Annotated in this window: 32 protein-coding genes and 1 pseudogene (1 of these 33 only partly in view); 17 read left to right on the top strand and 16 right to left on the bottom strand. The window is 72.1% G+C overall.

What is annotated here, in order from left to right; genetic code table 11:
• Positions 1-2292: SDR family NAD(P)-dependent oxidoreductase (locus ACYVHU_RS24460; protein ID WP_498949593.1), on the top strand; the 2292-nt coding region annotated here is incomplete at its 5' end.
• Between the two features lie 281 nt (positions 2293-2573).
• Positions 2574-3938: a crotonyl-CoA carboxylase/reductase gene (gene ccrA / locus ACYVHU_RS24455; protein ID WP_432937292.1), complete on the top strand. Its 1365-nt coding sequence runs from the start codon at positions 2574-2576 to the stop codon at positions 3936-3938.
• Between the two features lie 119 nt (positions 3939-4057).
• On the opposite strand, the gene ACYVHU_RS24450 is transcribed toward ccrA (ACYVHU_RS24455), so the two are convergent.
• Complete coding sequence (locus tag ACYVHU_RS24450) at positions 4058-5626, bottom strand: MFS transporter (RefSeq protein WP_078761737.1); 1569 nt, start codon at positions 5624-5626, stop codon at positions 4058-4060.
• A 286-nt stretch (positions 5627-5912) separates the two neighbouring features.
• On the opposite strand from ACYVHU_RS24450, the gene ACYVHU_RS24445 reads away from it, so the two are divergent.
• The gene (locus ACYVHU_RS24445) at positions 5913-6902 is read left to right on the top strand and encodes a TetR/AcrR family transcriptional regulator (protein ID WP_498949592.1); all 990 of its coding nucleotides are present in this window, start codon (positions 5913-5915) and stop codon (positions 6900-6902) included.
• Here the strand turns inward: ACYVHU_RS24445 and ACYVHU_RS24440 are convergent.
• Positions 6899-9670: a helix-turn-helix transcriptional regulator gene (locus ACYVHU_RS24440; protein WP_078761739.1), complete on the bottom strand. Its 2772-nt coding sequence runs from the start codon at positions 9668-9670 to the stop codon at positions 6899-6901. The two genes, ACYVHU_RS24445 and ACYVHU_RS24440, sit on opposite strands and share 4 nt — an antisense overlap.
• A 1498-nt stretch (positions 9671-11168) precedes the next feature.
• On the opposite strand from ACYVHU_RS24440, the gene ccrA (ACYVHU_RS24435) reads away from it, so the two are divergent.
• From ccrA (ACYVHU_RS24435) to ACYVHU_RS24420, 4 genes are all read left to right on the top strand, one after another.
• Positions 11169-12512 carry a crotonyl-CoA carboxylase/reductase gene (gene ccrA / locus ACYVHU_RS24435; protein ID WP_078761740.1) on the top strand — a complete coding sequence of 448 codons (1344 nt, stop codon included), beginning with the start codon at positions 11169-11171 and terminating at the stop codon, positions 12510-12512.
• Between the two features lie 164 nt (positions 12513-12676).
• Positions 12677-14461 carry a fatty acyl-AMP ligase gene (locus tag ACYVHU_RS24430; protein WP_078761741.1) on the top strand — a complete coding sequence of 595 codons (1785 nt, stop codon included), beginning with the start codon at positions 12677-12679 and terminating at the stop codon, positions 14459-14461.
• The gene (locus ACYVHU_RS24425; RefSeq protein WP_078761742.1) at positions 14458-15432 is read left to right on the top strand and encodes a beta-ketoacyl-ACP synthase III; all 975 of its coding nucleotides are present in this window, start codon (positions 14458-14460) and stop codon (positions 15430-15432) included. The genes ACYVHU_RS24430 and ACYVHU_RS24425 overlap by 4 nt, the downstream gene beginning before the upstream one ends.
• 52 nt (positions 15433-15484) lie before the next feature.
• Complete coding sequence (locus ACYVHU_RS24420; protein ID WP_078761743.1) at positions 15485-16591, top strand: DegT/DnrJ/EryC1/StrS family aminotransferase; 1107 nt, start codon at positions 15485-15487, stop codon at positions 16589-16591.
• A 162-nt stretch (positions 16592-16753) separates the two neighbouring features.
• Here the strand turns inward: ACYVHU_RS24420 and ACYVHU_RS24415 are convergent, their stop codons facing one another.
• Positions 16754-20812 carry a type I polyketide synthase gene (locus ACYVHU_RS24415; protein WP_498949591.1) on the bottom strand — a complete coding sequence of 1353 codons (4059 nt, stop codon included), beginning with the start codon at positions 20810-20812 and terminating at the stop codon, positions 16754-16756.
• A gap of 51 nt (positions 20813-20863) precedes the next feature.
• Positions 20864-22162, bottom strand: a complete 1299-nt coding sequence (locus ACYVHU_RS24410; RefSeq protein ID WP_078761745.1) for an activator-dependent family glycosyltransferase — start codon at positions 22160-22162, stop codon at positions 20864-20866.
• Positions 22163-22662: 500 nt separating this feature from the next.
• On the opposite strand from ACYVHU_RS24410, the gene ACYVHU_RS24405 reads away from it, so the two are divergent.
• On the top strand, positions 22663-23265 hold the full coding sequence (locus tag ACYVHU_RS24405; RefSeq protein ID WP_078761746.1) for a dTDP-4-dehydrorhamnose 3,5-epimerase family protein: 603 nt from the start codon (positions 22663-22665) through the stop codon (positions 23263-23265).
• A gap of 24 nt (positions 23266-23289) precedes the next feature.
• On the opposite strand, the gene rfbB is transcribed toward ACYVHU_RS24405, so the two are convergent.
• Together rfbB and rfbA are read right to left on the bottom strand one after the other, a co-directional pair.
• On the bottom strand, positions 23290-24258 hold the full coding sequence (gene rfbB, locus ACYVHU_RS24400) for a dTDP-glucose 4,6-dehydratase (protein WP_498949590.1): 969 nt from the start codon (positions 24256-24258) through the stop codon (positions 23290-23292).
• Between the two features lie 57 nt (positions 24259-24315).
• Complete coding sequence (gene rfbA / locus ACYVHU_RS24395) at positions 24316-25212, bottom strand: glucose-1-phosphate thymidylyltransferase RfbA (RefSeq protein WP_078761748.1); 897 nt, start codon at positions 25210-25212, stop codon at positions 24316-24318.
• A gap of 385 nt (positions 25213-25597) precedes the next feature.
• Between rfbA and ACYVHU_RS24390 the strand changes: the two genes are divergently transcribed.
• Positions 25598-26383 (top strand): thioesterase II family protein, encoded by a 786-nt coding sequence (locus ACYVHU_RS24390; RefSeq protein WP_078761749.1) that lies wholly within the window; start codon positions 25598-25600, stop codon positions 26381-26383.
• Between the two features lie 83 nt (positions 26384-26466).
• Positions 26467-27627: an amidase gene (locus tag ACYVHU_RS24385; RefSeq protein ID WP_498949589.1), complete on the top strand. Its 1161-nt coding sequence runs from the start codon at positions 26467-26469 to the stop codon at positions 27625-27627.
• A gap of 411 nt (positions 27628-28038) precedes the next feature.
• Here the strand turns inward: ACYVHU_RS24385 and ACYVHU_RS24380 are convergent, their stop codons facing one another.
• From ACYVHU_RS24380 to ACYVHU_RS24370, 3 genes and pseudogenes are all read right to left on the bottom strand, one after another.
• The gene (locus ACYVHU_RS24380) at positions 28039-29463 is read right to left on the bottom strand and encodes a glycosyltransferase family 2 protein (protein WP_078761751.1); all 1425 of its coding nucleotides are present in this window, start codon (positions 29461-29463) and stop codon (positions 28039-28041) included.
• Positions 29463-31637 (bottom strand): glycosyltransferase, encoded by a 2175-nt coding sequence (locus ACYVHU_RS24375; protein ID WP_200813622.1) that lies wholly within the window; start codon positions 31635-31637, stop codon positions 29463-29465. The genes ACYVHU_RS24380 and ACYVHU_RS24375 overlap by 1 nt, the downstream gene beginning before the upstream one ends.
• Positions 31633-31698: pseudogene (locus ACYVHU_RS24370) on the bottom strand (hypothetical protein); the annotation flags it as partial. The gene ACYVHU_RS24375 and the pseudogene ACYVHU_RS24370, both read right to left, overlap by 5 nt.
• Positions 31699-32207: 509 nt before the next feature.
• Here ACYVHU_RS24370 and ACYVHU_RS24365 point away from each other — a divergent pair.
• Together ACYVHU_RS24365 and ACYVHU_RS24360 are read left to right on the top strand one after the other, a co-directional pair.
• Positions 32208-33152: a DUF4429 domain-containing protein gene (locus ACYVHU_RS24365; protein ID WP_078761752.1), complete on the top strand. Its 945-nt coding sequence runs from the start codon at positions 32208-32210 to the stop codon at positions 33150-33152.
• A gap of 198 nt (positions 33153-33350) precedes the next feature.
• Positions 33351-33839 (top strand): DUF7144 family membrane protein, encoded by a 489-nt coding sequence (locus ACYVHU_RS24360; RefSeq protein ID WP_498949587.1) that lies wholly within the window; start codon positions 33351-33353, stop codon positions 33837-33839.
• Between the two features lie 105 nt (positions 33840-33944).
• Here the strand turns inward: ACYVHU_RS24360 and ACYVHU_RS24355 are convergent, their stop codons facing one another.
• Positions 33945-35588: a serine/threonine-protein kinase gene (locus ACYVHU_RS24355; protein WP_498949586.1), complete on the bottom strand. Its 1644-nt coding sequence runs from the start codon at positions 35586-35588 to the stop codon at positions 33945-33947.
• A 299-nt stretch (positions 35589-35887) separates the two neighbouring features.
• On the opposite strand from ACYVHU_RS24355, the gene ACYVHU_RS24350 reads away from it, so the two are divergent.
• From ACYVHU_RS24350 to ACYVHU_RS24340, 3 genes are all read left to right on the top strand, one after another.
• Positions 35888-36196 (top strand): TFIIB-type zinc ribbon-containing protein, encoded by a 309-nt coding sequence (locus tag ACYVHU_RS24350; protein WP_432937324.1) that lies wholly within the window; start codon positions 35888-35890, stop codon positions 36194-36196.
• 6 nt (positions 36197-36202) lie between these two features.
• Positions 36203-36823, top strand: coding sequence for an AAA family ATPase (locus tag ACYVHU_RS24345; RefSeq protein WP_078761756.1), 621 nt, complete (start codon positions 36203-36205; stop codon positions 36821-36823).
• Between the two features lie 235 nt (positions 36824-37058).
• The gene (locus ACYVHU_RS24340) at positions 37059-37691 is read left to right on the top strand and encodes a TetR/AcrR family transcriptional regulator (RefSeq protein WP_498949584.1); all 633 of its coding nucleotides are present in this window, start codon (positions 37059-37061) and stop codon (positions 37689-37691) included.
• A 24-nt stretch (positions 37692-37715) separates the two neighbouring features.
• Here ACYVHU_RS24340 and ACYVHU_RS24335 read toward each other — a convergent pair whose 3' ends face one another.
• The 4 genes from ACYVHU_RS24335 to ACYVHU_RS24320 form a co-directional block, all read right to left on the bottom strand.
• A complete protein-coding gene (locus ACYVHU_RS24335) occupies positions 37716-40043 on the bottom strand; it encodes a heavy metal translocating P-type ATPase (RefSeq protein WP_078761758.1) in 2328 nt (775 codons plus the stop codon).
• 27 nt (positions 40044-40070) lie between these two features.
• Positions 40071-40967 carry a DUF8832 domain-containing protein gene (locus ACYVHU_RS24330; protein WP_078761759.1) on the bottom strand — a complete coding sequence of 299 codons (897 nt, stop codon included), beginning with the start codon at positions 40965-40967 and terminating at the stop codon, positions 40071-40073.
• A gap of 250 nt (positions 40968-41217) precedes the next feature.
• Positions 41218-42351: a glycosyltransferase family protein gene (locus tag ACYVHU_RS24325; RefSeq protein WP_498949583.1), complete on the bottom strand. Its 1134-nt coding sequence runs from the start codon at positions 42349-42351 to the stop codon at positions 41218-41220.
• Positions 42352-42553: 202 nt separating this feature from the next.
• Positions 42554-42982 (bottom strand): DUF488 domain-containing protein, encoded by a 429-nt coding sequence (locus ACYVHU_RS24320; protein WP_078761761.1) that lies wholly within the window; start codon positions 42980-42982, stop codon positions 42554-42556.
• Positions 42983-43550: 568 nt separating this feature from the next.
• Between ACYVHU_RS24320 and ACYVHU_RS24315 the strand changes: the two genes are divergently transcribed.
• Together ACYVHU_RS24315 and ACYVHU_RS24310 are read left to right on the top strand one after the other, a co-directional pair.
• Complete coding sequence (locus tag ACYVHU_RS24315) at positions 43551-43790, top strand: hypothetical protein (RefSeq protein ID WP_078761762.1); 240 nt, start codon at positions 43551-43553, stop codon at positions 43788-43790.
• Positions 43791-43958: 168 nt separating this feature from the next.
• The gene (locus ACYVHU_RS24310) at positions 43959-44294 is read left to right on the top strand and encodes a YnfA family protein (protein ID WP_432937331.1); all 336 of its coding nucleotides are present in this window, start codon (positions 43959-43961) and stop codon (positions 44292-44294) included.
• A 33-nt stretch (positions 44295-44327) separates the two neighbouring features.
• Here ACYVHU_RS24310 and ACYVHU_RS24305 read toward each other — a convergent pair whose 3' ends face one another.
• Both ACYVHU_RS24305 and ACYVHU_RS24300 read right to left on the bottom strand, forming a co-directional pair.
• Positions 44328-44633: a GNAT family N-acetyltransferase gene (locus tag ACYVHU_RS24305; protein ID WP_078761764.1), complete on the bottom strand. Its 306-nt coding sequence runs from the start codon at positions 44631-44633 to the stop codon at positions 44328-44330.
• 209 nt (positions 44634-44842) lie between these two features.
• Positions 44843-45689, bottom strand: the 3' portion of a protein-coding gene (locus ACYVHU_RS24300) for a DUF5996 family protein (RefSeq protein WP_498949581.1). Its footprint extends 98 nt past the window's final position; the window shows 847 of its 945 coding nt (coding positions 99-945); its start codon lies off the right edge, out of view — the gene reads right to left on this strand; its stop codon occupies positions 44843-44845.

Genomic DNA, 45689 nt, shown 5'->3' with positions numbered 1-45689 from the left:
CACACCACCACCGGCCACCCCGCCCCCACCCCCCACATCGACCTGCCCACCTACGCCTTCACCCACCACCACTACTGGCTCACCGGTAGCGACAGCGGACACGAGCAGACTCCGGCCGGCGTGGACGACGGTTTCTGGACGGCCCTGGAGTCCGAGGAGATCGGGACGCTGGCGGAACGGCTGGACGTGGACGCCGAGGCGCTGGAGACGGTGCTGCCCGCGCTGTCCTCGCTGCGCGACCGCGAACGCGAGCGCGCCGAGGCCGAGAGCTGGCGGTACCGGCTGGTGTGGCGGCCCGTGGAGGTCCCCGCGACCACGCCGGGCGAAGCGGTGTGGTTGCTGGCGGTGCCCGCCGCCGCGCGGGACACCGACCGGGTCGGCGCCGTCGTGGACGGGCTGACCGGCCTGGGCCTGCGGACCCGCCTCCTCGTGATAGACGACGAGGACCGCGCCGCCCTGACGGATGCGGTGCGCGCCCTGGTCACGGACGCGGATCCCACCCCGATCGGCGGCGTGCTGTGCCTGCTCCCGCTGGACGCGGCCCCGCACGGCGTCCACCCCACGCTCTCCCGGGGTACGTCGGCCACCGTCCTGCTGGTCCAGGCACTGGCCGACGCCGGGGTGACGGCCCCCCTGTGGGTGGCCACCGGTGGAGCGGTCACCGTCGACGGCGTCGATGACCCAGGCACGGTGGACCCCTTCCAGACCTCGGTCTGGGGGCTCGGCGCGGTACTGGCCCTGGACCACCCCGACACCTGGGGCGGTCTGGTCGACCTTCCCGCCGACCTCACACCCGAGGACGTCGCGGTCCTGCACGGTGTCCTGGCGGGCGGCGGCGTGGAGGACCAGATCGCGATCCGAGCGGAGACCGCGCACGCGCGGCGCATGGTGCGGGCCCGCGCCGGGGAGTCGCCGCAGTCCTGGCGGCCGCACGGGACCGTGCTGGTCACCGGCGGGACGGGCGGCGTGGGCGCGAACGTGGCGCGCTGGCTGGCCGAGGAAGGCGCCGAGCACCTGGTGCTGGTGAGCCGGCGCGGCCCCGCGGCCGAAGGGGCCGCCGACCTGGTGGCGGAACTGGAGAAGGCGGGCGCCACGGTGTCCGTCGCCGCCTGTGACGTCACCGACCGGGAGCAGGTGCGGCGCCTGCTGGCCTCGCTCTCCGACGGTCCGCCGCTGACGGCCGTGATGCACGCGGCCGGAACTGGGCACGAGGACGTGCTCGTCTCCGCCACTCCCTTGGCGGACTTCGCCGCCTTCGGGCGGGCGAAGATCGCCGGCGCGCTCGTCCTGGACGAGCTGGTGGACGAGGCGGCGGCCGCCCGGCCGGACGGTCGCCCGTTGGAGGCGTTCGTGATGTTCTCCTCCGGCGCGGCGGTCTGGGGGTCGAGCGGTCAGGCCCCCTACGCCACCGCCAACGCCTTCCTGGACGGGCTGGCGGAGCGCCGCCGGGCCCGTGGGGTGGCGGCCTCCTCGATCGCCTGGGGCGGTTGGGACGGCGGCGGCATGATGGACGGGACCGTCCGGGAACGGTTGGGCCGGATCGGCATGCGCCCGATGGCGCCCCGGGTGGCGGCCCGCTGCATCGGCCGGGCGCTGGGCGCCGGGGAGGATCACCTCGTCGTCACCGACATCGACTGGGAGCGGTTCGCTCCGGCGTTCGCGCTGGCCCGGCCCCGCCCGCTGCTGAGCGCGATCCCCGAGTTCGCCCGGGCGCTGGAGGAGACCGGTGACGGGGAGCCCGCCTCCGGGACGGGGGAGGACGGCTCCGACACGGCGCTGACCGAGCGGCTGGCGGGCCTGCCTCCCACCGAACGGGAGCGGGTGCTCGTGGGGCTGGTGCGCGCGGAGGCCGCCGCCGTCCTGGGCCACGACTCCGATGCCCCCGTTCAACCGGACGTGGCCTTCAAGGAGCTGGGCTTCGACTCCATGACGTCGGTGGAACTGCGCAACCGTCTCCACGCCGTCACCGGGCTGAAGCTCCCGGCGACGCTGGTCTTCGACCACCCCAACTCCGCGGCCCTCGCCCGCTTCGTCTTGGAGCGGCTGGTCCCGGAGGGCGCGGAGGAGACCGCGGACGGCATCCTCGGCCGGCTCGACGAGATGGAGCGGATGCTGCGGGAACAGCCGCTGACCCCGGGCGAGCGCGCCCGGATCGGCGAACGGTTCCGCGCTCTGCTGGACGCCACCGAGGCCCGGGAGGCCACGGAGGCGGACGAGACCGAGCGGGATCTCGACGAGCTGTCCGACGATGAGCTGTTCGCGGCGCTGGACGACCAGCTCGGGACGTCCTGACCGGCGTCGGCGCCGCTCACCGGCCGGGTCCGCTCGCGGGCCCGGCCGGTCGCGTCACGGCAGTGGGCGGCGCTTCTCCGGGGTGGTAGGGGAGACCTAGGGGTTGGTGACCCCCGGCCGCGAAATTATCGTTGCCCTGCGTATACGGGCCCGGCGCCGCAACGCGCGGCCATGCGGCGCGCCTCCCCCTTCCATCCCTCGCCGGCACCCTCCCGTCCCACCCGGACGAAGGCGGTGCCGTGTGCCCGCCGCCGTGCCCCCATCTCTCGCGGAGGAGACCCATGAAGGAGATCGCAGACGCCCTCGCGTCGGACGGATTCGACGCCGCGGCGGTTCGGGACCTCCCGATCCCCGAGACCTACCGGGGCGCGGTGGTGCTGGAGGACGACGTCGAGATGTTCGACGGCATCCCGATCAGGGACCGCGACCCCGCCAAGGCGCTGACCGTGCGCGAGGTCCCCACCCCCGAGCCCGGCCCGGGCGAGGCGCTCGTCGCGGTGATGGCGAGCAGCATCAACTACAACACCGTGTGGAGCTCGATCTTCGAGCCGGCCCCCACCTTCGGTTTCCTGAAGCGCTACGCCCGGTCGGTGCCCTCGGCCGCGTCCCACGATCAGCCGTTCCACGTGCTCGGTTCGGACATGTCCGGTGTGGTGCTGCGGACCGGCCCGGGGGTGCAGCGGTGGAAGGCCGGCGACAAGGTCGTGGCGCACTGCCTGTCGGTGGAACTGTCCGCGGCTGACGGGCACGACGACAGCATGCTCGACCCCGACCAGCGGATCTGGGGGTATGAGACCAACTACGGCGGGCTGGCCCAGCTCAGCCTCGTCAAGTCGAACCAGCTCATGCCCAAGCCGGCCCACCTGACCTGGGAGGAGGCGGCGGTCTCGGGGCTGGTGAACTCCACCGCCTACCGGCAGCTCATCTCCCGCAACGGCGCCCACATCAAACTCGGCGACGTGGTGCTCATCTGGGGCGCTGCGGGCGGGCTGGGCTCCTACGCCACCCAGCTCGCCCTGCGCGCCGGGGCGATCCCGGTGTGCGTGGTCTCCAGCGAGCGCAAGGCCGAGCTGGTCCGCTCCCAGGGGGCGGAGCTGATCATCGACCGGGCGGCCGAAGGGTACCGGTTCTGGAAGGACCCCGAGACCCCCGACCCTTCGGAGTGGAAGCGCTTCGGCCGGCGGATCCGCGAGCTGACCGGCGGCGACGACCCCGACGTGGTGTTCGAGCACCCCGGCCGGGAGACCATGGGGGCCAGTGTCTACGTCGCCCGCCGCGGGGGGACGATCGTGACCTGCGCCTCCACCTCCGGTTACCGGCACGAGTACGACAACCGGTACCTGTGGATGGGGCTGAAGCGGATCGTCGGCACCCACTTCGCCAACTACCGGGAGGCGTGGGAGGCCAACCGGCTCATCGCCAAGGGGACGGTGCACCCCACCCTGTCGGCGGTCTACCGGCTGGCCGACGTCGGTCTGGCCGCCCGGCGGGTACACGAGAACACCCACAGCGGCAAGGTCGGGGTGCTGGCGTTGGCGCCGCGCCCGGGGCTCGGCGTGGACGACCCCGAGCTGCGCGCCCGGCATGCCGACGCGATCGACCGGTTCCGTGAAGGGGACCCGGAGCAGACCGCCGTGGCCGACTGATCCGCGGCCTATCAGCGCCGGGCATGAAGAGACCGCCGACCGGAACGGGATCAGGGTTCCGATCGGCGGTCCGTTCCATGTCCGGTCCAGCCGGGGCCGGACCGGAAGGCGTGCCGGGGTCAGCCGACGTTCCGGTCGAGCGGGGCCGGTTCGCCGTGGCTGTGCTCCTCTTCGACGATCTTGGTCTTACGCAGGTAGACCATTGCGAGGATCCCCATGAGGACCGTGAGCACGGCGCCGGTGGCCGCGGCGGCCTGGGTGCCGTCGATGTAGGCCTCGCGTGCCGCGGTGACCAGTGCGGCCGCGGTGTCCGCGGCCAGCTGTCCGGCGGCGGCCAGCGCACCGCCGAGCGTCTGAGCGGTCGCCACCACCTCTGTGGGGAGTCCCTCCGGCAGGCGCTCCGCCAGCGAGCTGCGGTAGATGGCCGCGCCGACACTGCCGAGGACGGCCGCGCCCAGGGCACCGCCGAACTCGACGGTGGATTCGAAGAGGGCCGAGGCGGAGCCGGCCTTCTCCCGGGGGGAGTTGGCCACGACCATGTCGGAGGCCAGGGCCGACACCGAGCCGATGCCCCAGCCGACCAGCGCCATACCGCCGAACAGCAGCGGCAGGTTCGCCTCGACCGACAGCTGGGTCAGCAGCAGGAAGCCCACCGACATGACGATCAGCCCTGATCCGACGACGAAGCCGGGGCGGATGCGGCGGGTGAACGCGGCGCCCAGCAGCGCGCCGGCCACGGACCCGACGGCGGCCGGCAGGGTCATGACCCCGGCGATGAGCGGCCGCATCTCCAGGACGAGCATCAGGTACTGGGTGATGAAGTAGGTCGTACCGACGAGGGCGAACAGGGTGAGCCCCGCCGCGATGAGCGAGATGCTGAACGCCGACGTCCGGAACAGGGCCAGGTCCAGCATGGGGTGCTCGATCTTGCGCTGCCGCTGGATGAAGAGGACGCCCACGACCAGTCCCACGACGATGGCGCCCCACACCGGGATCCCGATGACTCCGGCGGCGATCTGCTTGACCGCGTAGACGATGGGGAGCACGGCCAGCAGGATCAGTCCGCCGCTGAGCAGGTCGAACCTCCCCTCGCGGTTGGGGCGCGTCTCAGGCAGCAGCAGGGGGCCGGCGATCAGCAGGATGATCATGAAGGGGACGTTGACGAGGAAGACCGACCCCCACCAGAAGTACTCCAGCATCCAGCCACCGGTGATGGGGCCGATGACGCTGCCGACGGACAGCATCGTGGCCCACAGCGCCATGGCCATCTGGCGCTGGCGGGTGTCCCGGAAGAGGTTGCGGATCAGGGCGAGGGTGGGCGGCATGAGGGTCGCCGCCGCGGCGCCCTGGAGGGCCCGCATGGCGATGAGCGTCTCGGCGTTGGGGGCGTAGGCGGCCACCACGGAGGTCACGGCGAACGTGGCGGAACCCACGAGGAGCAGCCGGCGCATCCCGATGCGGTCACCGAGGGATCCCATCGGGATGAGGAGGCCCGCCAGGACGAACGTGTAGATGTCGACGATCCAGAGCTGTTCGGAGGCCGTGGGCTCCATCTCCGCCGTGAGCGCCGGCAGGGCGAAGAACAGCGCGGTCACCGTGATCGAGATGATGAGGACCGGGAGCATGAGAACGACCAGGCCGGTCCATTCCTTCCACCCGGCCTTTCCCTGCTCCTTCACTGAAGGCATGTCGCACCTTTCCTTACGTGCATCAGAATTACTTTCGTACTGTGTCCAAGTACACCATAAGGCTGACAACAACTCATCACAACCCGGCCCCTACCTTGGAGTGCAGCCGTAACCTCCTGGGATGACACCAGGCCCTAAGACCCCTTTTGTCCCGGTCTAACGTCCTCCTGATCCGCTGAGCTGCATAAACGCATCTCTTTATTTCGTCACAGCTTTACCGCACAATCTGGACCGAGTATCATTTCAACACAACCGATCCTCGTGTGACGAAAAAAGAGGTGGGCGGATGAGGACCTGCGTGCAATGCGGACGCAAACTCGATGTACCGGCACGCGGCCGTAAACCCCTGTACTGTTCGCGTTCCTGCCAGGCGCACGCCTACCGGGCCCGGGCCAGGGCCCGCATGACCGAGGGAGACCCCTCCCCGCCGCAGCCCACGGCGGTGGAGGAGGGGGAGGGGGAGGGGGAGGACCGCCCCGCCACGCGCCAGGGCGGCGGGCAGAAGAGCGAGGGGCTCTCCCTCCAGGTGACGGTGCAGGCCGCCATGGAGATCGCCGACGCCGAAGGACTGGACGGGCTGTCGATGCGCAAGGTCGCCGCTCACCTCGGCGTGGCCACGATGTCGCTGTACCACTACGTCGCTTCGAAGGACGAGCTGATCGACCTGATGGTGGAGGCCGTTTTCAGCGAGGGCGAGCAGGGGCTCCCCGAGGCGACCGACTGGCGTACCGGCCTGGAGGCCGCCGCGCGTTGGGAGTGGGCGCTGTACTCCAGGCACCCCTGGAGCCTCCAGGTGATGGCCAGTGTCCATCAGCCCCTCGTCCCCAGCCTGCTGACCTACGGGGAACGGGTGCGCTCCCTCCTGGACGGCCACGGACTGGACCCGGTCACCTCGCACCGTCTGGTCCTGAGCGTGGACAGCCTCGTCCACGGGCTGGCGATGCTGCGCGTCAGCGAGATCGAGGCCCTGCGGCGCGGGCCGGACTCCGTCAGCGAGTTCCGCTCCGTGAAGGTCCCCGCGGCGCTGAAGACGACGGCCGACGTGTCCTATCCGCGCCTGGCCGCGCTGCGCAACCACGAGGAGGTCGTCGAGGACCTGGACGGCCTCTTCGAGTTCTGCCTGTCCCGGGCCCTCGACGGGGTCGCGCTCTTCCTGGAACGGGAGCGCTCCGCGGAGCCCGTGCACTCCCCGGCCGACCCCTCCCCGGAGGGAGCGGCCGGGGAGGAGGGCGCCGCGGGGCCGCGCCCCGGCCGGGACACGGCCCCCTCCGTCTAACCGACGACCAGAGGGGCCCGGCCCGGAGTGTCGGCGGTGCCGGTGGAGAAGAGGAGGGGCAGATCGTTGCGGCCGGCGATGCCGAGCTTGCGGTAGATGCGGGTGAGGTGCTGTTCCACGGTGCTGACGGTGATGTGGGCCTTACGGGAGATCTCCCGGTTGGTGTAGCCCAAGGCCGCCAGGGAGGCCACCCGGTGCTCCGCCGGGCTGAGCAGACCGCGCGCCCCCCGCGCCGGCCCCATCTCCCCGCCGCCTCCCGCCGTCGGCGCCTGCGCGGGCACGGCCGGCACCTCGGGGGACGGGCCGTCCGTCCCTCTCCGGCCGATCCCCCGCGCCTGCTGGCCGATGAGCCGCGCCTTGTCGTTCTCCCCCAGTTCGGCCAGGGTCCGGCCGAGCAGGGTGAGGGCCTGGCGCAGCTCGTTGTCGGGACCGGATTCCTGGAGCAGGTCGACGGCCTCGCGCAGCAGTGGAGGGCGCTGCCGAAGCTCCCTGGTCGAGGCCAGCACCATCAGCGCCATCCCCTTGGTGCGGGGGGTGTGGCCGTGGGGCAGGGCCCGGTGCCGGTCCAGGAGCCTGACGGCCCGCGCACGGTCACCGAGTTCGACCGCTGCCGTGGCCGCGCGCAGCGCCCAGGGCACGAGCAGCGGGTTGTCGAGTTCCCAGGTCCGCATCAGTGCCCCGCATTCCAGCAGGTCGCTCAGTGCGGCGTGCGGCTGCCCCACCGCGATCTGGTGGCAGCCGCGCGCGGCGAGGTGATGCAGCCCGTAGCGGGTCCGGTACACCCCCGCGGGGAGCGGGATGCGCAGGTACTCGGCGGCGCGTTCGTGCTCCCCCGTCCAGGTGCACGCCTCGACCAGCGTGGCGATCGGCAGCGCCGCCAGGACCCCCAGGCTCCGGATCGGCAGCGCCGTGAGGGCGCGTTCGGCATACCGGATCGCCGTGGCCGGGTCGCCGCGCCGCTCGGCGACGAAGGCGTGGAAGGCGGCGGTCACACTCGTCCACATCGGTGAGGAGCCCCGGGCCGCCCGCTCGCACAGGGCGTGGGACAGCGTGGCGGCCTCCTCAAGGCGGTCGGAGTAGACGAGGTGGAAGAGGGCGGACTCGGCCACTTCGACGCCGACGCCGTCGATCCGGGCGGACTGCAGGATGCGTTCCGCGGCCGCCGCTCCAGCGTCGGTCACCTCCCCGCGCAGACCGGTGGGCAGCAGCGCGGCCGGGGACCCACGCCGCCGCTGGAGCGGCGCGGCCCGGTAGCCGCCGCGCAGCCGGTGGAACAGGACCGGATGGGTGCCGGACATCCACTGTTCGGCGGTGGCCCGCCATTCGGCCGCCTCCTCGCCCGCGTCGGCCTCGAGCAACGCGTACAGCGACGCGGCCTCCTCCTCGTTGCCGTGCCAGAGCATGCAGGTGAGAAGCCAGTACACATCGGCGGGTCCCAGCAGACCGTCACGCGCGGCCTGGAGCAGCCGGGAGAGGTGGACGAGGGTGGCGGAGGGGTTGACCCGCCACTCGGCCTTGGCCAGGGCGACGACGAGGTCGACACGTTCCCGTTCGCCGGTGCACAGGTCCACCGCGTGCCGGAGGTAGCGCACGGTGACCTCGTGCTCGTCGGCGGCACGGGCCTGGTCGGCCGCCTCGCACAAGATGTCGAGGATCCAGGATTCCTGGAGCGGGCCGCCCTCCAGGACCCGGTCCGCGACCACGGTGGGCTGCATTCCCATTCCGTGCAGGACCTGGGCGGCCCGGGCGTTGAGTTCGCGGCGCGCGTCCGGCTCGATCGCCTCCAGCACCGCGTCCCTGGCCGCGGGATGGCGGAAGCCCTCCGCCCCCAGCAGCCCGATCGACTCCAGCCAGGACAGGGTGGCGGCGACGTCGGCGCGCTCGACGCGCAGCACCCGGGCCAGCAGGTCTGGTGTGACGAAGGGGGCGAGGACGGCCGCCGCGTGGATGACCTGGCGGGCCGCGGGGCCGATGCGGTACAGCAGCGTGCGCACGCCTCCCCTGAACGCCTCCCCCGTGGCGCGACCGGCCGGATCGGCGGCGTAGTGCAGATCCTCGACGAGGGCGTGGACGAGCAGGGCGTTGCCGTTGCTGACGTCGTGGATCCACTCCGCGGTCGCCTCGTCTCCGGTCCCGTGGACCTCCTCCAGCAGCCGGGCGATCATGCCGGGCCGGTAGGAGGTGAGCCTGAGCCTGCGACAGTTCGGGTGGTGCATGAGGCCCGCCTGGATCCGCAAGGGGAGCCCCGACGGCCCTTCGGTGACCGTGAAAACGAGCAGGACCCTGGCTCCGTGCACCCGGTTGACGAAGTGGGTGAGCACTTCGAGGGAGATGGGGTCGGCGTACTGGACGTCATCGACAGTGATGAGTACAGTATCGTTGTCAGTACGCTGTGTGATGGCCCCCCACAGACCTTGGGTGATTCCGATCCAGTTGACGTCCTCCACCCTGACCCCGTCCGGTCCGGCGTTGAACATCGCCTCGCGCAGTTCCCTGAGTGCCCAGGGAGGCTCGTCGAACGACGTGGCAAGGCTCTGTGCGATCTGATAGACGACCCCGAGCGAGAGGTTCTGTTCATTCCTCAGACACGAGGCGCTCAGGTGGACGGTCTCCGACCGAACCGCGGCCTCGGCGAAGGCGTGCAGCGTCCGCGTCTTCCCGGACCCCGGCGGCCCGGTGATCACCGCGATCCTCCCCCGCCGGTCGCCGATTTCGTCGAGCATCGACCTGAGAATGGTCAGCTCGGATTCGCGTTCAACCAGCTGCATCGACTTTTCCTTCTGACGTAATCCCCGTGAACTTCTTTTCGGCAGCTCGCCTTCCGGAAAGTCAGATCATTTCCGGGAGAACACCCGACCTGGTCCAGGATGGGGTGATGGCACCATGGACGAATGACCATGGAAGGCCCGCGAGCAGGATGGATTATCACGAAAAGGGCGTCCGCCCCGGCCTCGTTCCAGCCCTCCGGGATCGTCACCCGGGGCCGGCCCCCATTCCGCCGCCCTCGCCCTTCAACGCGAGGCACGGCTGCGGGTCCGGGATGGTGAAACAGATCGCAATCCGGCGTCACCACACTTCACGGCCTGGGCCGGGTGCTCGTTCCATGCGGCCAGGGTTCGACCTCCCGTCGGCGCGGCATACGCCTGGTCCGGCGCACCGCGGGGGCGGGGCGGCGCGTTCACTGTCGTCGGGCGCGGTGCCCGGGGGCCGTGCCACCCGTCCGGAGCACCGGTCACGAGGCTCCCGTTCGGAGCCCTGAGATCACCTAATTCAGCAGGACGGATGGCGCACGTGCCATTCCCACCGCCTGCAAAGACTGTGCTTTGTACCGATTCAGACCTTTACTCCACCCTACTCAGACCACCCCAGAAAAATCTGTCCTCATGCGGCCACATGTAATTCACGACACGGGGCCGCCACCCCTCACGGCCATTTCGTCACACCCGCCGTTCCCGGCCGCGCACCCTTCGCCTTTCCGCCTCTCATAAAGGGGGGTCCGCCGCCCGCAGTCCCGCTGGTCCTGGAGGGAAGCGGCGAGCGCCCCCGCCCCTAGGGGGCGGATTCTCCGGCCGGAGGCGCGGCACACGTCCGGACCGCAAAACATCACACCCCTGAAGCGGAAGGCCCCTCCTCCCCCTTTCTCAGGAAAGCCACATATTCGCTGGTCGCCGCTTTTCCACGGCACACCCGGACGGGGGAGTGATATTCGCCACTCCAGAAAAGCACGAAAAGCGAAAAACCTGCACAAAAACCGACAGAACACGCAGATCGCCTCGCGCCCCACCCCCGGGCCCCGCCCCACAGCGCCCGCCCCGCCCCGGCGGGCACGGCACCGCGTCCCGCCCCCCTCTCCCCCCTGAAATCGGGAAAGGACCGTCCTTCCTCCCCAGCGGCCGGGCGGCCGCCACGGAACACGCCCGCGCCGAGGGACCCGGTCCGCCCCACCCCTAATCCCCACCGAGCCCACCACTCCCTGGGCAGGGGAGCGGCCGCCCTTGCCCGGCCGGACCGCATCGAGGGGGGTAGGGCGCGCGGTTCTAGGGGTGTCGGACGGCCGAGGGGCCTACGTACCCTCGACGCGGCGCACACCAGAGCGGCAGGTACCGGATGGCACGCGCGCCGCCGACGTGCTCCGCGCCCCGGGCCGGAGAGGAACGGCCCGCAGACGGGGCTCGCCGTCCTATGCGCCGGACGGCGGACCCACCCAGCGGCACAGGACCCGGGTCGACGTGGCCCGGCGGACCGGCGGCGACAGAAGGGAACGCAATGGATCCACTGGCCGAAGCAGTCGTACGGGGCGCGGACCCGGCCGAGCTCGAAAAGACCGACACACCCACCGAGTACACCGCCGCGCACGTCCGCGCCGAGGACGTGGACATGTTCGACGGGGTCGTCGACAAGGACGTGCGCAAGTCGCTGCGGGTCGGCAAGGTCCCGCTGCCGGAGCTGGCCCCCGATGAGGTGCTGGTCGCCGTCATGGCGAGCGCGATCAACTACAACACGGTCTGGTCGGCGATCTTCGAGCCGCTGCCGACCTTCCGTTTCCTGGAGCGGCACGCCCGCCGGGGTGGCTGGGAGGAACGGCACAACCAGCCCTACCACGTCCTGGGCTCAGACGCCGCGGGTGTCGTGGTGCGGACCGGCGCGGGCGTGCGCAACTGGAAGGTCGGCGACCACGTCGTGGCGAGCACGGTCTACGCCGACGGCGAGGAGCCGGCCACGCAGGCGGACGGGATGCTCGGCGCCACCCAGCGCGCCTGGGGGTTTGAGACCAACTTCGGCGGCCTGGCCCACTACACCGTGCTCCGCTCCTCCCAGCTCCTGCGCAAGCCGGCCCATCTGAGCTGGGAGGAGGCCGCCGTCAACCCGCTGTGCGCCGGCACCGCCTACCGGATGCTCGTCAGCGACCGCGGCGCGCGGATCAAGCAGGGGGACGTCGTCCTCATCTGGGGCGCCAGCGGCGGCCTCGGCGCCTACGCGACACAGATGGTCCGCAACGGAGGCGGGATCTCGGTCGGCGTGGTCGGCTCGGGGCGCAAGGCCGAGGCGGCCCGCGCGCTGGGATGCGACGTGGTGATCGACCGCGAGGAGGCGGGGTTGATCACCCGCCCGGACGCCTCGCCGGACCAGGTGCTCGCGACGGGCAAGCGGCTCGGCAAGATCATCCGCAAGGAGGTCGGCGAGGACCCCAGCGTGGTGTTCGAGCACGTCGGCCAGAGCACCTTCGGCGTCTCGGTGTTCGTCGCCGCCCGCGGCGGCACGGTCATCACCTGCGGCTCCAGTACCGGTTACCACCACCAGTTCGACAACCGCTACCTGTGGATGAACCTGAAGCGGATCATCGGCAGCCACGGCGCCAACCTCCAGGAGCAGTGGGAGACCAACCGTCTCCTCGACATGGGCCGGATCGTGCCCGCCCTCACCGATCTGTACCGGTTGGAAGAGGTGGGCGAGGCCGCCCGGCTGGTCCAGCGCAACGGGCACATCGGCAAGGTGGGGGTGCTCGGCCTCGCCCCCGAGCCGGGACTCGGCATCACCGACCCCGAGCGGCGTGCCCGATTCGGCGAGGAGCGGATCACCACGATGCGCTCGTTCGCCACCCGCGGCTGACCCGTCCGCCCAGAGCCCGGCCCCGGCCGAGGCCGGACGCGCCCCGGCGGCGCGTCACCCTCGTCCGGGGCCGTCCCCGTGCCCTTTCCCCGGTCCCCTTTTCAGACGCAACCAGCCACATGCCCCGGCCGGGACGATCGGCCGCCACGACCACGAGGTATCCCATGCCCAGCAGTTTCACCGGACACGTGCTGGACGTTGTCGAACGACACGGCGAGACGCGTTCCTACACGTTCCTGCGCGAGTCCTCCGGTGGGCTCGTCGAGGACACCCTGACCTATGCCGGACTCGACCTGCGCGCCAGGGAACTCGGCGCCCTGCTCTCGGAGAGTCCGGGGGCGGGTTCCCGGGCTCTGCTGCTGTACCCGGCGGGGCTGGGATTCCTGGAGGCGTTCCTCGGCTGCCTGTACTCCGGCGTCGTCGCGGTCCCGATCCCCCTGCCGACCAACCGGGCCAGCCTGGACCGCGTCGCCGGGGTGATCGCCGACTGCTCCGCCGAGATCGTCCTGACGGATTCCACCTGTCACGACGACGTCGTGGAGCGGCTGGCCCAGTCGCCCCCGCCCGGAGGGCCGGTCCCCGTCGTGGCCACCGACCGGCTGGGAGCGGGCCGCGCCGGAGCCTGGCGGATGCCCGCGCTGGGCCCGGACTCCATCGCGTTCCTCCAGTACACCTCCGGTTCGACCAGCGCCCCCAAGGGGGTCATGGTCACCCACGCCAACCTCCTCGCCAACGAGCAGAGCCTGCTGCACATCACCGGGCTGACCGATCAGGGCGGGATGGCCGGCTGGCTGCCGCACTTCCACGACATGGGGCTCATCGGGATGCTGCTGAACCCCCTGTACGCCGGGGCCGACTGCGCCTACCTGAGCCCGCTGGGGTTCATGAAGCACCCGTTCCGGTGGCTGGAGGCCATCACACGTTTGCGCGCCACCTGCACCGTGGCACCCGACTTCGCCTACGGGCTCACCGCCAACCGGGTCACCGACGAGGAGCTGGAACGGCTCGACCTGTCCTCCCTGCGGTCGGCGATCAACGGCGCGGAGCCGGTCCGCGCGCGCACCCTGCGCGCGTTCACGCGGCGCTTCGCCCCGGTGGGGTTTCGCCAGGAGGCGTTCCAGCCCAGCTACGGCCTGGCCGAGGCGACCCTGCTCGTGGCCGGCCCCTCTCTGGAGGAGGAGCCCGTGATCAAGGAGTTCGCCCCGGCCGGCCTGGAGGCGGGTGAGGCCCGCGAGACCGCCCCCGGTACGGGGCTGGCGCTGGTGGCCTGCGGCCGACCGGTGGACCTGGACGTGCGGATCGTGGACCCGCAGACCCACGTGGAACTGGCCGACACGATCGTCGGGGAGATCTGGGTACGGGGCGGCAGCGTCGCCGCGGGGTACTGGAACGCCCCGGAGAAGACCGCGCGGACCTTCCAGGCCACCCTCGTGGGCGAGAACGGGGCGTGGCTGCGTACCGGGGATCTCGGATTCTACGAGGACGGCCGACTCTTCATCGCCGGACGCGTTGATGACATGATCATCGTCAACGGCCGCAACTTCCATCCGCAGGATCTGGAGGATGCGGCTCAGGGCGTGCATCCGGCGTTCACCGCCCAGCCGGCCGCGGCCTTCGCGGTGGAAGCGGGATCGCGGACCCACATCATCCTCGTACAGGAGATCAGGAGGGGCATGGCCCGCGACACGACGATTGAGGAGCTCGCCGAGCGGCTCCGTGCCACTCTGTCCTCATCCTTTGGCCTATCCCGGGTCGGGGTGTGCCTGGTCGCCGGAGGCGTACCGCGCACGACGAGCGGGAAGGTGCAACGGCGCCGCGCCCGCGCGCTGTTCCTGGAGAGCCGCTACCGGGTGTTCGCCACGGCGCTGGACGACACGGTCGAGGCGCTCGTGCGCGCGCAGCGCAGTGAGGACGATGGAACGGCCCGCGTCCCCGCGGAGGTGCGATGATCCCCCAGCAGACGGGCGCGCGTATCGTGGCCCTCGGCCACTACCTGCCCTCGCGCGAGGTCACCAACGACGAACTGGCCCAGCAGATCGACACCACCGACGAGTGGATCAGAACCCGCGTGGGCATCTCCACCCGGCGCGTCGCCGAACCCGATGAGAGCGTCGCCGACATGGCGGTGGCCGCGGCGGCGAAGGCGCTCGCCCGTTCGGGGCTCGACGCGGCAGAGGTCGACCTGGTCACCGTCGCCACCTGCACCGCGATGGAGCGCATGCCCAACATCGCCTCGCGTGTGGCCCGGAGCCTGGACATCCGCGGCGCCGCGGTGTTCGACACCAACGTCGCCTGCTCGGGGTTCTGCTACGCGCTGGCGACCGCCGACCACGCCGTGCAGTGCGGGTCGAGCCGGGCGGCGCTGGTCATCGGCGCCGACAAGATGTCGGACTTCCTCGACTGGCAGGACCGCACGACCTGCGTCCTCTTCGGGGACGGCGCGGGCGCCGCGGTGGTCGCCGCCGGTGGAACGACGCCCGAGCCCGGGATCGGGCCGGTGGTCTGGGGCTCCGAACCCGACCGTGGCGAGGCGATCCGGCTGGAGACCAGCGGGCCGGAGGGGCCGCGCGCCCTGTTCCGTCAGGACGGCCAGACCGTCTACCGATGGACGACCACGACACTGGCCTCCGTCGCGCGCCAGGCGTGCGAACGGGCCGGCGTGCCCCCGGAGGAACTCGCGGGGATCGTCACCCACCAGGCCAACCTGCGCATCATCGATCGGATCGTGGACCGGTTGGGGGCGCACCAGGCCGTCGTCGCCCGGGACGTGGTCGACTCGGGCAACACCTCGGCGGCCAGTGTCCCGATCGCCCTGTCCAAGCTCATCGAACAGGGGGCGCTGCCGACCGGGTCGCCGGTGCTGCTGCTCGGTTTCGGCGCCGGCCTGGCCTACGCGGCCCAGGTCGTCCGCTGCCCATGACCCGTCCCATCCGGCGGCGCGCCGCCACCCGGCGAGACCGAAAGGACGATCGATGACGATACCGGTGTGGGATTACCGGCCGGAACTGGAGGAGGAGCGGGCCGAGATCCACGACGCGGTGGACACGGTGCTCGACTCCGGCCGGCTCGTCCTGGGTGCCAGCCTCCAGGCGTTCGAGCGGGAGTTCGCGGACTACCACGGCGCCGGCCACTGTGTCGGGGTCGACAACGGGACCAATGCGCTGGTGCTGGCGTTGCGGGCGCTGGGGGTGGGCCCCGGTGACGAGGTCATCACCGTGGCGCACACCGCCGTGCCCACCGTGATCGCCATCGACGCGGTGGGCGCCCGCCCGGTCCTGGTGGACGTGCGCGAGGACCATCTGATCGATCCCGGGCAGGTCGCGGCGGCCGTGACCGAGCGGACCCGGGTGGTGCTGCCGGTCCACCTCTACGGCCGGTGCGCCGACATGACGGCCCTGCGCCGGATCGCCGACGAGCACGGCCTGCGGATCGTCGAGGACTGCGCCCAGGCGACCGGCGCCCGCCACGACGGCCACCTCGCCGGGACCCTGGGCGACCTGGCGACCTTCTCCTTCTACCCGACGAAGGTCCTCGGCGGTTTCGGTGATGGCGGAGCCGTCCTCACCGGTGATGCGGGGCTGGCCGAGGAGATCCGGAGCCTGCGGTTCTACGGGATGAAGGAGCGCTACTACACGCTGCGCACCCCCGCCTACAACAGCCGGCTCGACGACCTGCACGCCGAGATCCTGCGCCGCCGGCTGCGCAGGCTCGACGGCTACCTCGCCCGCCGCCGCGCGGTGGCCGCGCGCTACGCCGAGGGCCTGGCGGACACGGGCCTGGTGCTGCCGGACCGCGGCGCGGACGACGAGCACGCCTACCACCTGTACGTGGTGCGCCACCCCGACCGCGACCGGATCGTCGAGGCGGTGCGGGCCGAAGGGGTCGGCGTGGGGATCCACTATCCCTGGCCCGTGCACACCATGACGGGGTTCGCGCACCTGGGATATGCCGCCGGGTCCCTCCCGGTCACCGAGCGGCTCTCCCGGGAGGTCTTCTCCCTGCCGATGTACCCGACCTTGACCACGGACCAGCAGGACCGGGTGATCGAGGTCCTGCGCAAGGTGGTGTCGGCCGGCTAGGGGGCCGGCGCCAGCACACCGTGGGGGGCGGACGCCTTGGCGTCCGCCCCCCACGGGCGTCTGCACCGTCCTATGCCCCGGCCGGGTCCCGACGGCAACCGCCCCCCTGCTCCGTGGGGCAGGGGGGCGGTCGCGGGCTCCGGGACGGCCGGAGCCCTCCCATCACAGGGAGCGCAGCCAGGTCTCGATCGTGCTCGCCATGGCGGGCGCGCCCTCTTCCAGCATGGTGAGATGGTCGCCGGGGACCTCGGCGAGGGTGTGCTCTCGGGGCCAGGTGGCGCGCCACAGGCCGGAGCGGTTGCGTTCGCCGTCGGGCCCCGAGGGCAACGGGGTGTCGGGCAGGACGCAGAAGGTGGGGGCCTCGACCTCCACCCGCATGGTGTCGCCGGCGACCTCCCGGACCAGCCGGTAGTAACGTCCCATGGCCGCCATCCGGGCGTCGGTGAAGGGGCCGAAACGGTCCTCCCGTTCGAACATCCCCACCAGCATCGAGTCGCCGACCTCGTCGACGATCCTGCTGTCGGGGTAGGTGTCGAGGAGGACGAGCCCCTGGGGGCGGGTCCCCATCCCCTCCAAACGGGAGGCCACGGCGTGCGCGAAGTTGCCCCCGGCGCAGTAGCCGAGGAGCGCGAACGGCTCGTCGCCCGCTGCCGCGCGGATGCTCTCGGCCCACAGACCGATGATCGCCTCGGTGGTCTCCGGCAGGGCGGAGACCGAGGAGAACCCGGGAACCGGCAGCACGTGCAGGTCGCGGACCCCGCGAAAACCCGTGGCGAGCCGCGCGAACTGCGCGGCGCCGCCCAGCGCCATCGGAGTGCTGAAGCAGTACAGGGCGGGGCGGGCCGGGCCGCGGGCCAGGGTGAGCGGGCGCAGGGGCCCACCGGCCTGTGTGTGCTCCCGGAAGGACGGGTAGAGGCCGGCGACCATCTCCAGCATGTCCAGCGCCTCCTGGACCCGGTCGGCGGCCGCGGCCGAACGGAGCAGGAGGCTGAGACCGTCGCCGCGCTGCCCCCCGGCTCGGGTCACCGGGGCCGGGGTCGCGGCCGGGGAGGCGGTCGGCGATCCGGAACCGGCGGGGTGGGCCCCCGAGTTCTCGGGGAGCTTCTCCGCATCGATCAGCTCCTCCAGGTGGCGGGCGAGACCGGCGGGGTCGCGCTCGTCGAAGGCGATGGTCGCGGGCAGCCGGATCCCCAGGGCCTTGGTCAGCCGGTTGCGCAGTTCGACGGCGGTGAGCGAGTCGAAGCCCGCCTCCAGGAAGTCCTGTTCCGGGTCCACGGCCTGCGCGGTACCGTGCCCGAGCACCGCCGCCACGCTCCGGCGGACCAGTGTGAGGACCTCGGCGGAGCGTTCTTGGGGGGTGAGCCCGGCCAGGTGGGTCAGGAGTGCGACGGCGCCGTCGGACTCCTCATCTCCGGGGGCGCTCCCCGTCACCTCCGGAGCGCTGAAGGAGTCCTCCAGCCAGTAACGCCGCCGCTGGAAGGCGTAGGTCGGCAGGTCCGTCGCCAGTATCGGGGCGCCGGAGAGGACGGTGTTCCAGTCCACTGCGACGCCGGCGCAGTGCGCCTGTCCCATCGACTCCAGGAAGCGCTCGGCTCCCCCGTCGTCGCGGCGCAGCGACCCCACCGCGGTCACCTCGCCCGCGGGCCCGCGGGCGGCGATCTCCTGCACCCCCGAGACGAGGACGGGGTGTGCGCTGCACTCCACGAAGACGCCGTGGCCATCGGCGAGCAGCGCGTCGACGGCCCCGTGGAAGTCCACGGGCCGGCGGGCGTTGCGGTACCAGTAGTCGGCGGTCAGCTCCGTCCCGTCCAGCCGGCCCCCGGTCACCGTCGAGTAGAAGGGGATCTTCGCGGGGCCGGGGGTGATGTCGGCGAGCTCGGCGAGCAGGGGCTCGCGGATCCGCTCGACCTGCGGCGAGTGGGAGGCCAGCGTCGAGGGGAACAGGCGGGCGCGGATGTCCTCGGCCCGGCACTCCTCGACGAAGCGGGCCAGCAGGTCGGCGTCGCCGGAGACGACCGTCGACGTCGGACCGTTCTTGGCGCTGACGGCGATTCCCTCGCTCCAGGGGGCGATCCGCTTCTCGACCTCGTCGGCGCCCAGGGCGACCGCGGCGAGCGCGCCCTGGCCGGCCAGGTGATCGACGAGCAGGCGGACGCGCCGCTCGGCCACGCGCACCGCCTGGGACAGGGAGAGGGCTCCGGCGACATAGGCCGCGGCGACCTCGCCCTGGGAGTGCCCCACGACGGCCAGCGGGCGCACGCCCACCGAGGTCCACAGCTCGGCCAGGGAGACCATGACCGAGAAGGTCAGCAGGGGCAGGACGTCGATACGGTCCATCGGCGTGGCACCGGGGAGGCCGCGCAGGACCGCCTCGGGGTCCCAGTCCACGATCTGCTCGATCTCGGCGAAGCACGCGCGCATCCGGGCGGCGAACACCGGCGAGGTGTCGAGGAGGTCCCGGCCCATGCCGATCCAGTGGGAGCCGTGCCCCGGGAAGACGTAGACCGCGCCGCTGGGCCTGCCCCGCCCGCCAGAGCCGCCCCGCACCGTACGGGCCCCTTCTTCTCCCGTGGCCAAAGCGTCCAGCCGCGCGGTCAGCTCCTCCAGGGAGGAACCGATGACGACGGCCCGCTCCTCCAGCGTCTGCCGGGCGGCGTACAGCGAGGCGGCGATGTCGGCGGGGTCGGCATCGGGGCGGGCGCGGGTGAAGGCGGCCAGCCGCTGCGCCTGCTCGCGCAGCGCGGCGCTGTTCCCGGCCGACAGCGGCAACGGGACGGCCGGGCCCGGGCCGAGCACGGACGTCCGCTGCTCCGCTTCGGACGGCGCGGGCTCCTGGGAGGTATTGGGCTCCTCCGGCGCGGGCGCCTCCTCGATGATCAGGTGGGCGTTGGTGCCGCTGACCCCGAACGAGGAGACGGCGCCCCGGCGCGGGCGGCCGGGGTGGGCCGGCCACGGCCGCGCCTCGGTCAGCACCCTGACCCGGGCCGCGTCCCAGTCGACCTGGGAGGAGAGGGCGGAGACGTGCAGGGTGGCGGGCATGCGCTCCTGGCGCAGCGCCATCACCGTCTTGATCACCCCGGCCACGCCGGCGGCCGCCTGGGTGTGCCCGATGTTGGACTTGAGCGACCCCAGCCACAGCGGCCACTCTTCGGGGCGGTCACCGTAGACCGCTTGGAGGGCCCGGGCCTCGATGGGGTCGCCCAGTTCGGTCCCGGTCCCGTGGGCCTCGACCACGTCGACGTCGGCGGCGGTGAGGCCGGCGTCGGCGAGGGCCTGGCGGATCACCCGCTCCTGCGCGGGACCGCTCGGCGCGGTGAGTCCGTTGCTCGCCCCGTCCTGGTTGACCGCCGAGCCGCGCAGGACCGCCAGCACGGTACGGCCGTTACGGCGCGCGTCCGACAGGCGTTCCAGGACGACCATGCCGACGCCTTCGGCGAAGACGGTGCCGTCGGCTCCCTCGGCGAAGGCCTTGACCCGCCCGTCGGCGGCCAGCCCGCCGAATCGGTGCCCGGTGGTGATGATCTGCGGGGTGGCCATCACGGTGACGCCACCGGCGAGGGCGAGCGTGCTCTCGCCCCGGCGCAGGGAGATGCAGGCCAGGTGGAGGGCGGTGAGGGAGGAGGAGCAGGCGGTGTCCACGGTGAGGGCCGGACCCTCCAGGCCGAGCGTGTAGGCCACGCGCCCCGAGATCACCGACCCCGACGTCCCCGTCCCCAGGAACCCTTCGACCCCTTCGGGGACGGAGGCGGGTTTGACACCGTAGTCGTTGGTGAAGGCCCCGACGAAGACCCCCGTACGCGTCCCCTTGAGGGAACGCGGGGGCAGCCCGGCCCGTTCCAGGACCTCCCAGGACGTCTCCAACAGCAGGCGCTGCTGCGGGTCCATGGCCAGCGCCTCACCCGCGGTGATCCCGAAGAAGCCGGCGTCGAACTGGTCGGCGCCGTCCATGAAACCGCCCGCCAGCGAAGGCGCCCCCTCGTCGGAGGGCTCCAGCTCCCAGCCGCGGTCCCCGGGGGCGGGGACGATCCCCTCGCCTCCGTCGGCGACGAGGCGCCACAGATCCTCGGGGGAGGCGACGCCGCCGGGGAGCCGGCAGGCCATCCCGACGATCGCGATCGGTTCGTGCTCCCGGGCCTGCACGGCGCGTAGCCGCGCCTTGGCCGTCTGGAGGTCCTCCGTCGCCCGCCGCAAGTATGCGAGGAGCTTTTCTTCGTCCGCCACGCGTCCGCCTTCCTCGATAGGCACTGGGAAATCCGGTCCGGGACCGGCCGCTTAGGAGCGCGTCGTGGCACCGGACGACGCCTGGTGCCGGGCGACGAGCGCCTCAAGCTCACGGACGAGGTCCTCCGGGCCGGGCAGCTCCCGCATCTCCTTGGCGATCTGTGCGGCGTTCTCCCGGAAGGAGGGGTCCTCCAGGACCCGGGTCAGCTCGGTGCGCAGGAGGTCGGCGGTGAGGGTGCCGGGGTCCAGGTGCACGCCCGCGCCTCGCGCCGCGATCTGGTCGGCCACCTGGTCCTCGTCGATGAGGTCGTGTGGGATGACGATCTGCGGGATTCCGTTGGACAGGGACGTCGCAACGGTCCCGGTCCCGCCGTGGTGGATGATCGCGGCGCAGGTCTTGAGCAGGAAGTCCAGCGGAACGAACCCGGGCAGGCGGACGTTGTCGGGGACGGTGGCCCCTTCGGGGAGGGCCGCGGGGTCCATCAGCGCGATGACCTCGATGGGCATGTCCGCGACCGCCTCGAAGAAGTCGTCGAGCCCGAAGGTGGTCCGGTCCCCCATGACCTCGCTGGTGGAGAACCCCTTGGTGAGGCAGACGCGCGGGACCTTCGGCTCCTCTTCGGCGAGCCAGGCCGGCAGGGCGCCAGGCCCGTTGTGCGCCACGTAGCGCATGTCGATGTAGCGGTGCTCGGCGGGGATGCGCAGCCACGGCGGCAGGGAGTCGATCGTCGCCTGCCCGAAGATCACGTCCTCGTGGAAGTCGCAGCCGAACCTGCGCAGCTTCGCGGAGATCCACTCGACGACCGGGTCGGCCTCATCGGCGGCCTCGGGGCGTTCGGCGCGCATGCGCAGGTACAGCTCCCGCATCCGGACCCAGTGGTCGCGGCTGATGGTGGTGCGCACGTGCGCGGCACCGCAGGCGCGCGCCGCCACCGCGCCCGGGAAGGTCAGCGTGTCCCAGATGACGAGGTCGGGACGCCAGGACCGGCAGAAGTCGACCAGCCCGTCGTACATGTGGTCCTCGACGGTGCCGTCCAGTGACAGCGGGGACGCCCAGGCCGCCAGGCAGTCGCGAACGTACTCGTAGGTGAGCACCTCGGGGCGCGACTCGGCGAGGCGGAAACCAGAGCCGTAAATCGTCTCCTCGGGCGCGAGCTCGGCCAGGCGCTCGGCCAAGCGCGCCGGTCCGCCGACCGCGACCCCTGTCAGCCCGGTCCGGTCGACCGCGTGCATGATGTCCGGCTGGGCCGCGACCACGACCTCGTGTCCGGCGTTCTTCAGGGCCCACCCGATCGGCACCATGAGGTTGAGGTGGGTTGATGCGGCGATATGGGTGAGGACGACGCGCATGTGGAGCCTCTCAATTCCGGGAGGTCGACGGCCGGGGACGGCCGTTCGCGCCCGCCCGGACGCGCCCGCCCCCCGCGGGACGCCGGCCCCGGGCGTTCCCATCGCCGTGGCGGGGACCCGCCGTTCCCGGCCGGCACAGGGCGACACTAATCACGCCCGCCGCGCGCTCCGACCCTTAGGACACCCCTCAAACGCCCCTGCGGCCCGCTGGGCGGGACGCTGCCCCGGCCGCTCCCGCGCCCGCCCCGGCAGCGCGGGGGCGCCCCGACGTGCCGGGCGGGCTCTGGCGCCTGTTCGCCGGATGTCCGGGGAGGAACGGCTTAGGGGCGAGGTAGGGGTTGAGGCGGGCGGAACCCGAAAACTACGGTCGTCCCGCGATGTCCCGGCCCGCACCCCCGTGCACGGCACGACCGTGCCCGGATACGGGCCCGTCCCCGCTCCGGCCGGTGGCGGCCGAGGACCCGCCCTCCCGCCCCCGGCCTTTGGAGCCCGTAGCAGCGATGAAGTACACCGAACTCGCGATCGAAGGGACCCTCCTGGTCACCCCCGACGTCCTCGCCGACGAGCGGGGACGCTTCCTGGAGGAGTTCAACAGCGGATCGTTCGAGGCGCACACCGGCCGCACGCTCCCGGTGGCCCAGCTCAACCTGTCGGTCTCGCACCTGGGCGCGGTCCGGGGGATGCACTCCTACGTGCTGCCGGGCCAGTGCTACTACATGATCTGCGTCCAGGGCGCCGTCCTCGACGTGGTGCTGGACATCCGGGTGGGCTCCCCGACCTTCGGTGAGCACGTGGCCGTCACCTTGGACGCCGACCGGCACCAGGCGATGTACGTCGCCGAGGGTCTGGCGCACGGCTTCGCCCCGCTGACCGACGGCGCGACGATCGTCTACCTGGCGACGAGCCTGTGGCGGCCCGGGACGCAGTTCGGGATCAACCCCCTGGACCCGCGGCTCGGCCTGCCGTGGCCGCGGCACGCCGGCCGGGACCCCTTGCTGTCGGAGAAGGACCGCACCGCCCCCTCTCTGGCCGAGGCGCGGGAGCGGGGGATGCTGCCCTCCTATGCGGACTGCCGGCGGATCTACCGGGCCGCGTCCGCCTGACCCCCGCGCCGGGGCCGGCCCGTCTCACTGCCCGGCGCGCTCCCACCAGGAGCGGTGGTCGGCGTACCAGCGGACCGTGTCGGCCAGTCCCCGCTCCAGCGGGACCTCCGGGCGGTAGCCCAGCTCGTCGCTGATCTTGGTGTGGTCGACCGAGTAGCGCAGGTCGTGGCCGGGACGGTCGGCGACCCGGTGTACCAGGGACGCGTCCGCGCCGATGATCTCCAGCAGCTTGCCGAGCAGGTCGCGGTTGGTCAGCTCGGTCCCGCCGCCGATGTTGTACACCTCCCCGGCCCGGCCCTTGGCCGCCACGAGCGCGATACCCCGGCAGTGGTCGTCGACGTGCAGCCAGTCCCGCACGTTCACGCCCTCGCCGTAGAGCGGCACGGGCAGCCCGCGCATCAGGTTGGTGACGGCCTTGGGGATGAACTTCTCGGGGTGCTGGCGCGGTCCGTAGTTGTTGGAGCAGCGGGTGACGCACACGTCCAGGCCGTGGGTGCGGTGGTAGGCCCGCGCGAGCAGATCGGAGGCGGCCTTGGAGGCTGAGTAGGGCGAATTGGGTTCCAGGGGGCGGGTCTCCTCCCACGACCCCTCCGCGATCGAACCGTAGACCTCGTCGGTGGAGACGTGCACGACCCGCCCCACCCCGGCCTCCAGCGCGCACTGGAGGAGGGTGTGGGTCCCCACCACGTTGGTCGAGATGAACTCGGCCGATCCGGCGATCGACCGGTCGACGTGGGACTCCGCGGCGAAGTGGACCACCAGGTCCACTCCCCGCAGCAGGCGCGAGAGCAGCGCGGCGTCGGTGACATCGCCGCGCACGAATTCCAGCCGGTCCGGGTCGAGCCCGTCCAGGTTCTCGCGCCGGCCCGCGTAGGTGAGCTTGTCCACGACGGTGACGTGCGCGCCCTCCGTCTGGGGATAGGCCCCCTCCAGCAGGCGGCGCACATAGTTCGACCCGATGAACCCGGCCCCGCCGGTCACGAGGATGCGCATGGCGTCCGTTCCCTTCTCGACTGACCGTCCCGTCCCCTCCGCACCGGTCCACCGCCCTCAGACGTACGGCAGCGCGGGAACGTCACGGAACTCCTGCGCCACGCGCATGACGTAGCGCCCGTACTCCGACTTCGCCAGTTCCTCGCCCAGCCGGTAGCAGGTGTCCGCGTCGATGAACCCCTTGCGCAGCGCGACCTCCTCCAGGCAGGCGATACTCACCCCCTGGCGCTCCTCGATCACCTGCACGTACTGTCCGGCCTGGGTCAGCGACTGGTGCGTCCCGGTGTCCAGCCAGGCGAACCCGCGTCCCAGGTCGACCAGCCTGGCCTTGCCCCGGTCCAGGTAGTTCCGGTTCAGGTCGGTGATCTCCAGTTCACCGCGGGCCGAGGGGCACAGGTTCTTGGCGATGTCCACGACGTCGTTGTCGTAGAAGTAGAGCCCGGTGATGGCCCGGTTGGAGCGCGGCCGGACGGGCTTCTCCTCCAGGGAGATCAGCCGGCCCTGCTCATCGGTCTCGCCGACCCCGTAACGTTCCGGGTCGCTGACCGGATAGCCGAACAGGACGCACCCGTCCACGTCGGCGCTGTTCTCCTCCAGGACCGAGGAGAACGAGGAGCCGTGGAAGATGTTGTCCCCGAGCACCAGGGCCACGGAGTCGGACCCGATGTGCTCGGCCCCGATGGTGAACGCCTCGGGCAGGCCCTTGGGGGTGACCTGGACGGCGTAACTGAGCTCCAGCCCCAGCCGCGAGCCGTCGCCGAGGAGCCGGCGGAACTGGTCGTGGTACTCCGGCGCGCAGATGATCAGGATCTCCCTGATCCCGGCCAGCATGAGCACCGACATCGGGTAGTAGATCATCGGTTTGCCGTGGACCGGCAGCAACTGCTTGGAGACCGCCAGGGTCACCGGATGCAGGCGGGTTCCCGTGCCTCCGGCGAGAATGATGCCCTTCATCGTCGATCACCTGCCTCTCTGTATCTCCGCCCGGAACGCGCGACGCGCGGGGCGGCTGACCACCGGCAGGGGATCCAGGCGAGCCGGGCCGTTCGCGCCCTGGCCGGGCCGTACATGGTGCGGCCAGGTCGAAGCTAGGCGAACGGCTCCGGGCGGACCAGCCCGGGAACGCGACTTAGGGGGGCGAGGGCCGCCTTTGAGGGGTCCGCCCCGCCTCGCGCGGCCCGGTGGGGGCGAGCCGCCGGGCCGCCATCCGGCGCCGGCCGGATTCACGGGTGGGCTAGGGGTTGCCCCGGTTCCCGCGGGGCGGCACAGTTCGATGGGGACCGCCCCCCGCCGCGGGGCGGGGACGGCCGCCCTCCACCGGCTACCCCCTGGACGAGGCATGCCTGAGACCTTCACGACCAGCACCGATCCCGACCTGTGGCTGCGGCGTTTCGCCCCGGACCCCGCCGCACCGGCGCGGGTACTGTTCCTGCCGCACGCCGGCGGCGCCGCCTCCTTCTACCGCCCTTTGTGCAGGGCGCTGGCCGGGGTGGCCGAGGCGATCGCGGTGCAGTATCCGGGACGCCAGGAGCGGCGGCGCGAACCGTGCGTCGAGGACCTGCACCAAATGGCCGACCTGGTGGCGGAGGTCCTGGCGGGCGCGCCCGAGCGGCCGACGGCGCTGTTCGGGCACAGCATGGGCGCGGTCGTCGCGTTCGAGCTGGCGCTGCGCCTGGAGGAACGCGGGGCCGCCCCCGTGGCGCTCTTCGTCTCGGCCCGCCGGGCGCCGTCGCAGTACCGGGTCGAGGATCTGTACCTGCAGAGCGACGAACGGGTGCTGGAGGAGATCCGGCGGCTCGACGGCACCGACACGACGTTTCTGGAGGACGAGGAGCTGGTCCGGCTGATCCTGCCGACCCTGCGATCGGATTACCGGGCCATCGGCACCTACCGCCCCCGGCCGGGGAAGGCGACCTCGGCGCCGATCACCGTCCTGGTCGGCGACAGCGATCCGCGCATGTCGGCGCCCGAGGCGCCACACTGGGCCGGTCACACCTCGGCAGGGATCGACGTGCACTCCTTCCGCGGCGGCCACTTCTACCTGGCCGAGCACGTGGAGCCCGTGGCGGGGCTGATCGGACGCCGGCTGCGTGAGGCGGGGGTACCGGTCCCGGCCGCGCGCTGACCCCGTGGCCGGCGGCGATCCGGTGCCCGTCCGGCCGTGAAACCGGGTTGTGAAGGGCTCGGACTCCCCCTATCCCTAGAGGGATGATCGAGAGCGGAGCCGTCGGCGCGGCCGGGAGGATCGCGGCTCGGGTGGCGACGGGCCGGACCACGGCCGTGGAGGTGGTCGAGACCGCCCTGGAGACCATCGGCTACCGCGATCGGGAGCTGAACGCCTTCCGCGAGGTGTGGGCCGGGCAGGCCGTGGAACGGGCCGCCGCCGTCGACGCCGCCGTGGCCCGGGGCGCGCGTCTTCCCCTGGCCGGGGTGCCCATCGCCGTGAAGGCGTCGGAGGGCACCGGCTCGCTCCAGGCCCGCCGGCTGGTCACGGCCGGCGCCGTCCCCGTGGGCTCGACCTCGGTGCCCGGCCCCGGAACGGAGTGGAAGACCTGGGGGAGGACCCCGCGCGGGCGCACCGTCAACCCGTGGCGGCACGACGTCACCCCTGGAGGCTCATCGGCGGGGTCGGCCGTGGCCGTCGCGGCCGGCATGGTCCCATTGGCGACGGCCAGCGACGGGGCCGGTTCCACCCGGATCCCCGCGGCGTGGTGCGGGGTGGTCGGCTACAAGCCGACCACCGGACTGCTGCCCTCCCGGGATCGGGCGGGCCTGACGGTGGGCGGCCCCATCGCCCGGTCGGTCGCCGACGTAAGGCTGTACCACCGGGTGGCGGCGGGGGCGGAGCCGCGCGCGGCGGCCCGGCGCGTCGCCGGCGCCCTGCGCGTGGCCTGGTCGCCCACGCTCGGGTTCAACGAGGTGGACCCCGAGGTCCTGCGGGTGGCGGGCCGGGCGGTCGAGGCGTGGGCGCGACGGACCGGGACCACGCTGGAGGAGACCGATCCGCGCGTGCGCGACCCGGCGGCGAGCTGGTTCGCCCGACGGGCCGCGGGAGGCGGCCCGGGCTCCACCGACGGGCGCGACCGGGCGGCCCTCGACGCTCTCTTCGGCTCCTTCGACCTGCTGGCCACCCCGACCACACCGAACCTCGCGCACGGCCACGACGGTCCCGGGACGACGATGAGCGTCGGCTTGACCTGGCTGTTCAACATCACCGGGCATCCGGCGATCAGTCTGCCCGCGGGTGTGTCCCGCGACGGCCTGCCGGTGGGCGTGCAGCTGGTCGCCGCCCACCACGACGATGGCCTGCTGCTGTCGGCCGCGGCGGAGTACGAGGCCCACGTGCCCTGGCCGGCCCCGCCGACCTGACTCGGGTCTCTCCGGCGCCAAGGCCACGCGGCCGCGCCGGCGGCCGCCTCCTGCTCACCGGCCGTATCCGGCCGTGCGCCTTCCTCTTCCCGGCCCGATACGCGGTGCCCATCGCGCCGCGCGTCCTCTCGGACGAGCCCGCAGCCGGACGGCTTCCGGCGTTGGAGGCCCACCTCCTGTTCGCCGCGATCTCGCGGGCCGGCCTGCCCCTCATGCGTCACCGGTTCGGTGAGGCGGGACCCCTGTGGGTGCGGCTCCTGGTGGCGGCCATCCGCTCCCACCAGGAGGCGGGGAACGCGGCCATGGTCTGTGACCTGGCGCAGTGGCTGCGCGGCACTTCGGTCTCCCTTCCCCCCTTCGCCCGGCTCGGCCAGGAGGCCCAGCGCGCCTTCGACGAGGGTGACGCCCTGGTCAGCCGGCGCGGGCCCCGCCGGAAGCCAGCGGCTCCTCCTCGACCAGGCCGTGCTCGGTCAGCTCCCAATAGTGGCGCCGGCTGGGCCTGGCCAGCTGGATGACGGCCTTGTAGGCCGCGATGCTCATCAACGCCCAGTAGAACGGGAGCGCGAGCATCGTGCGCACGGCGCCGTGGATCCCCCGCTCCATACAGCCCGCCATGTGCCCGTAGAGCAGCAGGAGGTTGCCCCCGACCATCGTCACCATGCCCAGGTACAGGACCGGCCGGGGGAAGAGCGGGGCGATCGGGTCGGGGCCGACGACGAGGTAGGTGGCCGTCAACGTCCAAAAGACCGGGTTGACCAGCGCCGCGAAGGTCGGGAAGCCGACCGTCAGGTGGAAGGAGAGGAACCCCGATGTGCCGAGTTCGCGCCACAGCCGGACCGGAGAGCGCATGTGGACCAGCCAGGTCTGCAGATACCCCTTGATCCAGCGACTGCGCTGGCGGATCCAGTTGCCCAGCCGGCTGTTGGCCTCCTCCTCGGTGACCGAGGCCATCATCCGCACCCCCCATCCCCGACGGGCGATGCGCACCCCCAGGTCGGCGTCCTCGGTGACGTTGTGCGCGTCCCAGCCGCCCAGCTCCAGCAGGGCGTCGGTCCGGAAGTGGTTGGAGGTCCCACCCAGCGGGATGGGCAGCCGGTACCGGTCCAGGCCGGGAAGGAACAGGCTGAAGTTGAGGGCGTACTCCGCGGCGAAACAGCGGGTGAGCCAGTTGGTCCAGGGGTTCCAGTACTGGAGCTCGGCCTGGACGCACACCACCCAGCCGGGCAGGGAGCGAAACGCCGCCACGGCCTTGCGGAGCTGATCGGGTTCGGGCCGGTCCTCGGCGTCGTAGATGACGCAGAACTCGCCCCGGGCCTGGGCCAGGCCGACATTGCACGCCTTCGGCTTGGTCCTCGGCCGCCCCGGTGGGATGAGCACCGTCTCGAAGACCGGCGACAGGACCTCGGGGATCGCGGCCCGGGTCTCCTCGTCGTCCTCCTCGACCAGGAGCAGGACCTGCAACCGTTCGAGCGGGTAGTCCAGGGCGGCGAGCCGCTCCAGCAGCGAGGGGAGCACCCTCCCCTCGCGGTAGAGGGGGACGAGGACCGTGTAGTCGGGAAGGTCGGTGTGCGCAGGCAGGTCGACGGCGCGGAACCGGATCACGTGCGCCCCGTCGGACCCGTAGACCATCAGCAGTTTGAAGACGAGGACCGCGGTGTAGACGACGGTGATGGCGGCGAGCAGCGCCGTGGCCACCGCCGTGGCGCCGTACAGGAACAGACAGGCGACGAGCACCACCAGCCCGGCCGCGGCCGTCACCCGCTGCCCCCCGCTGAGCAGGGTGCGCGCGCCCGCATCGGGGACGGCGCCGTCGGGGTGTTCCGCCACCGGGGACATCACGCCTCCCTCAACCGGTAGACGACCCGGTCGGCGTCCTCGTAGACGAGCGAGTAGTCGCGGAGCCGCGACGTCTCGTCCAGCGCCGACCACACGCGATCGGGGGCGCCCGGGGTGCGCCGCATGTGCACCCAGCGGATGTCGTTGGCCCGCGGGTCGGCCAGGGCAGGCTCCCACCTGCGGTAGCTGCCCTCGTAGACGATCTGGTGGACCGGCAGCCGCGAGTGGAACATGACGGTCTCGTTGCCGAACGACTCCATGAGGACCCGCCCGCCGTCGTAGTTGTCGCGCAGCCAGGCGGCCGTGCGCGCGGCGGCCTGTTCGGCGGGCGCGGAGCTGAACTGCTGGGCTTCGCGCAGGACCACGACGTCGCCGTCGCCGACCGCTCCCATGAGGCTCATCGCCGCGGCGGCGCCGCCGACGAGGGCGCCCACCACCCGGCGGGTCACCGCCACCCGGGTACGCAGCACCTCCGCCGCCAGGCAGCCGGTGAACAGCGCGATCGGCAGGAGCATGACCAGCGCGAAGCGCACGTTGTAGAGGTCCCCGGTGATCTCCTCGACGTGCAGGGGCCGTTGTCCCGAGTAGAGGGCGAGGACGAAGAACGGGGGGAAGACCAGCAGCGCCAGGGGGGCGACGCCGCGCCGCCGCACCAGGTGGACGACCAGGCCGGCGACGGCGAGGAAGGGCAGGATGCCGCCCGCGACCCCCATGATCGCGTACAGGTAGGTCATGGTCGAGGTCGCCCAGTCGCCGACCGTCGCCTCCTGGTCGGACACCCACAGCGAGGGTTTGGCGTAGTCGCCGTTCTGGAAGAAGAGGGGGTCGCCGAAGATGACGGCGTTCCACAGCACCCAGCCCACGGCGCCGGCGCAACCCACCAGGCCGAAGAAGATCACGTTGGCCTCGGTGCGGCGCAGCCGCTGGCCGACCGGTGACCGTCGCCATTCGACGTGGGCGACGATGACCGCGACCGCCAGGGCGAACACCCACGTCTCATAGCGGGTGAGGGTGGCCAGCAGGGTCGCGACGGCCGTGGCGGTCAGGTTCCGGTGGCCGCCGGTACGGCACCACACGGTCAGGTGGTGGGTGGCCGCGGCGACACAGGCGATCATCAGCAGCTCGGTCATCGGGGTGCTCTGGAGGTAGAGCACCCCGGGGCAGCCGGCGAAGACCAGGCCGGCGATCAGCGCCGCCCCCCGGTCACCGGTGAGCAGCGCGGCGGTCTTGTAGAGGTAGCGGGTGGCGACGACGTAGGAGGCCATCGATATCAGCGAGGCCGCGAACCCCGACAGATACCAGGAGTCCAACCAGACGAACGGCAGCGCCAACAAGTGGGGCAGCGGCAGCCACACGCCGCCGAGCTGGGCCAGCCCCGGAGTGGGGGAGTCCACGACCCTGCGGGCGATGAGCAGGTGCGAGATCGCGTCGGGATAGGCGAGGGTGAGGGGAAGGAAGTGGACGTAGGCCAGCACCGACAGCAGCAGCGCTCCGGTGGTGAGAGCGGCCAGGGCGGGATCACGGGGGCGCACCAGACGGCCGGCCACGCCCGCCCGGGCGAGCTCGCCCCAGATCGCGACCATCCCGACGAGGGAACGCCAGATCACACCCAGGTCGGCCCCTGTCTGCTCGCCGTGGGTGCGGGGATGGTGCTCCACCGGCCGCTGTACGATCCTGGCACCCACGGCACGCAGCTTGGCGACGAGCTCGGGCGAGACTGCGGCGGCCTCGCCGCGCAGGTCGACCCTTTCCAGCACGCTGCGGCGCACCAGCTTGTAGGCGCAGTCGACGTCACGCGCCCGGGTGCGCAGCAGCAGCCGGTTCAGCCCCGTCCACAGCGCGCCGTTGACCCTGCGGTGCAGGGGGTCGGCCCGGCGGGCGCGGTAGCCGATGACGGCGTCGGCCCGTTCCCTCGCGGCCGTCCGCAGGAAGCCGAGGAGAGCGTCGGCACGGTACTGGCCGTCGGAGTCGGTCAGGAGGACCCACGAGGCCCGGGTCCGGTCCAGGGCCGCGCGGACACCGCTGCGCACGGCCGCCCCGTAGCCGCGGTCCTCCTCGTGCCGGACGACCTCGACCCGGCCGGGGAAGCACGTCGCGGGTTCCTCCGCGTCCCGTCGCGTCGCGGCTGCCGTCGTCGACCACGACGACCCGGTGGGGCTCGCCGGCCCTCTCAAGGGGGCGGAGCAGGTCCTCCACGACCGCTTCGAGGTTCTCGGCCTCGTCGTAAGCCGGCATCACCACAGCGACACCCACTGAACCCCCTCCGTGAGGGCGGAAACGAAAGGACACCCGGTTCCCGGGAAGCGCACGGCATGGGCTGTTCCACGATTCACGGGGAACGCCCGTCCGCGGTCTCGGAGAAGAATTACGAAATGCGCGGGAATCGCGTCCCGGAGAACCGGATATTCCCAGGCAAGCACACCCACGTCTCCCCGCATCGCGTTTGGGGACGGCGACACGTGAATTGCCCCGACCGGTTTCCGGGGAGCATGACAACGCAGGAACGGCTATTGGGGGGATCTCGGAAACCTCGCTCCCCACAGGCTGATTCCCCTTTCCCTTCTCCGTGGACATGCTTCGCTTCCCGGTGGAGAAGATGCCGCGGACATTCTTTCCCGGAACGGATCACCCCATTGACGGGGGAGAAGAGGAGTGGGATATCCACCGAGAGATGCCGCATCCGGACGTCCGCTGTCACCTCGGTGACATCCGAGCGTTATCCGTTTCCGCCCTACGATGGTGGAATGGACGATCTGCACGGTAATCAGGCGACGTGGCGGTTCGACGGGGAGAAGGTCCTCATCCGCTACCGGTCCGGATGGCGCGTCGCTCCGTTGCTGAAGGAGCTGGGAGGCTGCGAGGTACCGCTGGCCGCCATCGCCTCGGTCGACTTCACCCCCAAGAAGGGCCGGCGCGGAAGCTGGGATCTGCGGCTACGGCTACGCGACCACGCCGACCCCTTCGCCGCCGTCGGCGCGGCGCTGTCCGAGAAGAGCCTGCCGTTCCACCTGACCGGTGACGCCTCGACCGAACTCGTCGCCGAGTACTACGCCGACCAGCTCTCCTTCTCCGTGGAGGCGACGCGCGACACCGGCGACCCGGGTCCGGCCGAGAGGTTCGCGGTCGGCCTCGTCCCGCCCCTGCCGCTGCACATCCGCACCTCGGAGGGGACGGCGGCGTTCGACGGCCGGACCCTGCTGTTGGCGTGGTCCGGCGACGCCTCCTCCCGCAAGCACAAGGAGCAGCGGCGCGAGTTCCCGATCGAGGAGATCCGGCGGGTCGAGTGGGCGCCCGGCGACGGTTGGAACGAGGGGTACCTGCGTGTCGTGACGCACGGGTCCTCCACCGCGCAGCCGGTCAAGCCCAGCAAGGACCTGCACTGTCTCCTCACCGAGGACAGCGCGCGGGAGAGCGCGCGCGCCCTGCTGATGGCCGCGACCGTGACCGCCCACCTGTGGGCGCGGGAGGAGGCCGTGTCGGCCCGGCGGGGGGAGACGGCGGCACTGGAGGCCGGGGCGAATGCCCTGGGGGCGGGCGGGACGCCGCCCTCGCCACAGCCCCTCCCCGCCGACGACGTGGCCCGCGGCATCTACGACCGCATCCGCGAGCTGGGCCGGCTCCACGAGGAGGGCCTGTTGACCGACGAGGAGTTCCGGAACAAGAAGGCCGAACTGCTGGATCGACTGTGAGACCGCCCGTCCCCCTATCCGTGCGGACGCCGCCGGCCGAGCATGCCGAAGCGGGTTTTGGAAGGCCATGACCATTCCCTGGAATTACCTTTCCCCCGTCCTGGCGCATGCTGGGGAAAGAGGCGGGACGGGGCCGGCCGAAAAGGTCCGGAAAGGAATACGGCCCGCCCACGAGGCTTCTCAGGGGGAGGCATGAGAATGCGCGTCAACGGATGGGTCGCCTTCGCGGCCACCATGATGCTCCTGGCCGGCGTGTTCAACATCCTGCACGGCCTGGTCTCATGGTTCAGACCGGGGTTCTTCGCAACCTCCGAAGACAACCTGCTGCTGTTCGGCTTCACGGGGTGGGGCGTCCTGCTCACCCTCTGGGGCATCCTGATGGTGGTCACCGCGTTCTCGTTGATGAGCGGTGCGACCTGGGCACGCGTGCTGACGATCGCGGTGGTCGCGGTGAACGCGCTCGCCCAGCTCGCCTTCCTGAACTCGTTCCCGTGGTGGTCGGCGATCATGATCGCCCTCGACGTCCTGGCGATCTACGGGCTCACGGCCAGGTGGCCGTCCAGGGCCGCGGCGGGACCGGGGGAGCGCGCGGGGGGTTCCGGCATCAGCATGCCGGAGCAGCGCTCGGGGATGCACTCCGAGGGTGCCCACACCCCGCAGGGGGCGCACGAACGTCACCGGACCTGACCCGCCGCACGGACCGCGCCGCACGCCGGTCCGGAACCGATCCCGTCCCTGGACGTCCTCCGGCGCCGCCGGAGGGCTCCCGAGGGCGGGATCGGCCGTTGAACGTCAGTCCGCGGGCTCGAAGGAGCGCGTCATCTCGTCCAGGAGCGCGCGGTTGGTCTCCCAATCCTCCTCGGTGGAGACCAGGAACAGCGCGTACCCCTTCTCCTCGGTGTGGAAGGCCCGGTTGACCGCGCGCATGCGCCCCTGGGAGCCGTCGAAGGTGAACTCCCAGTCGGCGGCGCTGACGTAGTCGTCGAGGCTGAGGGAGTCGTCGTCCAGCCGGGTGATGGCCACCTTCTCGTAGCCGCCGAAGTTCGAGGAGATCGCCCCCTCCTGCCGGTTCCAGTCCTCCAGCGCGTCCTCCCCCGGCTGGTCGGTCTGGTCGATCTGGAGGTAGCCGCCCTCGGGGTTGGTGAAGAACACCCCGTTGTCGCGCCGCTCCAGCTCCCACCCCTCGGGAACCTCGATCCCGAAGCCGGTGGGGTCCTCGTGCCGCCGCATCGGCGTGTCCTCGGCCGCGTCCTCCGCGTCGTCCTCCTGCTCGGGCTCCTCGGCCGCGGTGGGGTCGGCGGCGATGCTCTCCCCCGCCGACGCGGGAACCGTCTCCGGGGCCTGCGCCGGGACTTCCGAGGGCTCCACGGGCGCGTCTCCCCGCTGGTCCGAGGCGTTCCCGTTGGCCAGCCATAATCCCAGCGCGGCCGCGAGCACCAGCCCGACAACGGCGAGCAGCGCCGGCACCAGCAACCGGGTCACCGGTCTGCGGCCGGGGCCGGGCGGGGGCGCCACGGAGGCGAACTCGGCGGTGGACTCGGCCTGGACGGGGCCCGCCGCCACGGGGGCGACCCGGGTGGCCTCGCCGTCCTCCTCGGCCTGCCCCTCGACGACGATGGGGTGCAGCATCGCCACCGCCTCCTCCACGGTGAGGCGACGCGAGGGGTCCTTGTCGAGCAGTCCGTCGAGGACGGGGCGCAGGGGGCCGGCGGAGGTCGGCGGTGGGACCTCCTCGGTGACGATCGCGGTGAGCGTCGCCATCGCGGTGGAACGCTGGAACGGCGGTTTGCCCTCGACGGCGGCGTACATCGTGATCCCCATCGCCCACATGTCCGTGGAGGGGCCGGCCAGCTGGCCGCGCGCCTGTTCGGGGGCGAGGTAGTTGGGCGAGCCGAGGAGGTTGCCGGTGCTGGTCAGCTGGGTGTTGCTGTCCTCCAGCCGGGCGATGCCGAAGTCGGTGAGCACGGCACGGTCGTCCTTGGCGATCAGCACGTTGCCGGGCTTGATGTCGCGGTGCACGATGCCGCGCTGGTGGGCGACCGCGAGCCCCGAGAGGACCTGGAGGGCGATCTTGGCCACACGGGTCGGCGGGAGCGCGCCGTGCTCCTTGAGGAGCTCGCTCAGCGAACTGCCGCGCACCAGTTCCATGACGATCCACGGCCGGTCGTCGCTCTCGACCACGTCGAAGACCGTGATGATGGAGGGGTGGCTGAGCTGGGCGGCGCTGCGCGCCTCGCGGAGCATCCGGGTCCGCAGGATGGTGATCTCACGCTCGGGGAGCTGGGCGGAGATGGTGAGTTCCTTGATCGCGACAGGGCGGTCCAGCAGTTCGTCGGTGCCCTGCCACACCCGCCCCATGCCGCCTTCGCCGATCAAATGGGACAACCGGTAACGCCCGACGAGCAGGCGTCCCGGCTCAGATTGCTCAGTGCTCATAGAAGAGGTTCCTCGGTAGGGAGGCGAACGCCCGCGAGGCCGCGGCGCCACTCTGGGGAGTGTAAAAGCCCTCGGGAGGGCGGATGGGCCGCATCCGGCCGTATCGGGGGTTCCGGCGGCCACCGCTCCACCGTCCCATCCGGTGACCTGCCCCGACACCCGCCGCGGACGGCCGGGGAGCCGAAACGGTCGGGTCCGGGCCGGGAATACGGTGTGGCCCACGCCTCAGGGGTCCTCCTCCCCCGACGGGGATTGTTGCGTACGATGGCGCCGTGATTTGTCCTAAGTGTCAAAGCCGCATGATGACCTTCGACCGCATGGGGATCCACATCGAGCAGTGCGAGCGCTGCCGCGGGATCTTCCTCGACGCCGGTGAGCTGGAGCAGATCACCGCCGCCGAGCAGCGCCACTACGGTGGCGGCGCCGCCCACTACGGCGGCCACCGTCCCGACTCTCCCGCCCCCTACCGTGGGCGTCCCGACTCCCCCGCCCCCTACCGCGGCCGTCCGGACTCTCCCGCCCCCTATGGCTACGGCCACGGTTACCCCGACTCCCCGAAGCCCTACGGACACCGCCGCAAGAGCTTCCTCGGGGAACTGTTCGACTGACGTCAGGTGAACCTGCTGATCTGCGCGCGCTGCGGCGCGCGCACCGACGTCCCCCTGGTCGAACCGGACGAACCGGTGATCCGCTGTGCCGCGTGCGGCCATCGGCGCCGGTTCCACCGGTTGCCGCTGTACTGCGTGACCGGGCCGAGCGGGACGGGCAAGTCGACGGTGGCCCGGCTGCTCGGCGAGCGGCTGAGCGACCGGTTCGTCGTGCTGGAGCAGGACGTGTTGTGGCTGGCCGGGCTGCGTGACCCCGCCGACGACCATCGGGCCTTCCGGTCGGCGTGGTTGCGGGTCATCTCGATGATCCACCAGAACGGCCGGCCCGCCGTCCTGTGCGGCACGGTCGTCCCTCCCGAGCTGGAGCCGCTGCCCGAACGCGCCCTGTTCGCCGAGATCCGGTACCTGTCCCTGGTGTGCGACCCCGACGTGCTGGCCGAGCGGCTGCGCGCCCGTCCGGCCTGGCGGGAGTGGGACGAGCCGCGTATCGCCGAGACGTTGGAGTACACCGCGTGGATCCGCTCCTGCGCGGACCGGATGGATCCCCCCATGACGCTTCTGGACACCACACACGTTCCGGTGGAGGCCACGGCCGAGGCGGTGTGCGCGTGGGTCACCGGCGGCTGAGCCATGGGGGCGGGCCGGGGAGGACGCTCCGCCTTCGCGGTGCCTCGCCCGATGCCCCGGCCCCGTTCCGCGCTCCACCGCGTCCCTCCCGCCGTCGTCGGGACCGATCCGGTCCCGACACAGGGTGATACCGCCATCGCTTACTGTCAAGAGATGTTGCGACGGCCGCGCCGCCGTCGCCGCGGACCGATTTTCACTCGCCTGCGGGCGATGGGGCGAACGGACGGGTGGGCCGATGGCACGCGGGGCGAACGGGGGACGTGGTCCCGGCGCCTGGACGTGGAGCCGTACCGCCGAGACCCGCAGCGCGCTGCTGCGGGGAGCGCGCGAGGTGTTCACCGAACAGGGCTACAGCGGGGCGGCGATCGCCGACCTGGTGGAGCGCACCGGCTCCAGCGTCGGCAGCGTCTATCACCATTTCGGCGGTAAGGCCGAACTGTTCCTCGCCCTGTGGGAGGAGCACCACCACGCGCAGGAGACACGGGCCGCCACCGCCGTCGCCCGGGCGCGCGAGGCGGGGGTCGACGACCCGCTGGAACTGTTCTGCGCGGGGGCGCGAGCCTTCCTGGAGGGCTCGTGGGAGCGGCGCGACCTGTCGCGGCTCTTCATGGACGGTGACGGGCCGCCCGGTTTCGAGACCACGCGCCGCTCCAGTGGACGCGACTGGGTGCGCCGCAACACGGTCCTGCTCGGCGCCGGCGGGTCCCCCGCCGAACGGGTGACCGTCGCGATCCTTACCAGTGTCATCGGCGAGGCCGGACGCGAGGTCGCCGTCTGCGCGACACGTGCCGAGGCCGAGGAGGTCATCGAGACGACGCTGGGGCTCATCCGGCGGCTCGGTGCGGTGGAGGGCGGACCGGCACGCTGATCCGGCCGGTCCGCCCTCTCCGCCTCAGGAGGAGGCGGAGGTGACCGGCTCGGGGTCGGGGGACCCACCGGTCGGTGCGCTCCCGTCGCTGTCGTCCTCCAGCGGCGCGAACCGGCGTAGCCGCAGGCTGTTGGCGACGACGAAGAAGCTGGAGAACGCCATGGCCGCCCCCGCGATCATCGGGTTGAGCAGTCCGGCCGCCGCGAGCGGGAGCGCGGCGACGTTGTAGGCGAACGCCCAGAACAGGTTGCCCTTGATCGTGGCGAGGGTGCGGCGGGACAGCCGGATCGCGTCCACGGCCGCGCGCAGGTCGCCGCGGACCAGGGTCAGGTCGCTCGCCTCGATCGCGACATCGGTGCCGGTCCCCATGGCCAGGCCGAGATCCGCCTGGGCCAGTGCCGCGGCGTCGTTGACCCCGTCACCGACCATCGCGACGGTCCGCCCCTCGGCCTGGAGGCGTTTGACGACGTCCACCTTGTCGCTCGGCAGGACCTCGGCGACGACCTCGTCGATCCCGACCCGTTCGGCGACCGACCGCGCCACGGCGGTGTTGTCGCCGGTGAGCAGGATCGGGGTGAGACCGAGCTCGCGCAGCCGCCGGACCGCCCGCGCGCTGGTGGGCTTGAGCGCGTCGGCGACGACGAGGACGGCCCGGGCCCTGCCGTCCCAGCCGACGGCGACCACGGTGCGGCCCTGCTCCTCGGCCGCCGCACGCGCCTCTTCGAGCTCGCGCGGCAGGGGCCAGGACCGCTCGGCGAGCAGGGCGGGCCGGCCGACGACCACCGTGCGGCCCTCGACGACTCCGCGCACGCCCAGGCCCTCGACGTTGCCGAACTCCTCGACCCGCGCGAGCCGGCCGGTCCGGGCCAGCGCGCCCGCGGCGATGGCCTGGGCGATGGGGTGCTCGGAGGCGTCCTCCAGCGCGCCGGCCAGGCGCAGCACCTCGTCGGCGTCCTCCCCCTCGGCGACGGTGACGTCGAGCAGCGTCATACGGCCGGTGGTGACCGTCCCGGTCTTGTCCAGCACGATCGTGTCGATCCCGCGCGTGGTCTCCAGGACCTCGGGCCCCTTGATGAGGATGCCCATCTGGGCGCCCCGCCCGGTGCCGACGAGCAGCGCGGTGGGGGTGGCCAGGCCCAGCGCGCACGGGCAGGCGATGATCAGCACGGCGACGGCCGCGGTGAACGCCGCGGCGGCCGGGGCCCCGGTGCCCAGCCAGAAGCCGAGCGTGGCGACGGCCAGCGCGATCACGATGGGGACGAACACCCCGGAGACCTTGTCGGCGAGCCGCTGGACCTCGGCCTTGCCGTTCTGCGCGTCCTCGACCAGGCGGGCCATCTGCGCGAGGCGGGTGTCGGCGCCGACCCGGGTGGCCCGCACGACCAACCGGCCCCCGGCGTTGACGGTGGCGCCGACGACGCCGGCTCCGGGGCCCACCTCGACCGGCACCGACTCGCCGGTGAGCATGCTCATGTCGACGGCGGAGGACCCCTCCTCGACCACGCCGTCGGTGGCGATCTTCTCACCCGGGCGGACCACGAAACGGTCGCCCTCGACGAGGGAGTCGACTGGGACGCGCTGCTCGCGGCCGTCGCGCAGGACGGCGACGTCCTTGGCCCCGAGTTCGAGCAGGGCGCGCAGGGCGGCGCCGGCCCGGCGCTTGGAGCGGGCCTCGAAGTAGCGGCCGGCGAGGATGAAGGTGGTGACGCCCGCCGCGACCTCCAGGTAGATGTCGGCGGAACCGTCGGTGCGGGCGATCGTCAGCTCGAACGGGTGGGTCATGCCGGGTTCACCGGCGCTGCCGAGGAACAGCGCGTACAGCGACCACGCGAACGCGGCGATCGTGCCGAGGGAGACGAGGGTGTCCATGGTGGCCGCGCCGAGCCGGAGGTTCTTCCAGGCGGCGACGTGGAAGGGCAGCGCCCCCCAGACGACGACCGGCGCGGCGAGGGCCAGGGACGCCCACTGCCAGTAGGTGAACTGCAACGCCGGGACCATGGCCATCGCGATGACCGGGATCGATAGCAGGACGCTGACGAGGAGCCGGTCACGCAGCGGCCGGGTGGGATCGCCGTCCTCGGTGGCGGGGGCGTCCTGGGACGCGGCCGGCGGCTCGGGGAGGGCCGCGGTGTAGCCCGCCTTCTCGACCTGGGCGATCAGATCGTCGGTGGTGACGCCGGGATCGAAGGTCACCCGCGCCTTCTCGGTGGCGTAGTTGACCGTCGCGGTCACGCCGTCGAGCCGGTTGAGCCGCTTCTCGACGCGCGCGGCGCAGGAGGCGCAGGTCATGCCGCCGATCGTCAGCTCGATCTGGCCGCCGGGTGTTCGTGTCGTGTTGTCGCTGCTGTCCATTCCCGCTCCCGGAGGGGCGGACCCGGGTCAGTGGCCGGGGTCCGCGCTGTCGTCGTGGCCGTCGGCGGATGCGTCGACGCGGATGGTGAACTCCGCTGTGTGCACCTTGCCGGCGTGCTTGAAGTCGAGGAAGAGCCGGTAGTCGCCCGCGGAGGGGAAACCGGCTCGAAAGGCGATGTCCGGTCCCGTCTCGCCGTCCCGCTCCTCGGGGTGGGCGTGCAGGTAGGCGAGGTCGCCGGCGCGTAGCGCCACCAGGTGGCCGTGGGCTCCGAGGTGGGGTTGGAGGTCGTCGACCGCGGCGCCGTCCCGGGTGACGGTGAAGGTGAGCGCGCCGTCGCCTCCTGGGGAGGGGTCTCCGCGCAGTTCGACGGTGTAGCCGTCCACCCGTGCCGTCGAGGAGGGCGCGGGCAGTGGTTGGGGCGCGTAGTCGCCGGGAACCGCGAGATCGGCTCCGAGGGTGTGTCCGGCGCCGTCCTCGCCGGGGACGAAGTCGGTGATCACCCGGTGGGGGCCGGGCTCGCTCGGCTCGTAGGGGACGCTCCAGGTGCCGTCCGGGTCCATCTCGGGATGCAGATGGCGGTAGCCGGCCATGTCGCGGCCGACGACGATGAGGTGCATCCGGGCGTCGTGGGACTCGTCGAACGCGGTGACGGGGCGCCCCTCAGGGCCCAGGATCCGGAAGGAGAGGGGTTCCTCCTCCCCCGGTGTCCCCGAGAACGTGTCCAGGTCGAGCGTGTACCCCTCGTGGGAGATCTCCAGTCCTCCCGGTGGTGGGGCGGCCGGCGCGTGCCCGTCCGTACTGTGGGCGGCCTCCTCGACGGCGGTCGGGACATAGGGGGCCGCCAGGGATCCGGCGCCCATGGCGGTGGCGAACACCACCGCGAGCCCCAGTCCGTAGACCGCGAGTTTCGCCGGGGTGTTCATCACCCCACCTCCGGCCCGCGGCTCACGGCCGGCGTGCCGGGGGAAGGGACGGCGCATGCGGCGGGGCGCGCGCCCACGTCGCTGCGGACGGCGGTGGACATGGTTCCTCCCGAAGGTCACCACGGGCCCGGCCGTCTCCGGCCGCCGCCCGTTTCCTCGTTCACCCTCAGGACTACCATACCCCCCCAGGGTATGCAAGAAGGGGTCGGGGCCCGAACGGCCCCGCCCGATCCCGCCGGTCCGCCCCCGCTCAGGCCCGGGCCGGCGCCCTGTCCCGCGCGCCCGCGATGTCGCAGACCAGATGCGCGATCCGCGACAGGCCCCCCACGTCGACCGCCTCCGGGACGGGCCCGCCGCCCCGCACCACCCCGGCGACCCAGGCCCCCAGACGCCCCGCGGTGGCCGTTCCGGGCCTGAGCGCGTCGGCCGCACCGGCCTCGGCCAGCCGAAGAGCGCGCACCCGCTCCTCCTCGACCCTCGACCGGGGCAGGACGAGCAGTGGCGACCGCCGCCCCAGGGCCTCACAGACGGCGCCGTACCCGCCCGTGGTGACCACCGCCGCTGCGCCGTCCAACCAGGGACCGGGATCGGAGACGAATCCCAGGACCGTCATGTCCTCCCGGCCCGCGGCGAGGCGGTGGATCTCCGACCGGGCCGCAGCGGGCAGCCTGCTCCCGGTCACCAGAAGGCCGCGCACCCCCGACGGCAGCGGCATGGCGGCGAACGCGCGCGCCTGCTCGGCGTCCCCGGCCCCGCTCAACAGCCCCAGGACATAGGAGTCCGCCGAGGTCACCGGAGGGCCGGGCGGGAGCGCGCCGGAACGGCCCAGGTAACCGACCGAGGACACGAGGGGACGCAGGTCCGGGGGCAGCCCCAGCCCGACCACCGGGTCGGCGACCCCCCGGTCCCCGTACACCCACACCGCGTCGTACCAGCGCCGCAGTGCCGTGCAGCCGCGGACGCGGGCCCATTCGACGGCCGCCCGCGCCGGATCCTCCATGACGTCGAGCAGTCCCAGGACGATCTTGGTCCGCCCGGATCTGCGCAGCACGTCGAGAGCCGCGGCGAGCTCGCCTTCGGCCCCGTCGGGCCGGCGATCGACGATGAGCACGTCGGGCGCGAAGGCCCGCAGCGCCGCGGCGAGCTCGCGCGCCGCCCGCCCCGGGCCGGCTCCAAGGCGCCGGAGCTCGCACCCGGGCGGGTAGTGCAGCGCGGCCGTCTCCGCGGCGCGGGCGAAGACCAGGGTCTCGGGCGCCGGCGTCATCGCCGCGAGCGCGTCGGCGATGGCCTTGGAGCGGCAGGCCGGGCCGAGGTGGCGGCTGTCATCGGCGTAGAGGGCGACGCGCAGGCGACGGGACGGGGCCGGGGCGGATGGGTGGGGCATGTTCTCCTCCTCGTCGGCTCCCGGGATGCGTCACATCACGGGATGAGCCAATCACGGACGGTGAACACTCTCCGTCACTTTCATATAACGCAAAGTTAAGGCAGCTCCAAGGCGGGATTATGGCCCCCACCTCCCGAGGGGGCACCGCCACGTCCCCACCCACCTGGGCCGACTTCGCCCGCCGCACACCGCCGCGGCACCCTCACCCGTGTTCCGGTCGGCCGGCGTCGGACCGCGCACCGGCCTTCTTCTCCTCGGAGAGGAGATCGCGCAGATAGTCGCGCAGGACGAGGGCGTTGTTGTGCTCGACGTCCTTCGCCCCGTACAGCAACGTCACCGGCCCGCTCCTCGCCGCCTCCAGCAACGGACGGACCTCTTCCCGCGCCCCCTCCAGCTCCGCCCGATACCGCGCGCGGAAGTCGGGCCAACGCCGCGGGTCGTGGCCGAAGCCCTTCCGCAGTTCGCCGCTTGGCGCGACCTCCTTGGGCCACCCGTCGATGCGCAACCGCGCCTTGGCGACACCGCGCGGCCACAGCCGGTCGACGAGGAAGACCTTCCCCGGGGACCCCGCCTCGTCACGGAGGTGGTCGTGGACCCTGCGCACCACGATGTCGATGTGCTGTTCCCCCATACGCCGGGGCTACCCGGGCCGGGCCGCCCGAACCCGGTGGATGACGCTCGCCGGCCGCGACGGCCACGGGGAACGGTCGCGACCGGCACCGCCCCGGGAGACAACGCCGTACCCCGGGGCGCCCCTCCGTCGAGCGCGCGTTCTCACGGTCGGGCGGCGGGCCACGGCCGCTTCCAACGAAGGCTCGATTACTCTCCGAAACATATATCACCGAGCGTGATCATCCATCTTCCGCGAGTAGAATATGAAATAGATTCGAACAATTATCCACGCGACTGGAATCACCACAACGGCCCCCCGTATATACCGTCGCCACACGTTTTCCATAACCGCATTTTGTCGGTTTTTCAGAAAAACCAATGACAGGCGAATCGTTGTTTCGTCGCGGTTTGACGGGGTTCATTCTGCGGTGATCTGGATCACATGACGGACATGGATTGGCTGGTCCGGGCGCTGGTCATATCACCATGCGTGCAGGGCCCACGCACACGCAGGACCACGAAGAGAATGACCGCGCTTCAGCGCGGAACAGCACCACATCCCTCAAAAACGAATGCGTAAGGAAATCATGAGCAACATGAAGCGTATTCTCATCGGTGCCGTCATCATCCTGCCCGCCGCCTTCGGCTTCGCCGGCTCCGCCTCCGCGGGCACCTTCGCCGGCGCCGGAGAGGCCGAATACTCCGCCGCCAAGGCCAAGGAGCTGCTCGTCGGCTACGCCGACGGCGACCAGAAGTTCCTCCTCGTCGACCGTGAGCAGGCCCAGGAGGAGGCCAGCGCCGAGGCGGCCTTCGCCGGAACCGACTAGTCGGCCGGTAACGGTGATCTCCCGGCCGCCTCCCCGCTCGGTGGCCGGGACCCCGGTCTGAAGCGCCCGGGTGCGCGGCACGGTTCATCCCCGCCGGGCACCTGGGCGTCCTGCGGCCGACGATCCCGGAACGCGCACGGTACGCGGGAGGTCCTAGGCTCCCTCCTCGTGACCGTTCTCAAATCGATCGTGCTGTTCGCCCTGGCCGCCCTCGCCGAGATCGGCGGGGCCTGGCTGGTCTGGCAGGGGGTGCGCGAGCACCGTGGACTGCTGTGGATGGGGGCCGGGGTCATCGCCCTGGGCGTCTACGGGTTCGTCGCCACCCTCCAGCCCGACGCCAACTTCGGACGGGTGCTCGCCGCCTATGGCGGTGTGTTCGTCGCGGGGTCACTGTTGTGGGCGATGCTCATGGACGGTTTCCGACCCGACCGTTACGACGTGACCGGCGCGCTGATATGCCTGGTCGGTGTCGCCGTGATCATGTACGGGCCACGTGGCGGATGACCGCCGTGGCCCTTGTGCCGGGCACCGGCCCCGTCAGTCGGACGCCTCGGTGGAACGGGACTGGTAGACGAGGTCGGCGTAGTCGGGGTGGCGCTGGATCCAGCCCTTGACGAACGGGCATAGCGGCAGCACCGAGAGCCCCTTGGTCCGAACGTCGTCGAGCGCCCCGCGGACCAGCCGTCCGCCCACCCCCTTGCCCTCATATGAAGGGTCCACCTCGGTGTGGGTGAAGACGATCAGGTTGCCCGCCAGTTGGTACTCCGCGAACCCGGCGACCGCGTCGCCCTCCCGGGCCTCGTACCGGTTCGCCTCGGGCGCCTCGGCCACCTCGATGTCCATGCGCCCCTCCCTTCATCGCCATGTCAGGTCGCCCCACGCTATCCCGCGCCGGCGAACGGCCGAAGGCCGCCCCGCCCGCGCCCGTCGTTTCCCGGTGGCCGACCGTCCCGGGACCGCGGCGTCGGAGACGTCGTTTCGGCGCCCCACGCGACGGGGCCGGCCCGGGCGGACGGAGCCCGGGAGTGACCCGCGGATCGGGCGCGGCGGGATCAGCGTGGCAGATGGCGGAGCACCGGATCGGTGATGCCTCCGGGACAGGACAGCGCGGTGCGGTCCCATCCCGTCAGCGTGACACCCGCCTGGTAGGCGCTCTCGTAGAAGTCCAGGACGGTGCGGCGCGGGTCGGGGGTCTGGCGGGCGTCGGCGTAGCGCAGCAGCGCCAGGTGGGCGCCGCGGCTCTCGATCCACTCGGCGGTGGCGGGCTGGAGCGGCTGCCGTTCGAGTCCCACGGGTTCGGGCGAGGTGTAGGAGTAGAAGGCGGGCTCGGGGACGCTCTGGTCGCCGAACCAGAATCCGAAACTGACCACCTCCCGCGAGTAGGCCTCGCGGGTGACGGGGTCGGCCTGGGGCGGCTGGTCGACCCGGCGTTCGGAGAACCGGGTCACCGCGATGTCGAAGGTGTGCCAGAAGTGGTGGACCGGGCTGGTCTTGCCGGAGAAACGGGACGCGAACTCCTCCAAGAGGAGGTTGACCCGGCCGAGCACCCGCCAGTATCGGTTGACCGCGGCCGGATCATAGGCGGCGTGCTCGGTGTCCTCCTCGAACGGCCGTCCCGAGTCGGGCAGGTCGAACGGACGCGGCACCGCGATGCGGACGTGCACCCCCAGGGAGTCCAGGACCGAGACGACCTCGCGGTAGAACGAGGCGACGGAGTGACCGGGAAGCGCGAAGGACGCCTGCCGCCCCTCCTCGGTACCGGCCACGAGACGGTGTCCGACGAAGTCGAAGTCGATGGTGAAGACGGGGTTGCCGTCGATCGCGCCCATCGGCCGGGTGGTGATCCCCCGCCCGGTGAGGTGGAACGGGACATGCCACCAGTGGTTGCGGCGGATCCCC

Source organism: Marinactinospora endophytica (assembly GCF_054780875.1).
This window is presented reverse-complemented; position numbering and strand designations above follow the sequence as displayed.

Bases quoted from the DNA above. Each gene is read 5' to 3' on its own strand.
- ACYVHU_RS24385 (WP_498949589.1), top strand. From the start codon at position 26,467: ATGATCGAGAGCGGAGCCGTCGGCGCGGCCGGGAGGATCGCGGCTCGG.
- ACYVHU_RS24405 (WP_078761746.1), top strand. From the start codon at position 22,663: ATGAAGTACACCGAACTCGCGATCGAAGGGACCCTCCTGGTCACCCCC.
- ACYVHU_RS24450 (WP_078761737.1), bottom strand. From the start codon at position 5,626: ATGCCTTCAGTGAAGGAGCAGGGAAAGGCCGGGTGGAAGGAATGGACC.
- rfbB (WP_498949590.1), bottom strand. From the start codon at position 24,258: ATGCGCATCCTCGTGACCGGCGGGGCCGGGTTCATCGGGTCGAACTAT.
- rfbA (WP_078761748.1), bottom strand. From the start codon at position 25,212: ATGAAGGGCATCATTCTCGCCGGAGGCACGGGAACCCGCCTGCATCCG.
- ACYVHU_RS24330 (WP_078761759.1), bottom strand. From the start codon at position 40,967: ATGAACACCCCGGCGAAACTCGCGGTCTACGGACTGGGGCTCGCGGTG.
- ACYVHU_RS24390 (WP_078761749.1), top strand. From the start codon at position 25,598: ATGCCTGAGACCTTCACGACCAGCACCGATCCCGACCTGTGGCTGCGG.
- ACYVHU_RS24440 (WP_078761739.1), bottom strand. From the start codon at position 9,670: ATGCAGCTGGTTGAACGCGAATCCGAGCTGACCATTCTCAGGTCGATG.
- ACYVHU_RS24360 (WP_498949587.1), top strand. From the start codon at position 33,351: ATGCGCGTCAACGGATGGGTCGCCTTCGCGGCCACCATGATGCTCCTG.
- ACYVHU_RS24325 (WP_498949583.1), bottom strand. From the start codon at position 42,351: ATGCCCCACCCATCCGCCCCGGCCCCGTCCCGTCGCCTGCGCGTCGCC.
- ccrA (WP_432937292.1), top strand. From the start codon at position 2,574: ATGAAGGAGATCGCAGACGCCCTCGCGTCGGACGGATTCGACGCCGCG.
- ACYVHU_RS24430 (WP_078761741.1), top strand. From the start codon at position 12,677: ATGCCCAGCAGTTTCACCGGACACGTGCTGGACGTTGTCGAACGACAC.
- ACYVHU_RS24410 (WP_078761745.1), bottom strand. From the start codon at position 22,162: ATGCGCGTCGTCCTCACCCATATCGCCGCATCAACCCACCTCAACCTC.
- ccrA (WP_078761740.1), top strand. From the start codon at position 11,169: ATGGATCCACTGGCCGAAGCAGTCGTACGGGGCGCGGACCCGGCCGAG.
- ACYVHU_RS24320 (WP_078761761.1), bottom strand. From the start codon at position 42,982: ATGGGGGAACAGCACATCGACATCGTGGTGCGCAGGGTCCACGACCAC.
- ACYVHU_RS24420 (WP_078761743.1), top strand. From the start codon at position 15,485: ATGACGATACCGGTGTGGGATTACCGGCCGGAACTGGAGGAGGAGCGG.
- ACYVHU_RS24445 (WP_498949592.1), top strand. From the start codon at position 5,913: ATGAGGACCTGCGTGCAATGCGGACGCAAACTCGATGTACCGGCACGC.
- ACYVHU_RS24335 (WP_078761758.1), bottom strand. From the start codon at position 40,043: ATGGACAGCAGCGACAACACGACACGAACACCCGGCGGCCAGATCGAG.
- ACYVHU_RS24365 (WP_078761752.1), top strand. From the start codon at position 32,208: ATGGACGATCTGCACGGTAATCAGGCGACGTGGCGGTTCGACGGGGAG.
- ACYVHU_RS24315 (WP_078761762.1), top strand. From the start codon at position 43,551: ATGAGCAACATGAAGCGTATTCTCATCGGTGCCGTCATCATCCTGCCC.
- ACYVHU_RS24340 (WP_498949584.1), top strand. From the start codon at position 37,059: ATGGCACGCGGGGCGAACGGGGGACGTGGTCCCGGCGCCTGGACGTGG.
- ACYVHU_RS24355 (WP_498949586.1), bottom strand. From the start codon at position 35,588: ATGAGCACTGAGCAATCTGAGCCGGGACGCCTGCTCGTCGGGCGTTAC.
- ACYVHU_RS24350 (WP_432937324.1), top strand. From the start codon at position 35,888: ATGATGACCTTCGACCGCATGGGGATCCACATCGAGCAGTGCGAGCGC.
- ACYVHU_RS24380 (WP_078761751.1), bottom strand. From the start codon at position 29,463: ATGTCCCCGGTGGCGGAACACCCCGACGGCGCCGTCCCCGATGCGGGC.
- ACYVHU_RS24425 (WP_078761742.1), top strand. From the start codon at position 14,458: ATGATCCCCCAGCAGACGGGCGCGCGTATCGTGGCCCTCGGCCACTAC.
- ACYVHU_RS24305 (WP_078761764.1), bottom strand. From the start codon at position 44,633: ATGGACATCGAGGTGGCCGAGGCGCCCGAGGCGAACCGGTACGAGGCC.